The sequence below is a fragment of the Streptomyces sp. yr375 genome, from assembly GCF_900110755.1.
Lineage (GTDB): Bacteria > Actinomycetota > Actinomycetes > Streptomycetales > Streptomycetaceae > Streptomyces.
In genome coordinates, this window is the sequence record NZ_FOFF01000036.1 from 1 (window position 1) to 55,181 (window position 55,181).

Below are 55,181 nucleotides of genomic sequence, written 5' to 3' on the forward strand. Positions count from 1 at the left end.
CTCTGCATCATGCACACGGATCGCGGCAGTGAATACACGAGTGACGAATTCCGCACCGAAATAGGCAAGTTGCGCATGAGGCAGTCGATGGGACGCGTCGGCTCTTGTTACGATAACGCCGCCGCGGAAAGCTGGTTCGCCATTCTGAAAGCGGAGATCGGGACGACCGTGTGGGAGACCCGCGAGGCGGCCCGGGCCGACGTTTTCCGCTACATCGAGGTCGAGTACAACCGCAGCCGGCTCCGTCGGCACCCCGACTACGGGTACGTCACCCCGCTCGAAACGAGATCCCTGCTCAGGCAGAACCTCGCCCCGGCAGCGTAAACACCCGCTGTCCAGTTCGCGGGGGGAACTTCAAGGTCTGCGCGACTCGGAAGCTGGTGTGCGACCCAGGGCCGTTGGTCGTATCGGAGCGTCGCGCGAAACGGCACGGAGGCTCGCCGTGCGCTGCGGAACTGGTAGCCCAGACGCGAACCGACACCCGAAGGGAGTGCTTCCGGTCAGGCACGTCCCCGACCTGGCGACCGAGGCCGACCGGTGGCCGCGCTTCGCCGCGCAGGCCGGCGAGCGCGGCTTCGCGGCCGTCCAGGCGCATCCGATGCGGCTGCGGAACGAGGTCGTCGGCGCACTCAACCTCTTCCGCACCAGCCCCGGCCCCTTCGACCCGGTCGACGCACCCGTCGCTCAGGCGTTGGCGGACGTCGCCACCATCAGCCTTCTGCGACAACGCTCCACCGACCGCAGCAGCGTCCTCAACGAACAACTCCAGACCGCGCTGAACAGCCGGGTGCTGATCGAACAGGCCAAGGGAAAACTCGCCGAACGCCTCGACATCGACATCGGCATCGGCATCGGCATCGACAGGGAAACGGTCTTCACAGCGCTGCGCGGCTACGCCCGCGCACACAACCGCCGCCTGTCCGACCTGGCCCGCGCCTTCATCGACGGCACCGAACCCCTCACCGGACTGGTGATCTGACCGATCACGACCGCAGACCCTCGCACACCGCATCGCGCCGTCGAGGCGTCCCGGGGGGCCTGATCACATCGTTCGGGGGAGCAGGCGATTCCGGGGTCCCGGCCTGGCGGGGTGGGCCCCCGGGTTTCGGCGGACCTCAGATACGGCTCAGTATGGACACCAGGTCGGTGGCGACGCTCCGGTCGATGGGCTCGGGGACGGGTTGCACTCCCGAGCTGAGGGACTGATCCGTGGCCGTGGCGAGCGCGGCGAGGCTGCGGGCCTGGAGGGTGAGTCCGAGGTCCATCGCCTGGATCGGGTTGCCCCTGGCCGCCGTGAGGTTGATCATCTTGGTGTCGGCGAGCACGACCAGTTCACGACCGTCGTCGAGGCGGTGGACGGCGCGTTCCTGCCCGCTGGCGCCCGATCGGTGCACGGACCGCGTGCGTTCGGCCAGCGCGTCCGTGTCCAGCTCCCACGGCATGTGTCCGACCCCGGCGATCACCGCGCCGTCCCGCAGGACGTCCAGCTCGGCTGTGCCGATCACTCCCGGGTGGCCGGTGGCCAGGAAGAGCAACTGGGTCCGGGGCAGAAGTTCGCTCAGCTCTCCGACCTGATGGCCCGCCATCACCGCTTCCAGAGCGCGGTATGGGTCGGTGTCCGCCACCGCGACCCGGGCGCCCAGATGGGCGAGTGTGTCGGCGACCCCCCGCCCGCAGGGACCGTAGCCGACGACGGTCGCATGCGCTCCGGGAAGCATGAGGTTGGTGGCGTTCATGAAGCCCTGGACAACGCTCTGCCCGACGCCGAACTCGTTCTCGACCAGCAGCTTGAGCTGGCTGTCGTTGATGACGATGACGGGGAAAGAAGGCGGGGAGCTCCAGGATCGGATGCGCAGGCCGCCGGTGGTGGTCTCCTCGGTGGCCCCGATGAGACCGGGAAGACCCCCCTGGGCCATCACGGCCTCGATCAGGTCCGCGCCGTTGTCGAGGATGAGGTCCGGCCGGGAGTCCAGTACCTGCGCGATGTTCCCGCGGTGCTGGTCGAGGTCGTCGGACCGGTGACCGATGACGGTGACGCCGGCGGCGCGCAGCGCGTCCGCGGTGTCCTCCTGAGTGGTACCGGGGGAACCGGTCAGGGTGACCTGTGCGCCCGCCTGGGCCAGGTAGGACACCAGCACGGCGGTCTTCGGCTCGATGTGCAGACAGATCCCGATACGCCGTCCCTCGAAGGCGGCCGAGTGGGTCTGCATGGTGGCCGCGAGCATCGGCATGTGACGGGCGGCCCACTGGGTGTCGTCGTGGGAGATCGTGCAGCGGACAGGGGCGGGTGTTGTCATGACGGGATTCCTTGACTGACGAGGTCGGTGAGGTGGGCACATCTGTGCCCTGAAGCCGAACCGGTGTGTCAGCCGTAGAACTGGCTGAGGTACGAGTGATCACCGAAGATCCACAGATGGCGGCTCCCGCCAGTCATGATCATCTGGGGGCCTCCTCTCCGGGAACGATCACGGACATACCTGCACAGTTGACGTTATACGCGTAACCCCAGTGCGGCAAGAGACCCTTCGGGTTCGGAAACAGGACCACGGCGCCAGCACCCCGCACCGCGCTCGAAGGTCATCGCCGCAGGCCGGTGAGCGGGCGGCCCGGCGGCAGTCGCGTGGGGACCGGCAGCTCAGGCACCGCCTCCGTCGCGGCGGCCCGCTCGCCGAGCGCGACCAGACGGCAGCGAGGTGCGGGCCCGTCCGTACGAAGACGGCACCGCTGCACGGGGGCTATTCCTCGGCGGTGTTCGGGTCCCGCAGTGCCCGCAGGGCACCGTCGCTGTGCGAGCGGACGATCGGATACCGCCCGTGGAAGTTGATGTGCTCATGCACCAGCGGGGAGAGACGGGAGCGGATCTCCTGGGAGACGGTCAGCCCGCCGGCTTCCAGCTCCTTGACCGCGGCGTCCATGTAGAGGGTGTTCCACCACACCACCGAGTTCATCGCCATACCCAGTGCTCCGAGCTGGTCCTCCATCCCGTCCCTATATCCGTGCCTGAGCTCGCCGAGACGCCCGAAGAAGATCCGGCGCCCGAGCGCGTGGCGGCCTTCGCCGATGTTCAGATGCACACCGATCAAGCGCCGGTATGCCTCGGAGTCGATCTCCTCAACGTCCTCGAAGACGTCATCGAACAGGCCAAACAGGCCGTGCACGACGTTGCCGGAACCGGCTCTTCGCCCGAAGACACCGGCACGACACTCACCGCGATGCTCTGGACCGGATCGCAACTGGGCCTCGTCCACATCGGCGACTCCCGCGTCTACCTTCTGCGCGACGGAGAACTGTGCCAGATCACGCACGACCACACCGTTGTCCAGTCGATGGTCGACGAAGGACGGCTCACCCCGGAAGAAGCCGCTTCCCACCCCCAGCGGTCGCTGCTGGTCCGGGCTTTGGGCCAAGGAGCCGACACGACCACTGACATGCGCCTGCACGACGCCCAGCGGGGGGATCGATATCTGCTCTGCTCCGACGGTCTGTCGACCGTCGTGCCGACCGAAGACATCCACCGAGCGCTCTCCGAGATCAGCGAACCCGAGCAAGCCGTCCGCGAACTCATCACCCTCGCCAACGGCTCCGGCGGCCCGGACAACGTCAGTTGCGTAGTCGCCGACGTCATGGAGCTCCAGCGGTAGGAGCGAGCGGCATGCCGGGCCGACAGCACGTCTTCGCCCCCGAACAACAACTTGACCTGCCCCGGACCCCCGATGTCCGCCGCACCCAAGACCGCTGCCGGCGACTGCGACGACGTTACGGCCCGCCCCTCATCGCCCGCTGCTACGACGCCGCCGGCAAGCTCCGGAGCGGTCCGGCCCACCGCCACTACCCGCTCGTCCACCGCACCGAACTCCCGGCGGCCCTCTGGCCGATCACGGCCGGCTACCCCGAACACATCACGCCGATCAGCCTGTTCGCCTCGGCCCATTGGTGGCAGTCGATCCTCAGTGACGACCTCCCCGTCGCCCCGCAAAACCCTCGCCGAATTCCACCCCCGCCCCCCGATGCAAGCACCCCTACCAGGCACGGGCCGCACACCGCTCAGCACCACCATCGAGACCACTGCCAAACAGATCGAAGCCCTCCTGCACCCCCAACCAGCCTCTGCCGACCGGCTGTTGTTGAATCAGCTCGGGGATCCGGCGAGAGCGCGCATGCATGATGGGCGAATGAGTAATCGCGAGGGACTGCCGGCGGCAGTGGACACGGAGGCGCTGCTCGCGCTGGCGCAGGGCCACCATGAGCGCACCGTACGGGCCGCAGGTACTCGAGAGGCCGGCGGCCACCTGGTGAAGGCCTACTCCCTTCAGGCGCCAGGCCGCACCGTGACGGAACAGGACATCGCCGCCGCCCTGCGGATCACCGCGGCGCACCTGGAACTCGGGCGCGTCCGCGGGTCGCTCGGGCTCGCTGTCCTGATCGTGCACGCCGGCGGCGACGGCGACTACGTCCTGGTCCAGAGCTGGATCGAGGGGCACATGTCCGACCTGGCCGTCTTCACCGGACCGGCCGGACACGCCGACCAGCTCCGCCCGGGCCGCACCGGCCTTGCCCCCTGCGTCTGGGAAGGCGCGATCCTGGCCCACGAACGCGACGCGTTCTCACGGCATGTCCTGGACGGCAGCGGCCCGATCACGAACCGCCTGACCGCCTGGGGTGCCGACACCCTGACGGGAACCGTCCGGTGAACAGCACCCCGAACGTGCGGCACGCCCGCCCCGACGATCTGCCGCGGATCGCCGAACTGGTCGCCGAGCACGCCGCCTACGAACAGGCCTCGCCGCCCGCCCCCGACCTCGCGCACCGGCTCGAAGCCCTGCTCTTCGCCACCCCGACACCACGGCTGCGCTGCCTGGTGGCGGAGCTGCCCGACGGGGAGGTCGTCGGCTACGCCACCTGCGCGCCCGAAGTCTCCACCTGGGAGGGCCGCGAATTCCTCCACATGGACTGCCTCTTCCTGAATTCCGACAGCCGGGGCTCCGGTCTCGGCGCACTGCTCATGAATGCCGTGACGGCCGAGGCACGCAACCTCGGCCTCACCGAGATCCAATGGCAGACCCCCGTCTGGAACAAAGGAGCCATCCGCTTCTACGACCGCCTCGGCGCGAACGCCAAGGAGAAAATCCGCTACAGCCTCACAGTTCCAAGCCACGAGTGAACATCGCCTTCTCACAGGGTCGTACGACGCCCGGAGTCATGTCGAAATGACCATGCACGATGACCAAGTGGGCGTGACCACCGAAATCGTTGCGGCCTTGATCCAAGAACAGTTCCCTCAGTGGAGCGGTAAAGCGATCCGACTCCTACCGTCGACCGGGACGGTCAACGCCATCTTCCGCATCGGGAACGACCTCTCGGCGCGTTTCCCCCTGCGGCTGGCCGATGCCGCCGAGGCGCTGGCGGTTCTGGAACAGGAAGCCCGGGCGAGCGCGGAGCTGGCGCAGGTGTCTCGGTTCCCCACCCCGGAACCCGTCGCTTTGGGCATGCCTGGAGCGGGTTACCCCATGCCGTGGTCGGTCCAGACATGGGTGTCGGGAACGGTCGCCTTTGATGCCGACCCGAGTGGCTCGGACGCTTTTGCCGAGGACCTTGCGGCCTTCATCGCAGCCCTGCGGGACGCCGAGACGCGCGGGCGGCTTTTCAGCGGCGAAGGTCGTGGCGGCGTTCTCGCGCACCACGACGATTGGATGGCGAAGTGCTTCGAAGAAAGCAACGGACTGCTCGATGTGCCCCGGCTGCGCGAGATATGGAGCCATTTCCGGGAGTTGCCACGCACCGGTGCCGACGTGATGAGCCATGGTGACCTGATTCCCGGCAATGTGCTGGTCGCGGGAGACCGGCTCAGCGGCGTACTCGACACCGGCGGCTTCGGACCGGCCGACCCGGCGCTGGATCTGGTCAGCGCCTGGCACCTGTTGCAGCCAGGCCCGCGGGAAGTGCTCCGGCGGAGACTGGACTGCGACGATCCGGAATGGGAGCGCGGGAAAGCGTGGGCGTTCCAACAGGCTATGGGTGTTGTCTGGTACTACATCGAGAGCAATCCGACGATGAGCAGAATGGGGCGCCGGACACTCGACCGCATTCTGGAGTCGATGGAGTGATGTCGGGCTGGACCTGGTCGAAGAGGGTGAGGGCTTCGGTGGGGTCCGGGCTTACGAGGCGTTCCAGGCCGGCGGTCGTGATCTTCGCCCACTTGCCGGCCCGTGCCCACATCTGTTCTTCGAAGGCTCGGACGGCCTCGTCCAGGTCTCCAGGGCCGAGGCCAGGGCCGGAAGCGGTACCGGTGGCGGTGGCGGTGGCGGTCGCTATGGACTCGGCGAGTTCGGCGCCGTCCAGCATCGCGAGGTTCGCGCCCGCCCCCAACGGGGGCATCAGATGGGCGGCGTCGCCCAGGAGCGTCACCCCGGGGACGTGGGTCCAGGTGTGGGACACGGGCAGGGCGTGGAGGGGGCGGTGGACGAAAGCGGTGCCGTGGCGGAGGAGGTCGAGGACGGGAGCGGCCCAGCCGTCGAACAGGGCCAGCAGGCTCGATCGCGCCGCCTCGACGTCGGCCAGGTCCCGGTCCAGGCCCTGGTGCGTGTGCCAGTCCAGCGGTGCGCGGAACTGGGCGTACACCTTGGCGTGGCCGCCGCTGTTGCGCTGAGCGACGAGAGCCCGGTTCACGCCGTACACGGCCACGGAACCGTCGCCGATCAGCCGGGCGAGGTCGGGGTGGCGGGTGTCGACGTCGTCGAGGGAGGTCTCGACCGAGGTGACGCCGGTGTAGTGCGGCGTCGCCGACGAGAGCGCCGGGCGGATCCGGGACCAGGCGCCGTCCGCGCCGACCACGAGGTCGAAGGTCTCCTGCCGCCCGTCCGCGAAACGGACCAGGACACCGTCCCGATCGTCCTGTTCCTTCCCCGGCACCACCTGCGTCACGGCCCGGCCCCACTGGACGTCGAGTGGGCCGAGCAGCAGGTCGCGGAGTTGCCGGCGGTCGATCTCGGGATTGGCCCGGTCGTCCGGTCCCGGTGACCAGTCGCGCAGGACGGTCCCGTCCGTGTCCAGGATGCGCATGGCCTGCCCCTCGGGGCGGGACAGCGCCCGGAACTCCGCGAGCAGCCCCGCCTTGTCCAGCGCGAGCTGGCCGAGCCCTTCATGCAGGTCAAGCGTGCCGCCCGGGGGGCGGGCGTCGGGGGCGGGATCGCGTTCTAAGACGGCGACGGGGTGGCCATGGCGGTGCAGGACGCGGGCGAACGTGAGGCCGGCAGGGCCGCTCCCGACCACTGCGATGCGATGTCTCATGCCGATACACTGTATTGCGCTAATACAGCGCATCGCAACAGTACGATGTGACCATGACTGTGTGGGACCGGCCGGAGCCGCCGACTCCTCCCGTGCCGCTCGACCGGGAGCGGATCGTCGCCGCCGCCGTCGCGCTGGCCGACGAGGGCGGGCTGGAGGCGGTGTCGTTGCGCAAGGTCGCCGCCCGGCTGAACGCCGGCCCGATGCGGCTGTACGGCTACATCTCCACCAAGGAGGAGCTGTTCGACCTCATGGTGGACGAGGTCCACGCCGAGATTCTCCCCCCGGAGCAGCCCGGTGACTGGCGGGAGGCGCTGCGCGTCCTCGCCCACCGCACCAGGCAGGCCGCTCTCCGCCACGAATGGCTGGCCGACCTGCTCGGCGGCCGCCCGACCCTGGGCCCGCACGGCCTCGCCGTGACCGAGGCCAAACTGGCCGCCCTCGACGGCCTCGCCGACATCGACACCGTCATGCGCGCCGTGGAGACGGTCAGCGCCTACTCCACCGGCGCGATCCGGCGCGAGATCGCGAACCTGCGCGCCGAACGCGCCACCGGCCTGTCCAAGCTCGACTGGCAGCGCGCCTCGGGCCCGCACGTGACGAGAATGCTGGCCACGGGCCGCTTCCCGGCCCTGGCCAAGGCCGTGCACGACGGCACGGACGTGGACGCCGAGACATCCTTCACCACCGGCCTGGACTGGATCCTCGACGCCGTCGCCACCAGACTCACCCGCCCACCGGCGTGACGCTCGACTCCGGCCGAATGTGAGCGAGGTCGAGTTCTGCCCCCTCGCCCACTCCCTGACGCGAGGCCCCATCGCGGCTCTAGCGACGGGGCCCATGATCGTATGGCTCAACGGAACCCATGGCGCGGGCAAGACGACGACCAGTGTGTTCGTGCAGCAATTGGTGCCGGATTCACCGGTGTTCGACGCCGAGAAGGTCGGCGAGACGCTCATGTTCGACCAGCTCGGCGCCTGGGACCCGGACGAGTAGGACCGGACGACGCGCAGGGCGCTGCCGGCTCACGCGAAGTCGTATGCGGCCCAGTCCGTGACCGGGCGGTATCCGAGGCGCTGGTAGAGGGCGTTGCTGGTGGGGTTGGCGGCGTTCGTGAACAGCGCGACCTCTGTGGCGCCTGCGGCCAGGGCGGCGCGGCTCACCTCGACCGTCACGGCGCCCGCGTAGCCGTGACCGCGCAGGTCGGACGGGGTGTAGACGGGGTCCACCTGGAGGATTTGGCCCGCGACCATCGGGTTCAGGCCCGCCATGGAGACGGGCGTGCCGTCCGGGGTCTCCCAGAAGGTGTAGCGCTTGTCCGCGAAGCGTGTGCCGGCCCACGAGTCGGCGTCGATGGAGACGTCTTCGCCGACGTCCGCAGCGAACTCCCGGCACCAGCGCATGAGTTGCTCACGGTCCCGCTCACCCACGCGCCGGCCCCGGCCCGCCGGGAACGGCTCCGGCGGGGTGAGCGTACCGAGGCGGTACAGGCGCAGCCGGACGCGGAGGGTCGCCGTCGCGCCCGTGTGCCGCCGCCAGGCTTCGGCGAAGGCGGCCGCGGTGCCGTGGTCCGCGCTGACGTAGGGAAGGGAGTGCCCGAGGGCGGCCAGGCGAGCGGCGAGGGCGTCCGCCTCCTCGGAGGTGAGGGGGGTGAGGCCCAGTCCGCGGGACGGGATGCGGTAGCAGGTCGCACGGACCTCACCCGCGCGCTCCAGCCCGCCGAGGAGAGGAGCTCCGGTGCCGTACGCGGCCGCCCCGCGTCCGCAGCCTCTCGGTCACTGTCAGCGACACGAGGTGCCGGACGGGCCGTGAGCACAGGAACTCCCCGGCTCGGGCGAGAAAGCCGTCGACGTCTTCCGTGAGGTGCCAGTCATCCGGGCGCATCCTTCATGATCCCCAAGGCGTCGTGGTCAGCGGGCGCTCTCCGAGGAAACCACCGTGGCAGAAGGTGTCTCGGTGGTGGTGCGCAAGTTGCGTACCTGGGGGGCGAGGAGGGCTGCTGTGGTGGACAGGACGATCAGGGTCGCGCAGGCGGCCAGGGTCGGGGCGGTGCCTGCGGTGGTGGCGAGGGGGCCGGCGATGAGCAGGCCCAGTGGGGCGAAGGCGAGGGAGCCGAACCAGTCGTAGGAGCTGACTCGGGACAGGACGCGTTCCGGGATCTCGCGTTGGATGGTGGTGGCCCACAGCACGCCGAAGACGTCGCTGGCGATCCCGGCGCCGAACATGGCCGCGGCGATCAGCCAGACCGGGGCTCGGGCGCTGAGCAGGGCGATCGGTACGGCGGCCGGAAACGTGCACAGTACGGCCACCAGCAGGGGGCGTTTCACGCGTACCCGGGTGGCGAGTCCCGCGCCGGCGATGGTGCCCACGGCCTGTGCGGCCACGACGACCGACCACGCCCGTGCCCCGCCGAGGTGCTGTTCGGCGGTCAGGGGGCCGAGCACCCCGAGGTTGGCGTTGAGCGCGGCGACGACGACCGAGTACTGGGCGACGACGACCCACAGCCACTGCCGGGAGGCGAACTCCTGCCACCCCTCTCTCAGGTCGACCCAGCCCGACGCCCGCTTGCGCGGTCGCGCGGCCAGTCGCAGCCGGGCGGTCAGCGCCGCGCTGACGACGAAGGACGCCGCGTTGAGCGCGAGCGCCCAGCCCGCGCCCACCAGCGCGACGGTCACCCCGGACAACGCCAGGCCCAGCAGCAGCGAGCTGTTGGTGCCCATCCGCAGCAGTCCGTTGGCCTGCTGGAGGCGGTCCGCGGGCACGACCAGCGGTACGAGGCCGTCCATCGCCGGGGCGAACAGCGCCGTCGCCGTTCCGGCCGCCATCGCGAGCAGGCACATCGCCGGCAGCGGGGCGTGACCGGTGAGCACCATGGTGGCGAGCCCCGCGTACGCCCCCGCGCCCAGTACGTCGGCCAGGACCATCAGTCGCGACCGTGACATACGGTCCGCGATCACCCCGCCCACCAGGATGAACACCAACTGCGGCAACGCCTGGCAGGCCACCACCAGCGACAGCCGGCCCGCACTGGCCCCCGGCAGCGCAAGCACCGCGAACGCCAGCGCCACCCGCGCGAACCCGTTGCCCAGCACGGAAACGACCCGCGCGCAGGCGAGCAGGACGAACTGCCGGTCACTCCACAGCGACGCCCCGCCCACCGAAGAAACCGTCACAGCCCGGCACCCTACGACGCCCCGGCCCACCGCATCGACGGGTTTTCCGGTTTCCAGACCTACCCCCCTCGCCGCCCGCCGATCCACTCCTCCACGACCACGAAGTCCGCGTCCGTGAGGCCTCGGGCGGGGTCAACGCGGTGCAGGAGCGCGGCGCCGGGGTGATGCGCGGCCGTCCAGACGCGGTCGGCGTCGGTGATCTCGTCGTCGAGCCAGACGAACGGACGACCGGCGGCCCGGGCGACAAGCACCCGCGTCTTCCAGTGCACGCCGCCGCCCCCCGGTGCCGGTACCGCTTCGTCATCCTCGTCCTCCGGCCACCGCACCACCGGCAGCGTGGGCAGGCCGAGTCGTGGCGTCAGGACGGTGTTCGCGTCGTCCAGCCAGGTCGTCGCCCACTCCAACTCGCAGCGCAGGGACAGCAGTCGGGGGCCGAGGGACGGGTCCAGGCGGGACAGCAGCGGGTGTTCGGGGGACGGTTCCCCGTACTCCGGGTGGGGAGCCTGGCCCCCGAACGGGATCAGCGTTCCGTCGACATCGAGATAGAGCAGCATCACCGTCCAGGATGCCCGGTCACATCGCGGCGCGGCACGGCCCGTCTCGTCACGTCCATGGCAGGTCCCGTTCGTGTATCACCTCCAGGCGGGACACCGCGCGGGTCAGGACGACGTACAGGCGGTTCAGGCCGCGTTGTTCCGATTCTGCGATGGCTGCCGGTTCTACGGCGATCACGTGGTCGTACTCGAGGCCCTTGACGAGGGTCGCGGGGACGGTCGTCACGCGGGCGGTGGGGTCGTCCGGGCCGGAGGTGGGGATGCCGGCCGTCGTGAGGGCCGTGCGGACGGCGTCGAGTTGGGTGTCGGCGGCGATGACGCCGACCGAGCCCTCGTGGGTGAGTGCGTCGCGGACGGCGGCGACGACCGCGGCGTGCAGGTCGCAGCCGTCGGCGGTCCGCCGGACGCGTAGTTCGCCGTCCCGGCGCAGGGAGTGGGCGGGTGGTACGTCGGCGTCGAGGCGGTCGAGGAGGCGGGAGGCGAGGGTGAGGACGGCGGCCGGGACGCGGAAGCCGAGGGTCAGGGGGACGATCGTCGCGTCCGGTTTGCCCAGGTGGGCGAGTTGGACCGGCCAGGAGGTCGCCGCCCAGGGGGTGGTGCCCTGGGCCAGGTCGCCGAGGACCGTGAGGGAGCCGAACGGGATCCGGCGGGCGACGGCCCGGCACTCCATCGGGGAGAGGTCCTGGGCCTCGTCGACGACGACATGACCGTAGCCCTGCGGACGGTCGAGGAGGCCGGCGAGCTCGTCGAGGAGGACGAGGTCGGCGGCCGACCAGCGCGCCGACCTCGGTGAGCGCGGCGGACGCGGCCAGAGCAGGGACTGTTGTTCGGCGGGGGAGAGGATGTCGTTCGCCGCCTCCGTCAACTCCTCCTTGTTTGTTAGGAGTTGGGACAGCAATTCCTCCGGGCGAGTCTTCGGCCATACCGCCTCTACGCACTCGCTGACGGCCCGCGCCCGTTCGACCCGGCGGGTCCAGGAGGGCGGGCGGGTGCCGCTTCGGCGTTCGGCACGCTCCTGGAGGCGGCGGACGATCCGGCTGCGTACCCGCTCGCGCCCGGTGTCGTACGGCAGGTCCTCGGCGAGCACCCCGGCGACGATCTCCGTCAGTTCGCGGCCCGCGATCCGCCAGCGGTAGGAGCCGTCCGGGAGGGAGAGGTCCTCGGCGCGGTCGGCCGTCACCCGGCCGTACACCGCGCGGCGCAGCACCTCCGCCATCCGGGCGTCGTGTTTGACGGCGGCGGTGTGGTCGGGGTCCACGGCGGTCACCGGGTGGCGGGCGATCTCGTCGTGGAGCGTCGACTGCCGTACGCCGGTCTCGCCGAGGGAGGGGAGGACCTCCGCGATGTACGTGAGGAAGGCGCGGTTGGGGCCGAGGATCAGCAGGCCGCCGCGCTGGATGCGGCGCGGGTGGGTGTAGAGGAGGTAGGCGGCCCGGTGCAGGCCCACGGCGGTCTTGCCGGTGCCGGGCGCGCCCTGCACGCACACCGACGCGGCGAGGTCTCCTCGTACGAGGTCGTCCTGCTCGGGTCGGATGGTCGCGGCGATGTCGCGCATGGGGCCGACGCGGGGGCGTTCGATCTCCCGGGCGACGATGCCGTCCGGCCGCCCGACCTCGCCGTCCCGGACGTCGAACCGCCCGCCAGCGCCGAGGTGTTCGTCCTCCAGGCCGGTGAGGTCGGTGGAGTCGCCCCGGCTGGCGGGGGCCCAGCCGAACCGGCGCCGGACGGCCACGCCCTGCGGGTCGCGGGCGCTCGCCTGGTAGAAGGCGCGGGAGACGGGGGCCCGCCAGTCGACGACGAGGGGCGGGGCGGCCGGGTGCTCGCTGATGCGGAGGCGGCCGATGTGGTGGGCGAGACCCGCGTGCTCGTCGCCCGTGCCGTGCGCGAAGTCCAGCCGGCCGAAGAACAGCGGGCCCTCGGGCAGCTCGTGCAGGGCCTTGGCGTGACTGCGCAGCCGGTAGCCGAGGACTTCCGCGTCGGCGCCGGACGCGGAGACGTCCTCGCCGGTGACCACCTGGAGGTCGGCGCCCTCGACCATCGCGGCGAGGGCGGCACGGCAGGTGTCGTGGTGGGCGCGTTCCTGGTGGAGGGCGGTGTCGAGGTCGGGTGCCGTCATGCAAGCAACAGTAACGAATAATATTACCGAGTTACATCTTTTACCGAGTGTCGACAATATCCATCGCCATCGGGCGGTTCGGTGATCAGGTCAGGCGTGGCAGTCCCGCTCCCAGCACCGCGAACGCCCGTTCCGCCGCCTCTACCGCCTCGCCCCGTACGTCCTCCAGCCGCTCCCCCGCCGCGATCCGCCGCCAGTTCTCCTCGGCGAGGATCCGCCGGACGGCGATGATCTGGCCGGCCGCCAGCCGCGCATCGAGGGCATCGGGCAGGCCCTCCCCGACGCCGTCCCCCATAGAGGCGACGAGCGCTTCCGCCAGGGCCGCTTCCGAGCGTTCCAGGTAGCCGTACAGGCGGGCTACCAGGGACGGGGTGCCGTAGAGGAGGTCGTAGAAGGCGCGGACGTTCGGGTGGTCGTTGAGGCCGGTGACCGGGTCGTCGGCGGCCAGTCCGTCGAGGAAGTGGCGGCGCAGGGCGGGCAGCGGCGCCACCCCCTCGGCACGCGCCGCGACGACGATCCGCGCCGCCTCCTGCTCGTGATCGGCGATCCGGTGCAGGACCAGGTCCTCCTTGGTCGGGAAGTACCGGAAGAGGGTCGGCTTGGAGATCTCGGCCGCGGCGGCGACCTCGGCGACGGACACCGCGTCGAAGCCGCGCTCCATGAAGAGCCGGACGGCGACGTCCGACACGGCCTGGTACATCCGCTGCCTCTTGCGCTCACGCAGCCCGAGCCCGGTCTCACTCATGAAGCGAGCCTACGGCGGCGGATTCCCCCTCCGGACCCATCCGCCCCCCCCTCCGGCCCCATCCGTCCCGCCTACCCCAGCGCCCGCGCCAGATAAGGGTTCGCCGTTCTCGACACCGGGAGGCCCAGGCAGGCCGTGGCCGCCGCGAGGGTGCCGGCGTAGGAGTCGACGGCTCGGCGGACGTTGGGGGCGTCCAGGCTCGCGCGGGTCGCCAGGCGGTCGAGGTCGATGTACGCGGAGCGGACGATCTCGATCCAGCGGTAGACGGACCAGTCCCTGCCCCAGTCCTTCGTGTACCGCTTCGGCAGCGTCTCCTCCCAGCGCCGGAACATCCGGGTCCGGATCTCCGGCCGGGTCGGTGTCAGGTGCATGTGCCGGACCAGGTCGTAGAGCGGGTCGCCGACGAGGGCCATCTCCCAGTCGATGATGGTCAGGGCCAGCTCGTCGGTGCGGCGGACCAGGTTCCACGGGTTGAGGTCGCCGTGCAGCAGGGCCGGCGCCCGGCGGCTGACCCGGTGCCGGGACAGGATCTCCCGCAGCCGCCGCTCGTCGGGCAGGCCGAGCGTGCGGGCCAGTTGGAGGGACTCCTTCGGCAAGTTTCGTACCAGGCCGACGAGTTGTTCCTTCAGCCAGTCGTTGAAGTCGATGCCCCCGGCCTGCGGGTCGATCAACCGGTGGTCCACGCCGGTGAGTTCGCACAGTTGGTCAACGAGCGCGTCCGCCTCGTGCGGGAGCAGGCCGTTCACCGGATGGCTGGGCGGCTGGTCGATGCGGGTGCCGACGTACGTGTGGATGCTGAAGGCGTCGTCCGGATAACTCTCGCCCAGCGCCAGCACCTGCGGCGCCGCCACCCGCACGCCCGAGGCCTGGATCGCGCGCAGGACGACGTGCTCGCTCAGATAGGAGGGCTCCCGGCGCAGGACGTTGGCCAGTTTGCGGCGTACGACGACGGGGGTTCCGACGCCCGGGACCTGGACCACCGAGTTGAGGTGGCCGGTGCCCTTGAACACCCGGTGCGCGGGGGCGGCGCCCTCGGCGAGCAGGGCGTCACGGACCGCGGACGCGGGGAAGGCGGCCTGTTCGGCAAAGCGCGGGTCGGGACGCCAGTCGCAGGCCTTCGCGATCCAGTGGCGACCGCTGACGTCCCCGTCGCCGCGCGAGGCCAGCCACCGGAACAGCGCGCGCTCGATCTCGTCCTCCGCCGGAACGTTTCTCAGCCGCAGCGGCCCCGCCGCCGTCTCCAGCGCCCGGCGCACCTCCGAGGTGGCCTCGTCCAGGCTTCGCTGGGTGAAGGACCCCTGCAACGACCGTGCGGCGCGCATGACATCGGGGTAGACGGACTGGGCGCGTTCGAAGTCGAGGTAGTGGCGCAGGTCCCTGGCCAGCCCCTTGACCGCGCCGGGCTGAAGTTCGCCCATGGCGTCGGCCCACGCGTCGATCACCTCCGACCACTGGTGCTGCGGGTAGCGCATGCGCACCAGATGGGTGGCGAGGTCGTGCAAGGGGTCGCCGTAGGTGGCCAGTTCCCAGTCCACGCAGACGAGGGGCGGGGCCGCGTCGTAGGACACGATCAGGTTGTCGCGGTGCAGGTCCGCGTGGAGCAGGCTGTAGGGGCGGCGGGACATCGACGGCACCCGCTCGGACAGCCGGACCATGGCGTCGTCGGAGATGCCCAGCGCCTTGAACAGGCCACCGAACTCAGCCCAGTTGGGCGTCCGGATCTGTTCGTCGGCGAGCCGTACCAGGGTCTTGAGGAAGGCCTGGCTGTCGCTGTGGTTGGCGGGCCAGCAGCTCGGCAGGGGCGGCAGCGCCGCCCGCCGCACCTGCGTCATCCGGGCCAGCAGCTCGACCAGCGCCTGCATGAGCAGCGTGTCGACGGGCTTGCCGTTTCCGCAGACCGTGGAGAGCGGGACGCCTTCCACATAGTTGTGGATGGCGTACCCCGGGCGCTTGACCAGGCACTCGGGGGCGTGGGACAGCGCGCTGCGCACGGCGCGCAGGATCGCCGCCTCGTCCTGCCAGGTTCTGATCACCACCGGCAGCGCGTCGGCGCGCGGGATGCGCACCGTCACCGGCGTGCCGGCCTCGCGCCCCAGCAGCCGGGCCAACTGCGGGGTCAGCGGCAGCACATGGTTGCGGTTGTGGTGACCGCTGGTCTCCTTCGTCGCCTCCGCCGCCCGCACGAAGGCCGGCAGCGCGCTGGACACGGCGGCGGCGGACGCGGCAGCAGCGGCTCGTTCCCCCACGACACGTCGGGGTACAAGGGGGTCGACGACCACTGGCCGCTCCGGATACTCGCGCTGACGGGTGGGGCAAAGGGACCTGCGCCGCACGACCGGAGCGAGGATCAGGTGAGCACAACGGGTGGTCTGCCACTCTGCCGCGTCAGGCCGCCGAGACGATGGTCAAGAAGACGTTCGAAACGGTTGTCTAAACGGTTGTCGAGACGGTGATCGAAACGGTTGTTTCTCGCCGTCTCAAACGTGGGGACGGGAGCGGTTGCTCGCGCGATTGGGGAATGCTAGCGCAACGAATGGCCACTATTCGGCCAGTCGATCCCACACCGAGTCGAACCACGACTGCCAGGTCTCGATGAACACGGAGCCCGGTGAGTCCGGGTCGTCGTCCTTCACATGGTGGGTGAGCGTGGCGCCGACGCCCAGCACGTCGTGGGCGATGACGACCTCGCCGGATTCCAGTTCGATGGGCCGCTCGATCACCTCGTAGGGACCGAGCAGCGCCTCCGTGCCGTTGATGACGTACAGCTTGAGGAGGGGGGCCAGGGGCGCGCGCCGGATCCGGACGTCGACGGACGGCACGATCTCCTCGACCTCCAGGCCCTTGAACACCTCGAGCAGCGACTTGGTGTGCCGGGTGGTGATCTCGTTCAGCCGGGCGCGCAGCCGCTGGTCGTCCTTGTCGTCCTTGACCCTCGGGTAGGGCAGGTACACGTCGGGCGCGGGCAGGAGCATCCGCAGGCCGATGTGCCGGGGGGCGATGTCGCCGCGCCGGATCCGCTCGGCCTGGAGCCGGATGTGGGCGTCCAGGGACTCGGAGGTCAGCGTGTAGACGTCCAGGGTGACGTCCGGCTGTTCGAAGGCCTCGCTGAGCAGCGGCCCGAGCGTCGACCCCTGCCGCTGCCGGGTGGCCTTCGGCGTGTACGACCGGATGCGCTGCGTCTTGACCACCGTGTCGCCGACGACCCGGGAGCCGCTGCCCTGCCGGGTCTCGATCCAGCCCTCGTTGGCCAGCTCCCGCAGCACGCGCTGAACGGTGTCGCGGGAGACCCCGAACTCGTCGACGAGCTGGCGCTGCGGCGGCAGGAAGGAGTTCAGCGGATACGTCCCGTCGGCCATCCGGGCGCGCAGCGCGTCGGCGACCCGGTGGAACTCCCTGCCGCCTCCGTCACCACTGCCGCTGCTGCCGCTCTGCTGCGCTCCCACAGGGCGACCGTACCGCCATCCGTCCACCGGCAAACCATTGTCGGTCAAGTCTCGGACAACTCGGCCAGATTAAGGATCAACCAGTCCGGGGAAATCCACTTCAAGTCAACCAGTCCAATTGGACCGACAGTTGACCGCTTCACGGAGACTTCACAGAGACTTGGCAGAGATCAGGCGAGATTCGCGGATATCTCAGAGACTGGCATGGAGGTGGCAGACCGTGCTCCTGTTATCGGCTCTTCTGGAACTCGTCGCGTACTGCGCGGGCTTGACCGTGCAGGCGAAGCTCGGCGCGCTGGGCGTGATGCTCATGTTCACGCTGGCGGTGGCCGTCCGGGCCCGGCACAAACTGCTCACCACGCTGGTGGGCATCATCCTGGTGGTGCTGATGCTCAGGCCGGGTGCCTGACCGTCTCCAGCACCGTCTCCAGCGAGTTGACCACCAGGGTGGCGCCCGCGCCCCGCAACCGCCGCTCCTTGTCCGCGTTGCGCGCGTAGCCGAGGAACGGGACGCCGGCCGCGTCGGCAGCCGCGAAGTCGGACGGGGTGTCGCCGATCATCAGGGCGTCCTCCGGCGCCGAGCCCAGGGCGCGCAGCGCGAGGTGCAGACAGCGCGGGTGCGGCTTGAGCAGCCCGAGATCCTGGGTGCGGCCGTAGATGTGCGGGGCGAAGCAGTCGGTGAGGCCGCGTCCGGCGAGGTAACTGGTCACCACCCGGGGCGAGTTGTTGGTCGTGATCGCCAGCCGTGGGCCGGTCGCCCTCCAGGTGCGGATCAGCGGGTCGGCGTACGCCGTGGGCATCGCCGAGGCCACGGCGCGCAGTTCTTCCTGGGTGAGGCGTTCCTCCAGCTCGGCCACCAGGTCGCTGCCGGGCCGCGCGCGGTCCACCGCGCGCACCACGACGTGCGGGTCCAGCGAGCGCCGCTCGGCCTCGGTCAGCAGCCGGTGCAGGCCCCGCCCCTCCAGCCAGCCCATCAGGTCCTGGGCCACGCGCCGCGCCGAATGCCCCGCGAACAAGCGGCACATCGGCCCGTCGAAGTCCCACAGGACGACCCGCGCCCGCGTGATCGCCTTCCGCCGGTCCGCAGCCTCGTCTCCCCTACTGCTTTCCATGCCGGTGTCTGTGTCTGTGCCTGTTCCCGTGCCGGTGTCTGTGTCGCTGTCGGGTGCCACCTGTTCAGTCTGCGTCGTATGAGAGGTCATTAGGAGAGTGTCAGGTCCGTCGTGATGGTTTCCCAGAGGGCGTCGAACCACTTCTGGGATTCCTCGACGAACGCCGCGTCGCGCTGGCCTGCCGACTTCTCGAAGGAGAAGAGGAGCGACTCGGTGCCGAGCACGTCGTACATGTCGAGTCGCCCGGCGTCGGTGTGCTCCTCCCGCCGCATGACCATGTAGTACGCCATCAGCGCCTCCTGCCCGTTGAGGAGGTACAGCTTCACCGGCGGGGTGAACGGCAGCGCGCGGAAGGTGATGTTGACGTCGATGCCGTGCGTGCGCAGGGTCTGGAGGTTGTGCCGCAGGACGTGCCCCTGGGCGTTGCGCATGGACAGCCAGCGCTCGTGCACCGCGTCGTCGTCGCCACGGCCCTCGACCGGGACCGGGAAGGCGAGGCTGATGTCCCGGGACGGCAGCAGGATGCGGACGTCGATCCGCTCGGGGCGGATCCGGCCGCCGTGGATCAGCCGCAGCGGCTCGGCCAGGGCCGGGATGAGGCTCTCGGCGGTGAGACAGGCCGCGTCGACGCGGACGTGCCGGGCGGAGAACGCCTCGGTGATCCGGGGGGCCAGGCCGACCATCGTGGGCTGCGGCTCGTCGCGGCCCGGGTCCGGCGGCTGCGCGATCCGGGGCGGGCTGCCCTTGCTCACGTTGGTGAGCAGACCGTCGTCCTGGAGGGCCCGCAGCGCCTGGCGTACGGCGCCCCGCTCGACGCCGAACTCGTCGGCCAGCTCGGCCTGGGTGGGCAGCCGGTCACCGGCCCTGAGATCCCCGCCGTGGATGCGTTCGCGCAGGACGGCGGCGATCTGGTCGGGCGAGAGCCTTCTGTTGCCGTTCACTGCCACGTTCTCCTGGGTCACGACCAAACGCTACAACTTCCATCCATCTGACGGGAGTTGTTTGGAAGTTGTTTAGCAGTTGCTGCCAAGTGGGGACAACATAGTTGTAGTTGGTTGCCAACTTAAGCGAGTTGGCGGAAGTTTTGCCTCCCACTCCCGGAAGGGGGGAACCACCATGCCCGTCCTCGTCCTCCTCTGCGCAGCCTTCGTCGTCGGCGTCGAGCAGACCATCCAGTGGAAGTACGGCACCGCCGGCGCCGTCGGTCTGCTCCTGCTCAGCGTCGGCATCAAGGCCAAGAGCCCCGTGATCAGCTCCGCCGGCGCCGTGATCCTGGCCCTCCTCGCCACCGGGCCCGCCGTCAGCTCGTGAGCACCAGTTCCGAACTGATCGTCTCCCACAGCGCGTCGAACCACAGCCGGGACTGCCGTACGAAGGTGGTGTCGCGTGGTCCGGCGCCCTGTTCGAAGGCGAACAGCACCGACCGCGAGCCCTCGGCGTCGTACATCTCCAGGTGCTCCTGGTCGATCGTCTGCGCGCCGCGCTGCACCGTGTAGTAGGCGAACAGCGCTTCCGTGCCGTTGAGCAGGTACAGCTTGACGGGCGGGGTGAAGGGCAGCGCGCGGAACGTGATGTGCACGTCGATGCCGTGCGTGGCGCGCAGGGTGAGCAGGTTGTGCCGCAGCACCTGGCCCTGGGCGTTGCGATGGGCCAGCCAGTGGCGTTGCAGCCGCCCGGTCTCCGAGACGTCCACCGGCGCCGGGAAGGCGAGGTCGATGTTCCGGGACGGCAGCAGGACCCGCACGTCGATCTTGGCCGGATTCAGTTGCCCGGCGTGGATCTGGCGCAGGGGTTCGCTGATCGCGGCCGTCAGCGAGACCGCCGTCAGACACAGCGCGTCGACCTCGACGTGCTCGGCGCCGAACGCCTCGGTGATCCGGGGCGGAAGGCCGACCATCGAGGGCTGCGGCACCGCCCCGGGACCGATCGGGGGGCCGGCCGCACCGGGCCGCGCGGCGACCGTCGCCGGGCTGCCCTTCGAGACGTTGGTGAGGAGCTGCTCGGACTGCAGAATCCGCAGCGCCTGGCGTACGGCACCCCGCTCGACGCCGAACTCGTCCGCCAGCTTGGCCTGGGTGGGCATGCGCTGACCCGGCCGCAGCACCCCGGTTCTGATCCGGGCGCGCAGCTCGTCGGCCACCTCGCGGTGTGACCGCTGCGGCCGCTCCGCCCCCCTCCGCGCAGTGACGGAGGCATTTTCCGGGTCCACGTCCGCACAGTACAACTTCCCGCCATCTTTGGGCAGTTCAAAGAGAGATGGTTATAGGACGCTTCCAAGCGGACATAAGTACAGTGAAGTTGGCAGCCAACTTCAGCAACATGGTCAAACTTTCAGATGGTTGGCCGATGGGTTCCCTTCCGGAGGGGAGCCGGGAGCCCGAACGGTCGACACCGACGTACAGCCACAACTGAACATCGCAGCACAGCCACAACTGAACAGACAAAAAAGCAGAACCGCACAGCCACAACTGAACAGTCACAACGCAACAGCTACGGATGCACGAACGAACACCGAGACCTTCCCCCCGACCGAAAGGAGCCGTCAGAACATGTCCGGGCACCAAGGGCGCCCGGACGTGCGCAGCAGGGCGTCGGCCCGTCGAGCGGCGCCCGCTCGTTCTTCCCGGAGCCTGCCCAGCGCCGCCAGCCGCCCCGCCGACTCGTCACCCAGCCACAGCGTCGCCAACTCGGCGACGTCCAGGGTGAGTTCGGCGCTGCGGGTGGTCGGCGTACAGGAGGCGCCGTCGGGGGTCGCGTCCAGCAGGAAGCGGCCTCCGGCCAGCCCGGCCCGGTCGACGACCTCCACGACCAGCGTGCCCGCCGTGTCGTACGTACGCGCCTGAAGAGCCTGTACGACGTCCAGGATCCGCACCCACAGCCAGTCCGCCTGCGTGCTGACGCGCGCCGCGCGCGGGTCGGGCAACAGCAGCGGAAGCAGGTCGTCCGGGGCCCGCCAGCCCGACTTGACCTGCGTGATCCAGTCGATGGAGCAGAGGTAGTGCCACAGGGCGCGCTCGGCGGCCGGGGTCACCGCGAGCAGCCAGTTCACGGACGCCGTGTTGCGCGGCTGCTTGGCGTCGCTCCATCGGTCGTCCGCCTCGTACGAGACCATGCCCTCGACCGTGCCGTCCGCCGCCCGGTACACCGCGTAGAAGGGCTCGGTCCAGGCGCGGCCGTTCGACTCCAGCACGCCGGTGTCCGTGGCCCACCAGTGCTCGTTGCGGCTGACCGCGCCGGGCTGGGCGAGCCGCAGCCGCTCATGCAGGTCCGGACCGGCCTTGCGGACCTCCTCGGGATCGGCGAGGTCGATCCGGCCGCCGCCCTCCGTGTCCGCCAGGCCGCCGTGGCCCGGTCGGCGCGGGTCGAGGCCGGCCCGGGGGACGTCGATCGTCCACTCGGTCGTCGTGGTGGCCGGGCCGAAGCCGTACCGTCCGTAGATCCGGTACTCGGCGGCGATGAGGGTGGCGACGACGTCCCCGCGGTCCTTCGCGGCCGTCAGGTCGTCGCCGATCAGACGGGTGAGGAGACCGCGGCGGCGGTGGGTGGCCACGACGGCGACGTTGGAGATGGCGTCGGCGCGGACGGGGGCGCCGCCCACCGCCGTCAGCTCCTGGTCGAACGAGCGGAACGTCGCCACGCACCGGCCCGCGTCGAAGGCGCCCGAGGTGCGGGAGCCCGCCATCGCGGTACGGCGGTCGGCGAGGTGCCGGTCGGAGACGGTGGGCGGACGCAGGAAGCCCGTGTTGAGGGCGCGTATCCAGTCGGGAATCTCGGCGTCGGTGATCTGGCGTACGTCGGTCATACGGCCACGGTAAGCAGGTGAGGGGCGGTCGCGCGGAGATTTTCCCGCCCCCGCCCGTACCGCCCCCGCTCGTACCCGTACCGCTCCCGGCGTCACACCAGCAGGTCCTCCACCTGCGCCTCGCCCTCCCGGTACCGGCGCGTGATCTCCGCGCCCGACTCGTCGGCCGTGCGCTGGAGTCGCTGGCGGCGGCTGGAGACCTGCTGTTCGTAGCGCACGAGGCGGGCCATCGCCTCGTGGAGTTCGGGGTCGGTGCGGGCGTCGAGGTCGGACAGTTCGACGTCGGCGAGCATGTCGGCGGCCAGCCGCCGGTACTCCTCGCTGTGCGGGGTGCCCAGCGTGACGTGCCGGGCCGAGGAGCGGTGGCGGGCCGGGGCGTCGGTGAGGATCTCCGACAGCCGGTCGACCACGGACGCCGCACCCGTCGGCGACCGCCGGGCCAGCTCCGCGCGCAGGATGTCGATACGGCCCTGGAGCAGCCGTCGTACATAGCTCAGGTCGGCCTCGTCGCGCTGGGCGTCCCGGCGCAGGGTGCGCAGCTCGGGCAGGCTCAGCCGCAGCAGGTCGTGCTCCGGTGGTTCCGTGGGCAGCACGGGGCTGTCGCTGCGCTGTGCCGGCGGCCGCTGTGTGGCAGGCCGCCCGGTACTCGGTGTGCTCATGTCCCTCTGCCCCGTCCCCTCGGCCGGCGTGTGGTGGAAGCATCGTGCCACCCCAAGTCGCCGCTATGTGACCGAGTCCCCCCGAACGGCCCCAGATAGGGGCTTAAGGATCAAAAATGGGCCCCCGCGCGCCGGTTGCCGGGGACCCGGCATCATGGTCGGCATGCGAGCGGTGGTGCAGAGAGTGGACGGCGCGAGCGTCGTCGTGGACGGCGAGACGGTCGGGGAGATCAGCGGCGAGGGCCTGTGCGTCCTGGTCGGGGTCACCCACGAGGACACCAAGGAGAAGGCGGCCCAACTCGCCCGCAAACTGTGGTCGGTGCGCATGCTGAAGGACGAGAAGTCGTGCAGCGACATCGACGCACCGCTCCTCGTGATCAGCCAGTTCACGCTGTACGGCGACGCCCGCAAGGGCCGCCGCCCCACCTGGAACGCGGCCGCCCCCGGCGACGTCGCCGAGCCCCTCGTCGAGGAGGTCGTCGCCCAACTGCGCGCGCTGGGCGCGACGGTGGCGACGGGCCGGTTCGGCGCGCAGATGCGCGTGTCACTGACGAACGACGGCCCGTTCACCGTCCTGCTCGAGATGTAGCCCGAGATCCAGCGGGACCACCGGGAGGGGAACCAGGGGGGAACTAGGGTTCGACGACGACTTCCTGGGCCGCCGCCGTCGTCCCCGCCACCAGCGGGGCGTCCAGCGGGACGTTGCGCTTCACCAGGGCCAGGGCCACCGGGCCGAGTTCGTGGTGGCGGGCGGACGTGGTGATGAAGCCGATCTTGCGGCCGTCGGGGTCCTCGGTGGCGACGCGGAGTTCGGTGCCGGCCGGCGGGAGGAGCACCTCGCTGCCGTCGAGGTGCAGGAAGACGAGGCGGCGGGGCGGCTTGCCGAGGTTCTGGACGCGGGCGACCGTCTCCTGGCCCCGGTAGCAGCCCTTCTGGAGGTGCACGGCCGTACCGATCCAGCCCAGCTCGTGCGGGATGGTGCGGTGGTCGGTCTCGAAGCCGAGGCGCGGCCGGTGCTGCTCGACGCGGAGCGCCTCGTGGGCGAGGATCCCGACCGGCGGTCCGGCCTGCTCGGCGTACGACTCCAGGTCGGCGCGCGGGAGGAAGAGGTCGCGGCCGTAGGCGGTCTCTCGGACGACGGCGCCGGGCGGGACGGACGCGATCGACCCGGCCGGGAGGTGCACGACCGCGGTGTCCGCGGTCCGGTCGGCGACCTCGACCCGGTAGAAGAACTTCATCGACTCCAGGTAGGCGATCAGCGCGTCCTGCGTGCCGGGCTCGACGTGCGCCCAGACCGTCTCACCGTCGTCCACCAGGTAGAGCGCGTGCTCGATGTGGCCGTGCGCCGAGAGGATCAGCGCCTCGGTCGCCTGGCCGACGGGCAGGTCGGTGACGTGCTGGGTGAGCAGCAGGTGCAGCCAGCTCAGCCGGTCCGCGCCGGTGACGGCGACGACTCCGCGGTGCGAGAGGTCGACGAACCCGGCGCCGTCGGCGAGGGCACGCTGCTCACGGAACAGGTCGCCGTAGTGGCCGGCGACACCTTCGTCCACACCCTCGGCGGGGACGGCGCCGGGCAGGGACAGCAGAGGGCTCTTCATACGCCTAAGCCTACGACTCGGTAGTTGAAGCCTTGGCAGTTGAGGCCTTAAGGGAGCAGTCCTTGCAGCGGCCGAAGATCGCGAAGTGCTTCATGTCGGTCTCGAACCCGAAGCTCGACTTCAGCTTGGCCCGGAACTCGGCGGCCACCTGCACATCCGCCTCGATCACGTTCTGGCAGTCCCGGCAGACGAGGTGGATGTGGTGGTGCCGGTCGGCGAGATGGTACGTCGGCGCGCCGTGCCCCAGATGGGCATGGCTGACCAGCCCGAGCTCCTCCAGGAGCTCCAGGGTCCGGTACACGGTGGAAATGTTGACCCCCGACGCCGTCTTCCTCACTTCCACGAGGATGTCGTCGGGGGTCGCGTGCTCCAGGGTGTCCACGGCTTCGAGCACGAGTTGCCGCTGCGGGGTCAGCCGGTAGCCGCGTTGCCGCAGATCGCTCTTCCAGTCGGTGCTTCCAGTGTTCACCACACCGAAGAGTCTAGGACTACTTGAAGAAGGCGATCCCGTCGTCCGGCATGTCGTCCGGGAGGGCCTTCGCCCAGCGTTCGACGTCTTCCGGGGTGACGACCTTCTTCAGGTGGGCCGACATGTAGGGGCGCAGCTCGACCTCGGGGGTCTGCTTCTCGCCGACCCACATGAGGTCGCTCTTGACGTAGCCGTACAGCCGCTTGCCGCCGGTGTACGGGCCGGAGGCGGCCGTGCGGGCCACCGCGTCCGTGACCAGGTCGATCTGCGGCTTCTTGGCGGCCAGCTCGCCGTACCAGATCTCGACCACGCCGTCGTCGCGGACCATGGTCACCTCGACCTTGCGGTCGGCGTCGATGCGCCAGAAGCCGGACTCCGACTCCAGGGGGCGGACCTTGTTCCCGTCGCCGTCCAGGACCCAGGTGTGGGAGTGGTACTCCAGGAAGTCACGGCCGTCGTGGCCGAAGGTGACCTCCTGTCCGAAGTTGCACTTCTCGGAGCCGGGGAAGTCGTGCACGCCCGCGCCCGCCCAACTGCCGAGCAGGAAGACGAGCGGGACGAGGTCCTTGTGGAGGTCGGACGGGATCTCGATCATGAGTGGCAGTTCCTGGACTGGACTGGACGGGGTCGGTCAGCGCTGGCCCTGGTACAGCTTCTTCACGGTCAGACCGGCGAAGGCGAGGACGCCGACGCAGACCAGGACCAGCAGGGCTTCGAAGAAGATCTCCACGGGGTGCTCCTCGGATGAGCGTGGTTCGGTACACGTACAGCTTCGGTACACGTACGACAGGGCCGGGGCCCAGCTTACGGGTCGGCCGGGAAGCGGGCTCTGCAGGGCCACCGTCCGCGTGGGCGGGGTGATTACGATTCGGGCATGGCGAAGAAGCTCGTGATCAAGGTGACGGCGGGCGCCGATGCGCCCGAGCGGTGTTCTCAGGCGTTCACGGTCGCGGCGGTGGCCGTGGCCAGCGGGGTCGAGGTCTCGCTGTGGCTGACCGGGGAGTCCGCGTGGTTCGCGCTGCCGGGCCGGGCCGCCGGGTTCGAGCTGCCGCACGCGGCCCCGCTGCCCGACCTGCTCGACTCGATCCTCGCGGGCGGCCGCCTCACCCTGTGCACCCAGTGCGCGGCCCGCCGGGACATCACGGAGAAGGACGTCATCGAGGGCGTACGGATCGCGGGGGCGCAGGTCTTCGTACAGGAGGCGCTGGGGGACGAGACGCAGGCGCTCGTCTACTGAGACAGCCGTCTCAGAAGACAGCGCCGGGGCCGGCTACGGGCGGCGTTTCTTGCCGTCCAGCTCGTCCCACCACTCGTCGGACTTCGGGTCGCCGGAGGGGTCGTCCCACCAGCGGTCCTCGGGGCCGCGCCGGTTGGCGACCATCGCGGCGACCGGCGGGATGACCATGGCGACCACACACATCCCGACGGCCACCGGCACCGACCAGAGCCGCACGACGGCCCAGGCCAGGACGAACAACCCGATGCAGGTGCCCATCATGGCGAAGTAGACGTGCCTACGGCGGGCGTACATACGTCCAGGGTAGGCCCGGGTACCGGGCACGGCGAAGGGCCGTACCCCGGTGCGTGGGGTACGGCCCTTCGGCGCGGCGCTGTCGTCAGACGGCGATCGCGACCTCCGCGAGGCCGCCCGTCTGGGCGACGACGGTACGGTCCGCCGTGCCGCCCGGAACGAGGGCGCGGACGGTCCAGGTGCCTTCGGCCGCGTAGAAACGGAACTGTCCGGTCGCCGAGGTCGGGACCTCGGCCGTGAACTCGCCGGTCGAGTCCAGCAGGCGGACGTATCCGACCACCGGCTCGCCGTCGCGGGTCACCTGACCCTGGATGGTGGTCTCACCGGGCTTGATCGTCGAGGCGTCCGGGCCGCCGGCCTTCGCTCCACACATGTCTTGGTTTCCTTCAGGTCGCAGCGATTACGCGGTTACTTGTTGGCGCCGAGCTCGATCGGGACGCCGACCAGGGAGCCGTACTCGGTCCAGGAGCCGTCGTAGTTCTTGACGTTCTCCACGCCGAGCAGCTCGTGCAGCACGAACCAGGTCAGGGCCGAGCGCTCGCCGATGCGGCAGTACGCGATCGTGTCCTTGGCCAGGTCGACCTGCTCGTCGGCGTACAGCTCCTTGAGCGCGTCGTCCGACTTGAAGGTGCCGTCGTCGTTGGCGTTCTTCGACCACGGGATGTTGCGGGCGGACGGGACGTGGCCCGGACGCTGCGACTGCTCCTGCGGGAGGTGGGCCGGCGCGAGCAGCTTGCCGCTGAACTCGTCGGGCGAGCGGACGTCGACCAGGTTCTGCGTGCCGATGGCCGCCACGACGTCGTCGCGGAAGGCGCGGATGGCGGTGTTCTGCGGCTTGGCGGTGTAGGACGTCTCGGGGCGCGCGGGCACCTCCTCGACCAGCTCGCGGGCGTCCAGCTCCCACTTCTTGCGGCCACCGTCGAGCAGCTTGACGTTGTCGTGGCCGTACAGCTTGAAGTACCAGTAGGCGTACGACGCGAACCAGTTGTTGTTGCCGCCGTACAGGATCACCAGCGTGTCGTTGCCGATGCCCTTGGCCGACAGGAGCTTCTCGAAGCCCTCCTGGTCGACGAAGTCACGGCGTACCGGGTCCTGGAGATCCTTGGTCCAGTCGATCCGGATGGCGTTGCGGATGTGGTTCTTCTCGTACGCGGACGTGTCCTCGTCGACCTCGACGATGGCGATGTCGGCGTTGTCGAGATTGGCCTCGACCCAGTCTGCGTCGACCAGGACGTCGCTGCGGCTCATGCTCGTTCTCCTCCGGGGCAGGTGCGGCGGGGGTGTGCAAGAAAGAGGGGTGCGCGGCCGGGTCTCGCCGGCGGCCGGCGCACGGATGCCCTTGGGTGAGGGCGCCGGGAGGCGCGGAAGGCCGGCGGCGCTTCCGCTCAGAAGGGGCGACAGAGCATGGCGGCGACGCGGCACAGGTCTACTGCCCGCCGCTTCGTGAGATCCGCCTGTCGCTGCATCATGCCGTCGATCGTAAGGACGGACAGGCGGCCGTGTCACCAGGGCTCCGCATGGTGAGACGCGATCGTCCGGATACTGGGACATGCGAAGCGCCCGGGCCGTCGGTGTGCGGCTTCCGGGCGCTTGTATCCGCCATCACGGCTACGGTACGGACGGCGGCGTCTCGCCTGTCGGACGGCGCCTGTCCAGCAAAGGTCACTGAAGGTCGGCCAGAGGTCGGCCAGAGGTCAGGCCTACCCGGCCAGCTTGACGTTCGAACCCTTCACCGAGATCTCCACACCGTTCTTCCCCGCCACGACCTTGTCGAGCTGGATCCCGCCGGGCAGCTCGTCGATCTTCTGCTGGAAGTCGGTGATCGAGCGCACCTCGTTCTCGGCGGCCTGGACCCCGCCGAAGCTGGGCAGCGAGTCCGCGTGCACCCGGACGGTGTCGCCCGCGACGGTGACCGTGCTCAGCACGTACACGGGCTGCGGCAGCCTGGTGCCGAGGACGGTGGCCTCGACGGCGACCTTGATCTTGCCGTTGCCGCCGTCGGAGAGCCCGACGACGCTGGCGGTGACGCCCGGCATCACCTGCGTCGGCTCGGACTTCGCCGTCTTCAGCAGCTCGGCGTAGGTGATGGACGCGGTGCCGGTGGCGCTGGTCGCGGTGGCGGAGCTGTAGTCGCCGGAGAACTCGACGCCCTTCATGTCCGCCTGGAGGTCGTCGATCCGTATCGACCGACCGCTGGTCCCGGTCGCCGCCTCGTAGTCCTTGATGCCGATCTCGACGTCGTCCAGCGAGCCGCCCACGACCTGGGTGAGGAACGGGAAGCCCTTGATGGACACGTCCGGGGTGGCGGCGAGGCCCTCGCTGGTCTTCAGCTTGTCGGCGACCTCGCCCTGCGCGAAGTTCACGGCGAGCCGGTCCGCGAGGGCGAACAGGCCGCCCAGGATCACGACGACGACCAGCAGTATTCGAAGCGCACGCATGCGGTGGTTCCCCCTGACATCACTGACGACGGTTCAAGGTAACCCGCACGGCAAGGGCCGTCGCCGAATTGTCGATCACCTGTGACAGACCCTTGCCTCGACTTGAAGTCCCTTATGCCAGCGCCCGACCCAGCACGTACACCGCCGGTGCCGCGGCGGCCAGCGGCAGGGCCACGCCCGCCGTGAAGTGGACGAAGCGGGAGGGGTAGTCGTAGCTCGCGACCCGGTGGCCGATGAGCGCGCAGACGCCCGCGCCCGCGCCGAGCAGCGCGCCCTTCGCGCCCATCCCGGTCATCCCGCCGACCGCGATGCCCGCGCCCGCCGCGGCGAGCAGCGCCACGACGACGGAGGCGGGGGTGGGCAGCGGCAGCGCGCGGGCCAGCACGGCCACGGCCACGGCAGCCGCGCCGACGGTCACCGCGTCCGGTTCGGCACCGAGGTGTCCGGTGGCCAGGACGGCCAGCGCGGAGGAGGCGACGGTCGCCATCAGACCGGCCATGCGCTCGTCCGGGTCGGCGTGCGAACGCAGGTTGAGGACCAGGCAGAGCAGCACCCACACGCCGAGGGTGCCGAGGATCGCGGCGGGCGCGTTCGCCCGGCCGGCGACGAGGAGTACGACGTCCGAGACCAGCGCGCCGAGGAAGGCGAGGGCGATGCCCTGCCGGGCCGGCCACATGCCGTTCAGCCGGAACCAGCCCGCCGCCGTGACGGCCTGGAGGACGACGAGCGGGACGAGGAGCGCGTACGAGCCGATCGCCGCCCCGCCGGAGAGCAGCAGTCCGAGCAGCGCCGTGAGCGCGGCGGGCTGCATCCCCGGCTCGATGATCGGCGACCGCCCCTCCAGCCGGGCCCGCTGGGCGTCGGTGAGACGGGCGTTGCCGGGTGCCGATTCAGGTGCGGGCGCGGGCACGGATGCGGGTGCCGACACCTGTGCGGCGGCCGGGGACACGTACGGCGTGTAGGCCGCGGGAGCGAGCGTCGGCTGCACGCTGGTCTCCCAGGTCTCGCCCTGCCACTGCTGCGTGTGCTGGGCGTCCTGGGCGTACTGCGGGTGGGCCTGCGGGTCGTCGTACCCCGGCTGCTGCCCGGGCCACTCCCGCTGGTCGTAACCCTGTTGCCCCTGCTGCTCCTGCTGCCCCGGGTACCCCTGGGCCTGCGGATACGGCTGGTACCCCTGCTGGCCCTGTTGCCCTTGGTACGGCTGATACGGCTGATACGGCTGATACGGCTGCTGGTCGGACATCGTCACCCTCCTGCGAACGGCGGGAGCACCTCGACCGTGCCGCCGTCGGCCAGCCGTACCGTCTCATGTGCGCGGGTGCCCACGGGGTCACCGTCGATGAGGAACGAGCATCGCCGCAGGACACGCACCAGTTCGCCGGGGTGTCGCGTACGCGCGGCGTCGAGGGCCTCGGCGAGGGTGTCCGCGTCGTGCGGCTCCTCGGCGACCCCGGCCGCGGCCTTGGCGGCCGCCCAGTAGCGCACCGTGACCTTGGGCATCGGTTTCCTCAATCGATCGGCTGTGTACACGGTCAGGCTAGCCCGCCCGGGTGGCCGCCCAGTCCCCGATCCGGGCCAGCAGCCGATCGTCGGCCGCGTGCTCGGCGTGGCCCATGCCGGGCTCCAGCCAGAGTTCGCCGTGGTCACCGGCGGCCTCGGCGAGCATCCGGGGATGGTCGAGGGGGAAGTAGCCGTCCTGGTCGCCGTGCACGATCAGCAGCGGGGTCGGCGCGATCCTCGGGACCGCCTCGACGGGCGACAGCGGTACGGGGTCCCACTCGCGGCGGTCGATCCGGGTCCGGAAGCCGTAGCGGCCGACGAGGCGGCCCTCGGGGCGGGTGACCAGCCAGTGCAGTCGGCGCATGGGGGCCGTGCCCCGGTAGTACCAGCGGGCGGGGGCGCTCACGGAGACGACGGCGTCCGCCGCCCCCGCCTGCAGCGCCGCGTGCCGCAGGACGACCGAGCCGCCCATCGAGAACCCGACCGTCACCACGCGCGCGTGCCCGAGCGAGCGCGCCCACTCCACCGCGGCGGCCAGGTCGAGCACCTCGCGGTCGCCGACCGTCGAGTGCCCGCCGGAGCGGCCGTGCCCCCGGAAGGAGAAGGTGACGACGGCCCCGTACCGGCCGAGGGCGGACGCGATGCGCCGCACGTGCGGGCGGTCCACGTCCCCCGTGAACCCGTGCGCGATCACGAACACGGTCGCGGACGCGGACGCGGACGCGAACGCGGGATGACCGGCGGGTGACGTACAGGCGTCGTATACAACGCGACCCGGTTCGTATACGGAATCGATCGAAATGCCATCGCCGGTGGGCAGAAACGTCCGCAATGGTGCGTGCGTGCCCGTCTCGGTATCCGGACGAACGGTGGAAGGTGCCGCATGACCTGCCGGACTGCTGCTCATGTGGGCTATTCTGCTGGACAGAGGACTCGGGCAGCGTAGCCCCCGGGTCCTTTTGTGCTTTCGGGAGCGTTGTATACGAAGTGGCGACCGGGCGGGAAACGCCAGGTGACCACGGGTGTACCGGGCCTTCGGGAACGCAGAAGCCGTGCCGTAGTACCGCAGTGCCGCAAACGTCCTCGCAGGGACCGAGGAGGAACCAGACGTATGAGTTCTCTGCTGCTCCTGACCAACGCTCTCCAGCCGTCGACGGAGGTGCTCCCCGCTCTCGGCCTGCTGCTGCACAACGTGCGCGTGGCTCCGGCGGAAGGCCCCGCCCTCGTCGACACCCCTGGTGCCGACGTCATCCTGATCGACGGTCGCCGTGATCTGCCCCAGGTCCGCAGCCTGTGCCAGTTGCTGCGCTCCACCGGCCCCGGCTGTCCGCTCGTCCTCGTCGTGACCGAGGGCGGCCTCGCCGCCGTCACCGCCGACTGGGGCATCGACGACGTCCTCCTCGACACCGCGGGACCGGCCGAGGTCGAGGCGCGTCTGCGGCTGGCCATGGGCCGCCAGCAGATCGTCAACGACGACTCCCCGATGGAGATCCGCAACGGCGACCTGTCCGTCGACGAGGCGACCTACAGCGCGAAGCTGAAGGGCCGGGTCCTCGACCTCACCTTCAAGGAGTTCGAGCTCCTGAAGTACCTCGCCCAGCACCCGGGCCGCGTCTTCACCCGCGCCCAGCTCCTCCAGGAGGTCTGGGGGTACGACTACTTCGGCGGCACCCGCACGGTCGACGTGCACGTACGACGGCTGCGCGCGAAGCTCGGCCCGGAGCACGAGTCGCTGATCGGCACCGTCCGGAACGTGGGTTACCGATTCGTTACCCCCGAGAAGGGGGAGCGCGCCGCGGACGAGTCGAAGGCCAAGGCGGACCGGCCGGAGCAGGCAAACACGGAGGATGCGGACAACGCGGCCGCCCTGGACGCCGAAGGGATCCCGGCGGAGCCGAGTACCCGCCAGTAGGCCCTCTACCTGCTCGGACAGGGTGCCGCTTCCGCACGGGGAAGCGAGGCGGAAGCGGCAGAGAAGCTTCCTTACGCCCTGCCCAGAGCCGGTCCATCCGCGTAGACTCCGTGGGTGGCCAAGGTGACTCGGGATGATGTGGCGCGGCTGGCGGGGACATCCACCGCCGTCGTGAGTTATGTCATCAACAACGGACCTAGGCCGGTAGCACCGGCCACGCGCGAGCGTGTCCTCGCCGCCATCAAGGAACTGGGGTACCGGCCCGACCGGGTGGCCCAGGCGATGGCGTCCCGGCGCACGGACCTCATAGGCCTGATCATTCCGGACGCCCGTCAGCCGTTCTTCGGCGAGATGGCGCACGCGGTCGAGCAGGCCGCCTCCGAGCGCGGAAAAATGGTGCTGGTCGGCAACACCGACTACGTCGCCGAGCGCGAGGTCCACTACCTGCGGGCGTTCCTCGGCATGCGCGTCTCGGGCCTCATCCTCGTCAGCCACGCGCTGAACGACCTGGCGGCGGCCGAGATCGACGCGTGGGACGCCCGCGTGGTGCTGCTGCACGAACGCCCCGAGGCGATCGACGACGTCGCCGTCGTCACCGACGACCTGGGCGGGGCCCAGCTCGCCGTCCGTCACCTCCTGGAGCACGGTCACCCGTACGTGGCCTGTGTCGGCGGCACCGCCGAGACGCCGTCGGTCGGCGACCCCGTCTCCGACCACGTCGAGGGCTGGCGGCGCGCGATGGCCGAGGCCGGGCTGAGCACCGAGGGCCGGCTCTTCGAGGCCCCCTACAACCGCTACGACGCCTACCAGGTCGGTCTGGAGATCCTCGCCGGGCCGCACCGCCCGCCGGCGATCTTCTGCTCCACCGACGACCAGGCGATCGGCGTGCTGCGCGCGGCGCGCGAGCTGCGCATCGACGTGCCGGGCGAGCTGGCGCTCATCGGCTTCGACGACATCAAGGAAGCGGGCCTGGCTGACCCGCCCATGACAACGATTGCATCGGACCGCTCGGCGATGGCCCGCGAGGCCGTCGACCTCGTCCTGGACGACGGCCTGCGGGTCGTCGGCTCCCGGCGCGAGCGGCTGAAGGTCTTCCCGTCGAGGCTGGTGCTCCGCAGGTCCTGCGGCTGCGCGTAGGCCTCCCGGGCTCCAGCGAGGCTTTATTTCGGGCATACGAGGTTCTGCCGGGCTTCTCAGGGAGCACTCAGGGAGCTCTCATGGTTGAGCGGCAAGCTTCTTTCCATGACCGAGAGCATCCGCCGCAGCGGCGAGTACGAGAACTCCACCTCCCCCATGGGTTCCTCTCCCGTGAACCCCGAGTGGCCGCCCCCGCCGGCGTACCAGCCGGAGTACCAGGCGGCGGCCGGCAGCCACGGTAACTACGCCGGTCACGGCGGCTACGGTGACGGCCACGACGGCGGAACCGCTCTCCTCACCCCGCCTGCCGGGGAGCCCGCGCACGGCGCTCCCGGCAAGAAGAAGCGCACCCGTGGCCCGCTCGCGCTGCTCGCCGCCGTGGCGATCGTCGCGGCGGCGATAGGCGGCGGCACGGCGTACGGCATCCAGGAGCTGACCGGCAAGAACGAGGTGGTCTCCTCGTCCACCACGACCAGTGTGGTGCCGTCCAGCAAGACCGGTGACGTCGCCTCGATCGCCGCGGCGGTCAGCCCGAGCGTCGTCGAGATCAGCGCCACCCTCAGCAACGGGTCGTCCACCGGCTCCGGCGTGATCATCACGACCGACGGCGAGATCCTCACCAACAACCACGTCATCTCGGGCGCGAACTCGATCAAGGTGACGACCAGCGCCGGCACGTCGTACACCGCCAAGGTCGTCGGCACGGACAGCAAGAAGGACCTCGCGCTGATCAAGCTGGAGAACGCGTCCGGTCTGAAGGCGGCGACCCTCGGCGACTCCGACGGCGTCAAGGTCGGTGACACGGTCGTGGCGATCGGCTCGCCCGAGGGCCTGTCCGGCACCGTCACCAGCGGCATCGTCTCCGCCCTGAACCGGGACGTGACCGTCTCGACGGACGAGAGCCAGAGCCAGAGTCAGAGCCAGCAGGGCGACGGCAGCGGCAACTGGCCGTTCCAGTTCGGCGGCCAGCAGTTCAACGGCGACACGGGTACGTCCACGACGACGTACAAGGCGCTCCAGACCGACGCCTCCCTCAACCCCGGCAACTCCGGCGGCGCGCTCATCGACGCGGGCGGCAACATCATCGGCATCAACTCCGCGATGTACTCCGCCGCCGCGGGCTCCTCGTCCTCCGACGCCGGCAGCGTCGGCCTCGGCTTCGCCATCCCGATCAACACCGTCAAGGCCGACCTCGCCACACTGCGGGCCGGCGGCTCCGACAACTGAACGTCCACCGAACATCCACTGACCGCGTAGGGAGTACGTCATGATCAAGCAGGTTTCGCACCAGGTGACCGGCTTCGGCGCGGCCGACCTCGCCCTGGCCCTCGACGTGGCCCACGAGCTGCACGCGCCGGTCGCGGCGGTGGAGCGGACGGTGGTGCGCGCCCCGGAGGTGGCGGCCCCGCATCTGACGACGGCCCCGCAGTTGATGGGCCTGCGCGTCACGGCGGCCCGCCCGCACCTGCGCAAGGTTCCGTTGAACCGGCTCGCGGCGATGCGCGGCTGATCACACCGCGACCCGCTCTTCACGCGCACACCGGGAACCGTGCGAGGCTGAAGCCACCCAGCACGTTCAGCAGGCCCCAGCCTCCCGTCCGTCCCACCGCACCCGAGGAATACACGCCCATGAGCCCCGCCGAAGGCGACCGTGACACCCAGCGCATCCTGATCGTCGACGACGAGCCGGCGGTGCGCGAAGCACTCCAGCGCAGCCTGGCCTTCGAGGGCTACGACACGCAGGTCGCGGTCGACGGCGCGGACGCCCTGGAGAAGGCCACGTCCTACCACCCCGACCTGGTGGTCCTGGACATCCAGATGCCGCGCATGGACGGCCTCACCGCCGCCCGCCGCATCCGGGGCGCGGGCGACACGACGCCCATCCTGATGCTGACGGCCCGCGACACGGTCGGCGACCGCGTGACGGGACTGGACGCCGGTGCGGACGACTACCTGGTCAAGCCCTTCGAACTCGACGAACTCTTCGCCCGCGTACGGGCGTTGCTGCGCCGCAGCTCCTACGCGGCGGCGGCCGGAGTGGAAGCGCCGGCGGACGACGCCCTCACCTTCGGCGACCTGCGCATGGACCTCGCGACGCGCGAGGTGACGCGGGCCGGTCGCCCGGTGGAACTGACCCGCACGGAGTTCACGCTCCTGGAGATGTTCATGGCACACCCGCGCCAGGTCCTCACCCGTGAGCAGATCCTGAAGGCGGTCTGGGGCTTCGACTTCGAGCCGTCGTCCAACTCGCTGGACGTGTACGTGATGTACCTGCGCCGCAAGACGGAAGCCGGCGGCGAACCGCGCCTCGTGCACACCGTGCGGGGCGTCGGGTACGTCCTGCGACAGGGCGGCGCGGAGTGAACAAGCTGGTACGCCGCTTCCGGACCCTCCCGATCCGGGCCCGCCTGTCGATGCTGGTCGCTGCCGCTGTGGCGTTCGCGGTGGCGGCGGTTTCGGTGACGTGTTGGTTCATCGTGCAGGGCAAGTTGTACGACCAGGTCAACGCGGACCTCAACAAGATGTCGCAGCCGCAGCGGTGGAGCGACGTACAGGGCCTGCTCAGCACCTGCCCGCAGAAGCCTGTCGAGACGGATCTGAGCGGCCTGCGGGCCCACGGCTCGTACTACCTCCAGCTCGTCAAGAAGGACGGCACCGCCTGCGTGTCCGCGACCTCCACGGGCGTGGTGAAGGTCTCTGACGAGGACAAGGACGTCATCAAGAACGCGGACAGCGGTGAGGGCACCTACCGCAACGGCACGGACTCCGAGGGCAATTCCGTCCGCGTGCTGACCATCCCCCTGATGGTCAGCGAGGGCATGGGCTCGCCGCCACAGCAGTACCCGGACACGGCACTGCTCATCGCCACCCCCCTCAAGGGCACCGAGGGCACCCTCAACGATCTCGCGCTGATCCTTCTGCTGGTCTCCGGCGTCGGCGTCCTCGGAGCCGGGGCCGCCGGACTCGCGGTCGCCCGGGCCGGCCTGCGCCCCGTCGACAAGCTCACCGAAGCCGTCGAACACGTGGCCCGCACCGAGGACTTGAGCATCCGCATCCCCGTCGAGGACGAGAGCGACGACGAGATCGCCCGGCTCTCCCGTTCCTTCAACTCGATGACCTCCTCCCTCGCCAACTCCCATGAGCTGCAACAACAACTCATCGCGGACGCCGGTCACGAACTCCGCACCCCCCTGACGTCCTTGCGGACGAACATCGAGCTCCTCACCCGAAGCGAGGAGACGGGCCGTCCGATCCCGGAGGCGGACCGCAAGGCGCTGCTGGCGTCGGTAAAGGCGCAGATGACGGAACTGGCTTCCCTCATCGGCGACTTGCAGGAACTGTCCCGCTCGGAAGGCCAGCGCGGCGAACGCGTTCAGGTGGTGTCGCTGGAGGACACGGTCGAGTCGGCGTTGCGCCGAGCCCGCCTGCGCGGCCCGGAGTTGACGATCAACGCGTCCCTCGATGCCTGGTACACGAGGGCCGAACCGGCCGCGTTGGAGCGGGCGGTGGTCAACATCCTGGACAACGCGGTGAAGTTCAGCCCCGAGGGCGGCACGATCGACGTCCAGCTCACCGAGGGCACCCTGACCGTCCGCGACCACGGCCCCGGCATCCCCGAGGACGAACTCCCCCACGTCTTCGACCGCTTCTGGCGCTCCCCCAGCGCCCGCGCCCTCCCCGGCTCGGGCCTGGGCCTCTCGATCGTCGCCCGCACGGTCGAACAGTCCGGCGGCCAGGTCACCCTGGCCCGCGCGGACGGCGGCGGCACGGTGGCGACGATACGGCTGCCGGGGGCGGCTACTCCTCCGCCGGAAGCCCCGTAGCGGGATCGGCTTCCTGCCAGAAGACCTGTTCCACGACGATCTGGGGGTCTTCCACACGTGGCACGAAGGTGTAGGTGAGCCAGCCGTTTCCATGGTCGAAGAAGAGGATGCGAGCACCCTTCGGCCGACTGGACAGCGCTGGCTCGACCGTCATGCCGTCAGGCAGATTCGCATCGGTTTCGATGCCTCGGAAGTACGGATCCTTCACCGTGACCAGTTCGGCACGGACGGCGTAGACCATCTCCTGCGCATGCGCAGGCAGCGCTTCGAGGACCGCGAGAGCATCGAGCCGCCAGTCCATCTGCCAAGGCGGCCCCATAAAACCATCGGTCACTCGCCGGGCTCCAGTTTCTGCACCCGGTGGCGGATCTTCGACGCCTCTTCGAGGAGGGCCTTCGCCTCGGCGAGGTCGGTGGATTCCGAGGCCCGGAGTTCGAGATCGTGTACGTGTTCGTCCAGCTCGGGGTCCCTGGCCAGGGCATACTCACCCCACCAGCGGGCCATGAAGGCGAGCACGGGGCTCAGGTTGTAGGCGTCGGCGATCGCCCACTTCCAGTGCTTGTCGAAGTCGGGCAGCAGCAGCGGAGTGTCTGCGGCGATGGCCTCACGCAAGGCCAACGGGGTCCGCTCGGGCATCGGGGGGATGGTCTGGTCGTTTTCCGTTGCGTGAGCAGTCATGGTCAATGCCCTCTTTCGACGCGCCGTCTTTACGACCATAGCCGCCTCGCACTCCGTGGATCTGTCGTTCGTGTCGTGGTCACGAGATCCAGCATGTCGGCGGCGATGCCTCGACCATCAGGCCTTCCGGCATATGTCACCCGAACGTGCACCCACCGGCTTCCCCCTTCACCCCCGCAACGAATCCGGCCCAGGAGCGGCCCGAGAAGACCACCGGCCGGGCGGCGGGCACCTTGCTGTCCCGCACGGGAACGACCCCGGCGTAGCCGTCGGCGACCTCGACGCAGTCGTTGGCACCCCCGCCGCTGTAACTCGACTTACGCCACACGGCGCTGCTGAGGTTTGGGGGTCATCGCACATCACCCCTGATCTTCGTCACGAACGGAGTCCACGCGGTGGCCCCGAATACGAGCTGCGGGCCGTCCGGCACCTTGCTGTCCCGCACGGGAACGACCCCGGCGTAGCCGTCGGCGACCTCGACGCAGTTGTCGTCTCCTCCGTCGCTGTAGCTCGACTTACGCCAAGCGGCAGCGCTGGGATCGGAGGTGTGGTTCATGATCTGTGCTCCTCAAGTACGTTCCTGAGGAACGCCAGCGAGTCCGAGGGGGACAACGCCAGGTCCCGGAGCCGATCGTAGGCGAGGCGACGCAGTTCAATGTCCTCCGGAGCTTCGAACAGCTCTCCCCGGGTGTTGCCTTCCGAGTAGGCAACACAGCTTCCGTCCTGCTGCCAGAGCATCGACAGCGTTCCCTGCATGAGGTGGTGCGTCCCGGCAGAAAAAGGCACCACCTGGAAGGTCACGTTCGGCCACGTCGCGACGTCCTCGATGTGCCGCAACTGCTCCTCCCAGACCTTCGGGTCGGGCACCGGACGTCGAAACGCGACCTCGTCCACGAGGAAGCGCACGACAGGTCGCGGATTCCGCCGCAGCAGATACTGCCGTCCGAGACGACCTGCCACACGTTCCTCTACCAGATCGTCGTCCTTCTCAGGTGTTGTCAGGAACCAAGACAACACCCATCGGGCGAAGTCCTCGGTCTGAAGAATCCCCGGCACACCCAACGAGAACTTCCAGATGGTCCGCGCTGTCTCTTCCAGTCCCATGAACCGCTTGTACTGGTTCCTGAACGCGTCGAGCCGAGCGACCCTCCAATGCCGAACCAGCAGCTCACCGGCACCGTAATACGTGTCCAGGTCCTCCATCACCGTCACCTTGGACAACCGCTCGCCCGACTCCAGGCGACTCAGGTAACTCTTGTCGTACCCGGTCTCGTCGGCCAATTGCCCCAGCGACTTCCCAGCCCTCTCCCGCAGGAACTTGAGGGTGTCGGCGAGCACCGCCCGCCCGGAATCGCCCTGCGCGTCAACCTGTTCAGCCACGTCACTCCTCCCCGTTGTCTGGCGCCCCAGACAACACCGAACCCCTTCCGCAGAGTACGTCGCATCAGTGACGATCGAGGCACGAACGGTAATCACCGCTCGTCAGACCAGCACCACGACACCACGACAGAAAAACCCCCGCGGTCGACTGCAATCGACCCGGGGGCGTGGCCGACGTGCAAGAGAAGGAGACCGCCAGCATGAGGGAACGTATCGCGGGTTTCCGCGAGTCGCTACTGCGCACACTCGCGCGAATCCTGTGGCCCGCCCGACACCGCGCCGCCGTCCAGCCCGAACCGCCCCGTCAGGAGCCGCCGCCGCCCCCGGTCGACGCCCCGCCCAAACGCGTCCCGCACCTCCTCAGCATGGCGCGGCTCCAGGAGCTGTACGCGATCGACCGGCTTCGTGAACTCGAAGAAGAGGAGGCCTCCAGGTGAGCAACGCCCCTGAGTCACCGGCGACTTCCGCCGGCGGGCTCCGGCTGCTGCCCTGGACCAACCTCGACGGCAAGCCCTGTTACCTCGACACCGACGACGACCAGAGCCGCCTGTCGCTCCTCGCCGACAACGTGGAGGCATCCCAACTCGCCTCTGCCGAACACGTGTTGGCGGGAGCCAAAGCCGTCCTCGCGGACACCAAGGCCGGCGAACGGGCCGTACGCTTCGCGCTCACGCGGGCCGCCGAGTCGCTGGCGGACGTCATGCGGATCGCGGTCAGCCGGGGCGAGCGGATCCCGGCGGGTGTCTCAGGCGACGGGTCGTGGTGATTTCCTCGGTCGCGGAGCGGAAAGGATCAGCTCCGCGACCGAGGCATTCCCCCGTTGCGGGAACAACAATGCCCGGACGCCGTCCCGATGTCGTTCGCAGCCGGTCCACAGTTCCTTGGCTCTGCGTCTACTCCGGCCTACTCGCCCTCGGACAAGGCCTGTTGGCGGTAGTCCTTGGGGGAGAGGCCGTAGGCGGCGCGGAAGGACCGGGTGAAGTCGGAGGCGCGGGGGTAGCCCCAGCGGGCGGCGATGGTGTGGATCGGCGTGCAGCACAGCGAGGGCGTCGCCAGGTCCCGGCGGGCGCTCTCCAGGCGTCCGCGACGGATCCGGGCCGCGACCGTCTCACCCTGCGACTGCTGCTGGAAGATGCGGTGCAGGTAGCTGACCGAGATGTGGTGCGCGGCGGCGATCAGCGGGGGCGACAGTTCTGGGTCGTGCAGGTTCTGCCGGATGAACGCCTGGATGCGTTCCGCCGTGGCCCGGCCGCGGGTCTCGGGCTCCAAAGCCGCCTCCGCCTCCAGCAGTTGGGCGAACCAGGCCGACAACAGGTCCAGTACGACCGTCCCCAGGCGGGGCGCGTCGGACGGCTGGAGGACGTCGGCCTGCCGCTCCAGCCCCAGGAGGAACTCCGCCAGCAGCACACCGATCCCGTCCTGCCCCGGCAGCCCCCGGCCCAGCAACTCCCGTACCCGGTGCGGCGGCAGAGGCAGCAGCACCTTGGGGAAGTCCACGGCCATGCCCCCGACGACAGGGCCCTGACGGTCGTCCGCCGCCGACCTGACGTCGTACGGCTGCGAGCTGTCGGCCAGGTGCAGGTCCCGTGGGGTGAACGTGCTGGCCCGCCCGGCGTGGTCGAGGGCCAGCCCGCCGTCGGTCAGCAGCGTCAGGTGATACAGCTCGGGGTCGGACCGGCGCACCATCTGCGGGGTCCGCCGGTAGCGCGTCGGCCGGAACGACATCCGGCTCACGGTCACCGGGCCCAGTTCCATCAGCCGGTGCTCCGCCCAGAAGTCGGCGGCGTGGTCGCTGATGATCTCGCTGGAACGCGTCCGGCCGACCAGTTCCCGCCAGTAGTCGAACCTGTCCTCCGCGGGCACGTCCTCGCTCCGGAACACCGTCCCGATCATTTCGCTTCCTCTCCGGTCGCCGGTCTCCGGCTCTCCGTCTCTTCCGCCCCCTCATCGCGGCAACCTTTCCTCCTCCGGCTGCGACACCCAAGTGACCTGGCTGGACCTCCAGTTACCCCCCACTTGATCGGAAGCAGCCGTGAGCGAAACCCGCAGCACGTCCCGTCGCCGACGACGTCACCACCGCCGCAGGAACGCCCTGCTGGTCGGGATCCCCCTGGCGCTGACCACCGCCACGGCCTCCGCGACCTCCGCGACGGCCACGACCACCCACCTCGCGGGGGTCATCGCTGTCACCGACGTCGCCGACGGCTTCGCCTCCGTCAACGCCCTCGGCCAGAACGGGACTTACGGCGGCCGGGACGGCAGGACCGTCACCGTGAAGACACTCTCCGAACTGGAGAAATACGCGACCGCGTCCGAGCCGTACGTCATCGTCGTCGCGGCCACGATCACCGTGGATCCCGTCGGGAAGGAGATCAGGGTTCAGTCCGACAAGACCATCATCGGGGCCGGGACCACCGGGCAGATCGTCGGCGGCGGTTTCTTCCTCGGGCAGGGCGTCCACAACGTCATTATCCGGAACCTGACGATCCGCGACGCGTACCAGGGCGTCTGGAACGACAAGGAACACGACCTCGACGCCGTCCAGTTGGACGGCGCGCACCACGTCTGGATCGACCACAACGACCTGCGGCACATGGCCGACGGGCTTATCGACAGCCGGAAGGACACGACCTACCTGACCGTCTCCTGGAACAAACTGAGCCAGGACAACAAGGCGTTCGGCATCGGCTGGACCGACAACGTCACCGCCGACATCACGATCCACCACAACTGGATCCGCGAGACCGAGCAGCGCAACCCGTCCACGGACAACGTCGCCCACGCGCACCTGTACAACAACTTCCTGGAGGACGTGGCGGGGACCACCATCCAGTCCTCGTACGGGAATTACTCGCGCGGCAGGACCAACATGGTCCTGGAGAACTCCTACTTCCAGGGCATGACCAACCCCGTCGTCCGGGACGCCACCGCCACCCTCGTCCAGCGCGGCAACGTCTACTCCGGCACCAACGGCAGGAACGAGAGCGGGGGTTCGGGCGCGGCCTGGGATCCGAGGACGTACTACCCGTACACCCCGGACAAGGCCGCCGACGTCCCCGCGCTCCTCAAGTCGGGTGCCGGTCCGCGCGGTTCGGCCGCCGCCGGAACCTCCGATGGAACCGCCGGCAAAACCGCCGCCGCCGTCACCACGCTCACCGTCGCCAAGGACGGCAGCGGCCAGTACGGGACCGTGCAGGCCGCCGTGAACGCCGTACCGGCGAACAACCCCTCGCGCGTCGTGATCGCCGTGAAGCCGGGCACGTACCGCGAGTTGGTGAAGGTCCCCGCCAACAAGCCGCACGTCACCATCCAGGGCACCGGCGGCAGCCGTACGGACACCACGATCGTCTACAACAACGCGTCCGGCACGCCGAAGCCCGACGGCTCCGGGACGTACGGCACCGGCGGCAGCGCCACCGTCGCCGTCGACGCGGACGACTTCCAGGCCCGCAACCTGACCCTCTCCAACGACTTCGACGAGGCCGCCCACCAGGACATAGCCAACCAGGCGGTCGCCCTGCGCACCTCCGCCGACAAGGTGTTCCTCGACGGCGTCGTCGTCAGCGGCGACCAGGACACGCTACTGGTGGACACCGCGTCCAAGGACCGGCTGGGCCGCGTCTACATGACCGACTCCTCCGTCATCGGCAACACCGACTTCGTCTTCGGCCGCGCCACCGCCGTGATCGACAAGTCCGTCATCACCCTGAAGAAGCGCTGGAACGGCACCTCGGCCGGCTACGTCACCGCCCCCAGCACGGCCGCGAACCGCAAGGGCATCCTGATCGCCAACTCCACGGTGAACGGGGCCGTCTCCGACCGCAGCTTCTACCTCGGCCGGCCCTGGCACGCCGGCGGCGACGCCACCCTCGACCCGCAGACCACCATCCGCAACACCTCCCTCGGCGCCGCGATCAAGACCACACCCTGGACCGACATGAGCGGCTTCTCCTGGAAGGACGACCGGTTCGCCGAGTACCAGAACACCGGCGCGGGCGCGGGCCCCGCGAGCGGCGACCGCCCCCAGCTCACCGCCGCCCAGGCCGCCGGCCAGGAGGTCGCGGACTGGCTGGGCGACTGGACGCCCAGCGCGTCCTGACGGGTCGGGCGCCGTCCTACTTGCCGGCCGCGTAGACGGCGCCCATCACGATCATCATGATCGTCATCGACGTGGCGAACCACACCACCGCGCCCTTGCCGGCCTTCGTCGTCGGGTCCTCGACCCACCGGTAGTAGTCCCGGGTGATCGTGCCGCGCACGGGGGCCAGCGTGAGCGGGAACATGACCATGACCGCCGCGTAGAGATAGAGGGTCTCGGGCAGCGTGTCGTGCTGAACCAGGCCACGCACGCCCAGACCGATGACGCCGATGACCGGCATCCAGAACTGCTTCTTCTTGTACTTCGGTATCTGGATGATCCACTGCATCGCGGCGAGGTTGACGATCGTCGCCCCCGCCGCGATGAGGATCCAGACGCTGGTGGACAGCGACAGGAACATGGGGAGTCCTAGAAGATTGAGTCCCAACCATCGGAAATGGTGTCCCCGATGTCCGACACGGCGTCACCGGCCGAGTCCCACGCAGTGGTCGCGTAGGTGACCGCCGGGCCCACCATCTCATGGCCGATCCGCGTGGCGGTCAGGGTGCCACTCTTCAGGCCCTGCGCACCCCACTCGATGGCTTGGGACATGCCCGGGACCTTGATCTTGCCCAGGGCGAAGCCGCCGGTGAGGGCACCGACCGCCAGACCCGCGACGGAGCCGAAGAACGCGTCGGAGGTGAACCCGTCGGTGAAGCCGGTGATGACGGCCGAGCCGATACCGGTGACCCACGAGATGGTTCCGAACACGCCGGCGGCCGCCTCGCCGAAGGGCGGCGGAATGAGCAGGCTGAACGCGGCCGCGGTTCCGGAGAAGGCGCTGACCGCGTTCAGCACCTGCGCGAAGTTCTGCCAGTCCTTCTTGCTGCCCCAGCCGTCGGGGCTGTCGACCTTGTCGTTGCCGCTGCCGCTGGAGGGGTCGACGCCGTTCTGCTTGTTCTGCTTCGCCGTCTCCGCCGCCTTGCGCGCGGCTTCGGCGAGCTCCTGCTGCCGCTTCTGCACCGCCGTCGCGCGAGCCTCGGTGGCTGCCTTGGCGGCGGCCGCGGCGTCCTTGCCGGCCGCGTCGGCGGAGGCGCGGGCCGCGTTCGCCGACGCCTGCGCCTGGCTGGCGGACACGACGGCGGCAGCGGCGGAGGCCACGGCCTGGTTCGCCGAGTAGTTCGCCTGCCGTGCCGCGGTGCGCGCGGACGCGGCGGCGGCCTTCGCCTTGTCCGCGGACGCCTGCGCGTCCTTCGCGGACTGCTCGGCGGCGTCCGCGTTCGCGTCGGCCTGCGTGGCGTATTCGCCGGCCTTGGCGGCGGACGCCTTCGCCTTGTCCGCCCACTTCGCCGCGTCCGCCGACGCCTTGCGCGCCTCGGCCGCGGCCTTCGACGCCTCGTAGGCGTCCTTCTGCGCGTCCTGGGCGATCTTCGCGGCGCGTGCGATGGAGGCCCTGATGGCCGCGACGTGCGTGGCGGCGTCGTAGTCGAGCTGCGCCGTGCGGTGGCACACGGTGGTGACGAAGTCGCGGCGCATCCACGTCGGGCCCTCGAGGGCCACCTGGGCGGCCGCCTTGGTGTAAGGGCCGGCCGTGTTGAGGATGGTGAAGACGGCGACCTCGTCGTCCTGCTTGACGTTGTCGACGTACGTGGTGAAGAAGCCGTGCAGGGCCTGGGGCGAGCCGTCGTTCAGCGCGGCCTGCGCCGACGCCGAGACCGCCTTGCCGGGATTGCCGTTGAGGATCCTCAGGACGGCGACGCGGTTGTCCTCCGCGGCGGCTGCCTTGATCCCGGTGGTCAGGAAGGTGCCCACGGCGCCCGTGTCGGCGGCGCCCAGTGCCGCCGAGGCGGCGTTCGCGACGTTCTCGGTGGACACCTTCGCCACGGCGAGGACCGTTTCGCGGTCGTCCTGGTTCTGCGCGATCTGCCGGTCGGCGGCGACCCAGGCCAGGACGTCCTCGTCGGCTCCGGCGAGAGCGTGCTCGGCGGCGTCCCGGCTCCAGGTGCCGATCGTGGTGGAGATCAGGTTCATCGCGGCCTGGCGGCCGACCGAGACGGCCTGCGCGGTGTCCCCGGCGGCGTACGCCTTCTCGGCCTTGGCGATGAGGTCCCTGGTCGCGGTGTCGAGGGCGTCGGACTGGGTGGTGGCCTTGCGGGCACTCTCCCGGTCCTCCGCCTCCGCGCGGGCCATCTCCCGGGCCTCGGCGAGGGACTGCTCGAGGTCCTCGGCCAGCTTCTTCGCCTCGGACTCGCGGGCTGCCTTCTCGACGGCCTCGGCGTCCTGGACGGCCTTCACCGCGGCCTCGGCGGCCGTGACCGACTCGTTCGCCCACTTGGTGGCCGTGGCGGCGAACTCGGCCGCCTTGACCGCGCCGTCCGCCGCGGCCTTGGCCGCCTTCGCCGCGTTCTCGGCGTGGGTGGCGGCGGAGTTGGCCGCGTCGCGTGCGGCGGCAGCGGCCTGCGCGGCGGTGTTGGCCAGCGACTGCGCGGTGTTCGCGGCACTGGTGGCGCGGGCCGCCTGTGCGTTGGCCTCGGCGGCGGCCGCCTTGGCGGCGGCGGCCTCGGACTGGGCGGCACCCGAAGCCGCGGCCGCGGTGGCGGCGGCCTGGGCCGCGGCGGCGGAGTCGCGGGCCGCGCCGGCGGCGGCCGAACCGGCCGCCGCCGCCTGGTTGGAGGCGGTCGCCGCCGCATCGGCGGCCTTGGCGGCCGTGCGGGCCTGGCTCGCCGCCTTGTTCGCCCCGTCGGCGGCCAGGCGCGCGGCCTTGGCCTTGGAGGCGTCGTTCGCCGCGGCGATGGCGGCGGAGTAGGCGGCGGACGCGGCCCGTCCGGCGGTCGCCGCGGCCTGGGCGGCCGCGGTGGCGGCGTACGAGGCGCGGCGGGCGGCGGAGTGCGCGGCCGCGGACGCCTGGATGGCGGTGCGGGACGCGGCGGCGGCGCCCTGTGCGGCGGACGCGGCCTTGCGGGCCGCCTTGCCGGACTTGACGACGTCGTCGCGGGCCGCGGCGGCCTCCGCGGCGGCTTCCTCGGCGGCCTTTTTCGCCTGGGCGGCGGCCTCCTTCGCCTTGGCGGAGGCGGCGACGGCCCGGTCGGAGGTGAGCTGGGCCCGCCTGCCCTCGCGTTCCACGATCGCCACGAGCTGTTCGATGGTGGCGGTCTCCCGGTCCCGGGCGCGCGCGATGTACTGACCGGTGTTCAGGAACCAGTGGATCGCGGAGGGGCTGCCGTCGTCCAGGGCGCGCTCGGCGTACTTCTTCACCTCCGGGGAGGCGTTGTTGAGGATGGTGAAGACCTCGGCCCGCTCGTCCTCCCGGCGGGCGGTGATCTGGGTGTTCAGCAGGAAGTCGGTCAGGGCGTCGCCGGTGCCGGCGTCGAGGGCCTTCTGCGCCTCGCGCTTCACGCCCGTGCCACCGCTGTTCAGGATGGTCAGGGTGGTGACGCGGAGGTCTTCCAGCTCGGCGGTCCTGAAGCCGCCGGACAGGAAGGCGGTGACGGCGTCGTCGCCGGCCGTGAGCGCGGCGGCGGCATCGCGGGCGGTGCCCTTGCCGGTGGCGGGCAGCGCCTTGAGGAGGGCGAAGCGGTTGTCCTCGGCGGTGGCGCGCGCCAGATCCCCGGCCAGGAAGCGGTCGATGTCGGCGGCGGAGCCGGTCAGCGCCTGGGTTGCCGCGCTCTTGACGGACCGTCCGCCGATCTTCCACGCGGTGACGACCTTCGCGCGCGCGGTGTCCGGGAGTTGAGGGAGCCTCGGCAGGTCCGTGGACCCTGCGGAGGCGGCGGTGGCGGCGGTGGCGGCGGCCAGAGCTCGGGAGGGCGCCGCGAGAGAGACCGCGGTGGCAGCGGTGGCGGAGCCGGCGACGGCGAGAATCCGGCGCCTGCTCCAGTAAGTGGTGTCCAAGAATCCCCCATGGATATCCACCCGGTGGCGGTGCGCCCTGGTCAGAGGCGGCCTCCCGGGTGTGTCTTTTGGAACGGGGGTGAACCTATGGGGCCTCTGTGGACATTGGCCAGTGATCGACCGTGCGGTGAAGCCGTGAGAAACACCACACCGCCGGTAAGTCCCCGTGCAGTCAAGGCTCTTCGGCATATCGGTGGCACATGGCGCGCACGCCTGTTTGAATGCATCGTCCTCTGCGGCCGTCTGACCCACGGTCACACGCCGGATGCCCTCCCGGCATTCCTCAGGCGCTTCACGGACTCAACCCCCCTTTCACAAGGGGCTTTCGCAAGGGGGAACTCATGAATCTCGTACAGCGAATCATCGCCACCGGTGCGGTCACCGCGACCTGCGCCGGCGCGGTCGCCCTCGCATCGACCTACAGCACCTCCCACCACACCTCCGCCGAGCGCACGGCCACGGTCGTCGACGGCGCACCCGGCTACCTGGTCGAGGACTACAACTACCCGGGCGCCGACGCCATCAAGGCGCAGAAGGGCATCGTCCTCAAGCGTGGCGACGGCCACATCACGCTCGCCGACTGCGCCTCCAGCACCGGTCTGATGGAGGTGTACTCCCGCAAGGGCGAGAAGATCTGCTTCCGCGCCACCGGCCCCTCCGGCTACCTCAGCCTCGAAATCCCCTCCGTCTACGGAGTGAAGGGCGAAGCCGACCACGAGGCGGCCGTGCAGCTCACCACCGACGGGGCCACGCAGAGCATCGACGTCGGCAAGGGCGAGTGGAAGGCAGCCGGTGAGGCCGCCGACCCGGAAGGACGCGCCTTCGTCCTGGTCGAGATACGCACGAGCAAGTAACACCGAACCGCCTAAACGGGGAAGACGACCACACCACCATGACCACAACCGGCAAGCGATCCATCGCGCTCGCAGCCCTCGTGACCGCCGCCGTCATCGGCGCACCGGCCCTGTCCGGGCATGCCGTGTCCGGCAAGCCCGAGACCGACACCAGCCACGCCTACACCGCCCGCCTCGACATAGGCGGCGGCGCCAAGGCCTGCTCCGCGGCCCTGATCGCCCCCCAGTGGGTCGCCACCACAGCGTCCTGCTTCGCCGACAACCCGGCCCAGTCCATCAAGATCCCCGCCGGGGCGCCGAAACTGAAGACCACGGCGACCATCGGACGCACCGACCTGACCAGCACCGCCGGCACCGTCCGCGAAGTCGTGCAGCTCGTCCCGCGTGACGACCGCGACCTGGTCCTGGCCCGGCTGTCCGCGCCCGTCGCCGACATCGCCCCGCCCGGCCTCGCCACCGCCGCGCCCGCCAAGGACTCCGCCGTGTCGGTCACCGGCTACGGACGCACCAAGGACGAGTGGGCGCCGCTGAAGCTGCACGGCGAGAGCTTCCAGGTCGACCAGGTCAACACCACCGACTTCGCCGTCCACGGCACCTCCGGCGCGGCGATCTGCGCCGGCGACTCGGGCGCGCCCGTGTTCACCTCCGCCGGCCTGCTCGGCGTCGCCTCCCGCTCCGACCAGGGCGGCTGCTTCGGCACCGACGCCGCGCAGACCTCCACGGCCGGTGTCGTCACCCGCACCGACGACATCGCTGCCTGGGTCAAGTCCACCACCGAATCGGCCCCGTTCGCCGACTTCAACGGCGACGGCGTCGAGGACACCGCCGTCGGCGACCCCAAGGCCACCATCGGCGGCGACGCCGAGGCCGGTGCCGTCCACGTCGTGTACGGCGGCGGCAAGGGCACCACCGAACTGGACCAGGACCAGGACGTCGTGCCCGGCGGCGCGGAGGCCGGCGACCGCTTCGGCTACGCCCTGGCCACCGTCGACTACAACGAGGACGGCTACACCGACCTCGCCGTCTCCAGCCCGTACGAGGACGCCGAGTCCATCGCCGACGTCGGCATGGTCTCCGTCGTCTACGGCTCCCCGGCCGGCCTGGGCAAGGGCCGCGCCTCCGACAACTACGCCCAGGGCGAGGGCAACGGCGGCCTGAAGGGAGCGGCCAAGGAGAAGGGCGACCTGCTCGGCTACTCCCTTGCCGCCGGGATCACCCTCAACGACGAGCCGTTCATCGTGATCGGCGACCCGGGCGAGGACGTCGGTTCCGTCGTCGACGCGGGCTCCGTGGTGTACGTGCACGGCAACACCAACGTCTACCTCTCCCAGGACGCCGGCCTGCCGGGCTCCCCGGAGGCCGGCGACAAGGTGGGCACCTCCGTCGCGGCGGACATGACCAACATCGTGGTCGGTGTGCCGGGCGAGGACATCGGCGACAAGGCCGACGCGGGCGGCGTCGCCGTCCTGTCCCACAACCTGGGCCCGAACGGCAGGCCGATCGTGCGCGCGGGCATCGACCAGGACCTCGACAAGATCTCCGGCGGTGCGGAGAAGGGCGACGAGATGGGCAAGTCCGTCGCCATCATCCCGAAGGACCCGAACGACGACTCGATCATCGTCGTGGGCGCCCCGGGTGAGTCGATCGTCCCGTCCGGCGGCAGCACGAACGTGGCGAACGCCGGAACCGTCTTCGTCCTCGACTTCCCCGCCAAGAGCGACTGGTCGCAGCAGGCAGTGATCAACCAGGACCAGCCGAACGTGGTCGGCGGCGTCGAGACCGGCGACCGGTTCGGTGAGACCCTCGCCGCCGTCAACCTCGCCCCCGGCAAGACCGCGCCGGGCTGGGCCGACCTGCAGCTCGCGGTGGGCGTTCCTGGCGAGTCCCAGGGCTCGCTGGCCGGCGCGGGCTCCGTGCAGACCTTCTCCCTGGTGGGCGCGCCCGGCGACCACGACGACGTCCTGTACGCCGGTTTCAACAAGGTGCCGGGCACGCCGGGCGCGGGCCAACACCTGGGCCAGTACCTCGGGGTGTCCCCGACGCACGTCTCCATCGGCATGCCGAACGGCCCGCAGGCCGGCGGCGCGGTCTACCAGGTGCCGTGGAACAACGTGACGTCGCACGCGAGCGGCGTGGACGAGAACGTCACGGTGCTGCGGCCGGGGGCGGGCGGCGTCCCGGCGGGCGGCAAGGCGTTCGGCTGGGTCATCCAGTGACCCGCTGAACCGCACAACGAACAGCCGTACGTCTCTCCCCGCTCACGCGCGTGTGCCGTGTGGGCGGGGAGATGCGCGTGTCGTGGACGGGCGACCGGAAGAAGAACGGCTGAGAGGCCGTCACCGCCCGCGCGGCACCAGCATGTCGTCCGTCGGCCGGGGCCGGGCCGGGCCGGGCGTAGACCGCGCACCGGGTCATCCGCTCGTCGTGCCCTGCCCATGTCCGCAAACCGCCCTCCTCCACCACCAGGATCCGGTCCGTGTCGGGGGCCAGGCTCGGGTCGTGGGTGGTCATGAGCGTCGTACGGCCGTGGAAGAAGGAAAGCCGATTCCGCTGAGACCTCGGTCAAAGGCGACTGGGACGAGTTTTCGGACGGCCATGGGAACCAGGCGAGTACTCACACAGGTTTGGATGCAGAGAGGCGGCCCCGTCAGTGACGGGACCGCCTCGCGCATCGGCGTGGTCGAGGGTTACTGCACGATCGTGACCCGGTTCGCGACCGGCGGGGTGATCGGGGTCGTGGCCGAGGAGTTGGCCGTCAGGTACTGCTCCAGCGCCGTCAGATCGTCGGTGCCGACGAGGTCGCCGGTGCCCTGGCCCAGGGTGGGGAAGCCGTCGCCGCCGCCCGCGAGGAAGCTGTTCGTCGAGACGCGGTAGGTGGCCGTCGGGTCGATCGCCGCGCCGTTCAGCCTGATCGAGTCCGTGACGACCCGGTCGGCGCCGGTCTTCGTCAGGTCCAGGGTGTACGTCAGGTTGGCGGACGGCTGAAGGATCTTCGGCGCGCTCGCGTTCGTACCGGTCACCTGCTCCTTGAGGATCTGGACGAGCTGTGCGCCGGTGAAGTTCTGGAGGTTCACGGTGTTGGAGAACGGCTGGACCGTGAAACCCTCGGCGTACGTCACCACGCCGTCGCCCTCACTGCCCTTGGCCGCGTAGGTGAGGCCCGCCCGGACGCCGCCCGGGTTCATCAGCGCGAGGTCCGTCTCCGGGTCGAGCTCCTTGCCGTACCAGAGCTGGGCGTCCGCGATCAGGTCGCCCATCGGGGACTCGGTGCCCGTGTTCGGGACGTCCCCGGATATGTGGCCGATCGCCCGGTTGCCGATCGGCGCCGCCAGGGTGTTCCAGCGGGTGATCAGCTCGGTCATGTCGGGCGCCTTGGCGACGGTCCGGGTGACCACGTGGTTCGCCGACTTGACCGCCGTCCGCGCGATGTCACCGGTGTACCGGTCGTACGTCAGCGTCGTGTCCGTGTACAGCCGGCCGAACGACGCGGCCGAGGTCACCGTGCGCGGCTTGCCCGACGGGTCCGGGATCGTGCACGCGTACGCGGCGTGCGTGTGGCCGGTGACCAGCGCGTCCACCTGCGGCGTGATGTTCTTCGCGATGTCCACGATCGGGCCGGAGATGCCGTCGCCCGCGCCCGGGGAGTCACAGTTGTAGTTGTAGGAGGACGACGCCGGGAGACCGCCCTCGTGGATGAGCGCCACGATCGACTTCACGCCCTGCTTCTGCAGCACCTTGGCGTACTTGTTGATCGTCTCGACCTCGTCCTTGAACTTCAGGCCCTTGACGCCCTCGGCGGAGACGACGCCCGGGGTGTCCTCCAGCGTCACGCCGATGAAGCCGATCCTGACGTCCTTCTTCTTCCAGACCCAGTACGGCTTCAGGATCGGCTTGCCGGTCTTCTCGTCCAGCACGTTGGCCGCCAGGTACGGGAAGTCGGCGCCCTCGAACTTCTTGTCCGTGTAGCAGCCGGCCGTCGGGTGACAGCCGCCGTTCTGCAGCCGGCCCAGTTCCCTGGCACCCTCGTCGAACTCGTGGTTGCCCACCGACGTGACGTCCAGGTCGAGCTTGTTCAGCGCCTCGATCGTCGGCTCGTCGTGGAACAGACCCGAGATCAGCGGCGACGCGCCGACCATGTCACCGCCGGCCGCCGTGACCGAGTAGGCGTTGCCCTTGCGCGCCTCGCGCAGATGCGTCGCCAGATACTCGACACCGCCCGCGTCGATCGTCTTCGTCGTACCGTCCGCCTGCGTCTCGGTGACCCGGCCGGAGGAACCGGACGGCGGCTCCAGGTTGCCGTGCAGGTCGTTGAAGGACAGCAACTGCACGTCCTGGTAGCGGCTCGGCTGCGGCTTGCCGTGACTGCCGGTCTTGCCGGGCGTGCCGTCGTGCGCGTCCGCCGGGAGCGCGGCGGCCAGAGCGCCGGTGGTGGCGAGCGTGGCGGCCGCCGCGAGCAGGCGGTACGTACGACGTCTGCGACCGCGGTACGGCTGGGATGTGGCTGGCATGCGCCCCCCTGTGGATCGGCTGAAATAGGTGGCCCCGTCCGGCGCAGCCTAGATTCAACGCGCGTAGCGCGACAGGGGTTTCCGGGTTACATCCTGGTTTCCCTTTGGCCTCCCCTTTGCCCGCACTTTGTGCGGCCCTCCCCTTACCCTCGTACGCATGACCAGCGACGACACCGCACGGATCCCCGGCTCCCGATCCATCGAGACCCACTCCGAGCTCACCCCCGGACAGATCGGGGCCGTCCTCGACCTGCTCGCGGAGGCCGCCCGGACGGACGGCCAGCAGGCGGTGTCCGAACAGGGCCGGCTGCAACTGCGCGGAGGCCCCCGCGAGGGCGTCTCCCACCTGGTCCTCACCCTCGGCGACGAACTCGTCGGCTACGCCCAACTCGAGGACACCGACCCGGTCGAGGCGCCCGCCGCCGAACTGGTCGTCCACCCCTCCCACCGCGGCCACGGACACGGGCGCGCGCTCGGCTCCGCCCTGCTCGCCGCCTCCGGCAAGCGGCTTCGGGTCTGGGCCCACGGCGGCCACTCCGCCGCCCGGCACCTCGCCCAGGTGCTCGGCCTGTCCCTGTTCCGCGAACTGCGGCAGATGCGACGCCCGTTGACCGACCTCGAACTGCCCTCGCCGGTGCTGCCCGAGGGCGTGAGCGTCCGCACCTTCGTCCCCGGGCAGGACGACTCCGCCTGGCTCGCCGTCAACGCCGCCTCCTTCGCCCACCATCCCGAACAGGGCTCCCTCACCCAACGCGACCTCGACGACCGCAAGTCCCAGCCCTGGTTCGACCCCGCCGGCTTCTTCCTCGCCTTCCGCGGCGAGCGGCTCGTCGGCTTCCACTGGACGAAGGTCCACGCCGAGGAGCAGCTCGGCGAGGTGTACGTCCTCGGCGTCGCACCCGGTGTGCAGGGCGGCGGCCTCGGCAAGGCCCTCACCACGGTCGGCCTACGGCATCTCGCGGGGCAGGGGCTGCCTACGGCGATGCTGTATGTCGATGCCGACAACAAGGCGGCGGTGTCGGTGTACGAGCGGTTGGGCTTCGTCACCCACGAGACGGACCTGATGTACCGAACGGAGACGTGAGGGGCGCTCTGCGGGGTGCCGAAGTCGGGGTGCCGTCCTCTGGGGTTGCCGTGCCCTGGGGGCTGCGCCCCCAGACCCCCGCTTCGGCCCTTAAGGGGCCTCGTCCTCAAGCTCCCCCAGAGGGGGCACCCCCCAACGGGCTGAAAGCAGACACCCGACCGGCGTTCAAGGCGTCACCCCAGACGAACAGATCTACGCCAACTCCCCATCAACGGCTCCGGGGTCCATATCGCGCTCAGTGTCAGCGTTGCCCCCAATACCGCCGCCCATCTCACCTGGGTGGCGACCCAGTAAGGGTCGTGCGGAGTGCCCAGGAGGCCCCATTTGTTGGGGACCACGAGGGTCACGGCCGCTGCTACTCCCAGCCAGATCGCCATGGTCCTGCCCGCTTCCGGGGTCGCTGTGAAGCGGACGGCGAGGGTGGCGAGGGCCAGGGCCGTGCAGGACATGGCCGCTGCTTCGAGGGTGGCCGGGGCGAGGGCGGGGCGGGTCTGGGCCGGGACCAGGAGGAGGGCCGTCGCCCACCAGAGGGCGGTGAGCGGGGCGACGAGGGCCAGGCGTAGGGCGGTTCGCAGGGGGCGGCCCGCCGGTGTCGTCTCGGTCGTGTTGCGGGCGGGGTCGTCCAGGAGGAAGGCCAGGCCGAGTGCGCCGGTGAGTGCGGTGAGGCGCAGGACCAGTTGTCCCAGGTCGGCGTCGGGTGCGGTGTCCGGCAGCCGTGCCGTGGCCGCCAGCAGCAGGCCCACCCCGCCGGCCGTGGTCAGCGCCCGCCAGGGCAGGCTGCGCCACACCGGCGTCACCAGGGTCCTGAGCAGAGCCGCCGGGGCTCTCCTCGGCTCCACTTCCTCCGCTTCCTCCGCCTCCCGCGCTCCTGCTACTCCCCGCACTCCTCTGCCTCCTTCGGCACCTTGACTCCCAGCAGCTTCGCTGCCTGGGCGGTCGTCGTCTTCGCGGATGTCAGGTCCGCCCAGTGGGCCTTGACCCGGGCGGTCATCTCGGCGCGCGGGCGGTCCAGGAGCTCGCGGACCACCGTCGTCTGCGCCGCCGTCATGCTCAGTCCGTTCGTGGGAGCCAGGACCTCGCCCGAGCCGGAGATGGTGTCGTCCAGCCGCACGTTCTGGAAGGTCGCCAGCGGGGTGGGGTCCGCGCCCAGGACCAGCCACATGACCGTCACCCCGCGGGCGTCGCACATGTTCCGAGTCGTCACGTCCTCCGAACCGCCCACCAGCACCGCGGCCACTCCGACCGCGAACTCGGGGACCCGGTTGCCGCCCCAACGCGTCCCGACCGTCACCAGGCCCGGGGTGGCGGACGGGGTCAGAGCGCCGTCGACCTCCACCCCGCCACTGGTGTCGATGCGCTGGCGGATCGTCAGACGCGCGTCCGCCGCCGCGCCTCCCGCGAGGGACTG

The 55,181-nt window shown here is 70.3% G+C and carries 58 protein-coding genes and 3 pseudogenes (1 of these 61 running past the window's edge); 24 read left to right on the top strand and 37 right to left on the bottom strand.

Going from position 1 to position 55,181, the window contains the following annotated elements; all coding sequences use genetic code 11:
• Window positions 1-324: integrase core domain-containing protein (locus BMZ82_RS27970; RefSeq protein ID WP_143098924.1), on the top strand; the 324-nt coding region annotated here is incomplete at its 5' end.
• 166 nt (window positions 325-490) lie between these two features.
• Window positions 491-979 (top strand): GAF and ANTAR domain-containing protein, encoded by a 489-nt coding sequence (locus tag BMZ82_RS39775; RefSeq protein WP_256252144.1) that lies wholly within the window; start codon window positions 491-493, stop codon window positions 977-979.
• Between the two features lie 136 nt (window positions 980-1,115).
• On the opposite strand, the gene BMZ82_RS27980 is transcribed toward BMZ82_RS39775, so the two are convergent.
• Together BMZ82_RS27980 and BMZ82_RS27985 are read right to left on the bottom strand one after the other, a co-directional pair.
• Window positions 1,116-2,297: an adenosylhomocysteinase gene (locus BMZ82_RS27980; RefSeq protein WP_093780174.1), complete on the bottom strand. Its 1,182-nt coding sequence runs from the start codon at window positions 2,295-2,297 to the stop codon at window positions 1,116-1,118.
• Window positions 2,298-2,735: 438 nt separating this feature from the next.
• Entirely contained in the window at window positions 2,736-3,158 is a 423-nt protein-coding gene (locus BMZ82_RS27985; RefSeq protein ID WP_093780175.1) for a Tn3 family transposase, read from the bottom strand.
• Between BMZ82_RS27985 and BMZ82_RS27990 the strand changes: the two are divergent.
• From BMZ82_RS27990 to BMZ82_RS28005, 4 genes and pseudogenes are all read left to right on the top strand, one after another.
• Window positions 3,108-3,641 (top strand): annotated as a pseudogene (locus BMZ82_RS27990) (PP2C family serine/threonine-protein phosphatase); the annotation flags it as partial. The gene BMZ82_RS27985 and the pseudogene BMZ82_RS27990 sit on opposite strands and share 51 nt — an antisense overlap.
• A 531-nt stretch (window positions 3,642-4,172) precedes the next feature.
• Entirely contained in the window at window positions 4,173-4,691 is a 519-nt protein-coding gene (locus BMZ82_RS27995) for a hypothetical protein (RefSeq protein WP_093780176.1), read from the top strand.
• Window positions 4,688-5,161 carry a GNAT family N-acetyltransferase gene (locus BMZ82_RS28000; protein WP_093780177.1) on the top strand — a complete coding sequence of 158 codons (474 nt, stop codon included), beginning with the start codon at window positions 4,688-4,690 and terminating at the stop codon, window positions 5,159-5,161. Before BMZ82_RS27995 ends, BMZ82_RS28000 begins: the two co-directional genes overlap by 4 nt.
• Before the next feature lie 46 nt (window positions 5,162-5,207).
• Window positions 5,208-6,104, top strand: coding sequence for an aminoglycoside phosphotransferase family protein (locus tag BMZ82_RS28005; RefSeq protein WP_093780178.1), 897 nt, complete (start codon window positions 5,208-5,210; stop codon window positions 6,102-6,104).
• Here the strand turns inward: BMZ82_RS28005 and BMZ82_RS28010 are convergent.
• Window positions 6,010-7,287 (bottom strand): FAD-dependent oxidoreductase, encoded by a 1,278-nt coding sequence (locus BMZ82_RS28010; RefSeq protein WP_256252145.1) that lies wholly within the window; start codon window positions 7,285-7,287, stop codon window positions 6,010-6,012. The genes BMZ82_RS28005 and BMZ82_RS28010 overlap by 95 nt on opposite strands.
• A gap of 53 nt (window positions 7,288-7,340) precedes the next feature.
• Here BMZ82_RS28010 and BMZ82_RS28015 point away from each other — a divergent pair, with 53 nt between their 5' ends.
• Together BMZ82_RS28015 and BMZ82_RS28020 are read left to right on the top strand one after the other, a co-directional pair.
• Window positions 7,341-8,033 carry a TetR/AcrR family transcriptional regulator gene (locus tag BMZ82_RS28015; RefSeq protein WP_093780179.1) on the top strand — a complete coding sequence of 231 codons (693 nt, stop codon included), beginning with the start codon at window positions 7,341-7,343 and terminating at the stop codon, window positions 8,031-8,033.
• Window positions 8,034-8,127: 94 nt separating this feature from the next.
• A pseudogene (locus tag BMZ82_RS28020) lies at window positions 8,128-8,247 on the top strand (ATP-binding protein); the annotation flags it as partial.
• A 65-nt stretch (window positions 8,248-8,312) separates the two neighbouring features.
• Here BMZ82_RS28020 and BMZ82_RS28025 read toward each other — a convergent pair.
• The 7 genes and pseudogenes from BMZ82_RS28025 to BMZ82_RS28055 form a co-directional block, all read right to left on the bottom strand.
• Window positions 8,313-9,171 (bottom strand): annotated as a pseudogene (locus BMZ82_RS28025) (GNAT family N-acetyltransferase).
• A 26-nt stretch (window positions 9,172-9,197) separates the two neighbouring features.
• Window positions 9,198-10,460 (bottom strand): MFS transporter, encoded by a 1,263-nt coding sequence (locus BMZ82_RS28030; protein ID WP_256252146.1) that lies wholly within the window; start codon window positions 10,458-10,460, stop codon window positions 9,198-9,200.
• Window positions 10,461-10,519: 59 nt separating this feature from the next.
• Window positions 10,520-11,014 carry an HAD domain-containing protein gene (locus BMZ82_RS28035; protein WP_093780181.1) on the bottom strand — a complete coding sequence of 165 codons (495 nt, stop codon included), beginning with the start codon at window positions 11,012-11,014 and terminating at the stop codon, window positions 10,520-10,522.
• Window positions 11,015-11,063: 49 nt separating this feature from the next.
• Window positions 11,064-13,130: a HelD family protein gene (locus tag BMZ82_RS28040; RefSeq protein ID WP_093780182.1), complete on the bottom strand. Its 2,067-nt coding sequence runs from the start codon at window positions 13,128-13,130 to the stop codon at window positions 11,064-11,066.
• An 85-nt stretch (window positions 13,131-13,215) separates the two neighbouring features.
• Entirely contained in the window at window positions 13,216-13,875 is a 660-nt protein-coding gene (locus BMZ82_RS28045; RefSeq protein WP_093780183.1) for a TetR/AcrR family transcriptional regulator, read from the bottom strand.
• A gap of 71 nt (window positions 13,876-13,946) precedes the next feature.
• Window positions 13,947-16,082, bottom strand: a complete 2,136-nt coding sequence (locus BMZ82_RS28050) for a phosphotransferase family protein (protein WP_093780184.1) — start codon at window positions 16,080-16,082, stop codon at window positions 13,947-13,949.
• Between the two features lie 333 nt (window positions 16,083-16,415).
• Window positions 16,416-17,318 carry a winged helix-turn-helix domain-containing protein gene (locus BMZ82_RS28055; RefSeq protein ID WP_256252147.1) on the bottom strand — a complete coding sequence of 301 codons (903 nt, stop codon included), beginning with the start codon at window positions 17,316-17,318 and terminating at the stop codon, window positions 16,416-16,418.
• Between the two features lie 220 nt (window positions 17,319-17,538).
• On the opposite strand from BMZ82_RS28055, the gene BMZ82_RS28060 reads away from it, so the two are divergent.
• Complete coding sequence (locus tag BMZ82_RS28060) at window positions 17,539-17,727, top strand: hypothetical protein (RefSeq protein ID WP_093780185.1); 189 nt, start codon at window positions 17,539-17,541, stop codon at window positions 17,725-17,727.
• On the opposite strand, the gene BMZ82_RS28065 is transcribed toward BMZ82_RS28060, so the two are convergent.
• Complete coding sequence (locus BMZ82_RS28065) at window positions 17,711-18,571, bottom strand: HAD family hydrolase (RefSeq protein ID WP_371271315.1); 861 nt, start codon at window positions 18,569-18,571, stop codon at window positions 17,711-17,713. The two genes, BMZ82_RS28060 and BMZ82_RS28065, sit on opposite strands and share 17 nt — an antisense overlap.
• Window positions 18,520-19,398 carry a GntR family transcriptional regulator gene (locus BMZ82_RS28070; RefSeq protein ID WP_093780187.1) on the bottom strand — a complete coding sequence of 293 codons (879 nt, stop codon included), beginning with the start codon at window positions 19,396-19,398 and terminating at the stop codon, window positions 18,520-18,522. Before BMZ82_RS28070 ends, BMZ82_RS28065 begins: the two co-directional genes overlap by 52 nt.
• Before the next feature lie 148 nt (window positions 19,399-19,546).
• Here BMZ82_RS28070 and BMZ82_RS28075 point away from each other — a divergent pair, with 148 nt between their 5' ends.
• Window positions 19,547-19,741, top strand: coding sequence for a hypothetical protein (locus BMZ82_RS28075; RefSeq protein WP_093780188.1), 195 nt, complete (start codon window positions 19,547-19,549; stop codon window positions 19,739-19,741).
• Here BMZ82_RS28075 and BMZ82_RS28080 read toward each other — a convergent pair.
• From BMZ82_RS28080 to BMZ82_RS28090, 3 genes are all read right to left on the bottom strand, one after another.
• Window positions 19,731-20,639, bottom strand: a complete 909-nt coding sequence (locus BMZ82_RS28080) for a winged helix-turn-helix domain-containing protein (RefSeq protein WP_093780189.1) — start codon at window positions 20,637-20,639, stop codon at window positions 19,731-19,733. The two genes, BMZ82_RS28075 and BMZ82_RS28080, sit on opposite strands and share 11 nt — an antisense overlap.
• Window positions 20,640-20,972: 333 nt before the next feature.
• Window positions 20,973-22,232: a GNAT family N-acetyltransferase gene (locus BMZ82_RS28085; protein ID WP_093780190.1), complete on the bottom strand. Its 1,260-nt coding sequence runs from the start codon at window positions 22,230-22,232 to the stop codon at window positions 20,973-20,975.
• Between the two features lie 92 nt (window positions 22,233-22,324).
• Window positions 22,325-22,891, bottom strand: a complete 567-nt coding sequence (locus tag BMZ82_RS28090; RefSeq protein ID WP_093780191.1) for an RsiG family protein — start codon at window positions 22,889-22,891, stop codon at window positions 22,325-22,327.
• A 163-nt stretch (window positions 22,892-23,054) separates the two neighbouring features.
• Between BMZ82_RS28090 and dtd the strand changes: the two genes are divergently transcribed.
• Window positions 23,055-23,480 carry a D-aminoacyl-tRNA deacylase gene (gene dtd / locus BMZ82_RS28095; RefSeq protein ID WP_093780255.1) on the top strand — a complete coding sequence of 142 codons (426 nt, stop codon included), beginning with the start codon at window positions 23,055-23,057 and terminating at the stop codon, window positions 23,478-23,480.
• A gap of 43 nt (window positions 23,481-23,523) precedes the next feature.
• Here dtd and BMZ82_RS28100 read toward each other — a convergent pair whose 3' ends face one another.
• Genes BMZ82_RS28100 through BMZ82_RS28110 form a run of 3 tightly spaced genes read right to left on the bottom strand, consistent with a single transcriptional unit; the run spans window position 23,524 to window position 25,553 of the window.
• Complete coding sequence (locus BMZ82_RS28100; protein ID WP_093780192.1) at window positions 23,524-24,489, bottom strand: CAF17-like 4Fe-4S cluster assembly/insertion protein YgfZ; 966 nt, start codon at window positions 24,487-24,489, stop codon at window positions 23,524-23,526.
• Between the two features lie 10 nt (window positions 24,490-24,499).
• The gene (locus BMZ82_RS28105; RefSeq protein WP_093780193.1) at window positions 24,500-24,961 is read right to left on the bottom strand and encodes a Fur family transcriptional regulator; all 462 of its coding nucleotides are present in this window, start codon (window positions 24,959-24,961) and stop codon (window positions 24,500-24,502) included.
• Between the two features lie 16 nt (window positions 24,962-24,977).
• On the bottom strand, window positions 24,978-25,553 hold the full coding sequence (locus tag BMZ82_RS28110; protein ID WP_093780194.1) for a heme-binding beta-barrel domain-containing protein: 576 nt from the start codon (window positions 25,551-25,553) through the stop codon (window positions 24,978-24,980).
• A 279-nt stretch (window positions 25,554-25,832) separates the two neighbouring features.
• Here BMZ82_RS28110 and BMZ82_RS28120 point away from each other — a divergent pair, with 279 nt between their 5' ends.
• Window positions 25,833-26,195, top strand: a complete 363-nt coding sequence (locus tag BMZ82_RS28120; protein WP_093780195.1) for a DsrE family protein — start codon at window positions 25,833-25,835, stop codon at window positions 26,193-26,195.
• 33 nt (window positions 26,196-26,228) lie between these two features.
• On the opposite strand, the gene BMZ82_RS28125 is transcribed toward BMZ82_RS28120, so the two are convergent.
• From BMZ82_RS28125 to BMZ82_RS28160, 8 genes are all read right to left on the bottom strand, one after another.
• Window positions 26,229-26,489 carry a DUF3099 domain-containing protein gene (locus tag BMZ82_RS28125; RefSeq protein WP_093780196.1) on the bottom strand — a complete coding sequence of 87 codons (261 nt, stop codon included), beginning with the start codon at window positions 26,487-26,489 and terminating at the stop codon, window positions 26,229-26,231.
• Window positions 26,490-26,574: 85 nt separating this feature from the next.
• Window positions 26,575-26,862: a DUF1416 domain-containing protein gene (locus BMZ82_RS28130; protein ID WP_093780197.1), complete on the bottom strand. Its 288-nt coding sequence runs from the start codon at window positions 26,860-26,862 to the stop codon at window positions 26,575-26,577.
• 35 nt (window positions 26,863-26,897) lie between these two features.
• Window positions 26,898-27,737: a sulfurtransferase gene (locus BMZ82_RS28135; protein WP_093780198.1), complete on the bottom strand. Its 840-nt coding sequence runs from the start codon at window positions 27,735-27,737 to the stop codon at window positions 26,898-26,900.
• Window positions 27,738-27,874: 137 nt separating this feature from the next.
• Window positions 27,875-27,958, bottom strand: a complete 84-nt coding sequence (locus tag BMZ82_RS42810) for an Ms5788A family Cys-rich leader peptide (RefSeq protein WP_350818853.1) — start codon at window positions 27,956-27,958, stop codon at window positions 27,875-27,877.
• A gap of 231 nt (window positions 27,959-28,189) precedes the next feature.
• Entirely contained in the window at window positions 28,190-28,927 is a 738-nt protein-coding gene (locus BMZ82_RS28145) for an LmeA family phospholipid-binding protein (protein ID WP_093780199.1), read from the bottom strand.
• 112 nt (window positions 28,928-29,039) lie between these two features.
• Window positions 29,040-30,170 carry a hypothetical protein gene (locus BMZ82_RS28150; protein WP_093780200.1) on the bottom strand — a complete coding sequence of 377 codons (1,131 nt, stop codon included), beginning with the start codon at window positions 30,168-30,170 and terminating at the stop codon, window positions 29,040-29,042.
• A 2-nt stretch (window positions 30,171-30,172) separates the two neighbouring features.
• A complete protein-coding gene (locus BMZ82_RS28155; protein WP_093780201.1) occupies window positions 30,173-30,427 on the bottom strand; it encodes a MoaD/ThiS family protein in 255 nt (84 codons plus the stop codon).
• A gap of 37 nt (window positions 30,428-30,464) precedes the next feature.
• Window positions 30,465-31,334: an alpha/beta hydrolase gene (locus tag BMZ82_RS28160; protein WP_093780202.1), complete on the bottom strand. Its 870-nt coding sequence runs from the start codon at window positions 31,332-31,334 to the stop codon at window positions 30,465-30,467.
• 204 nt (window positions 31,335-31,538) lie between these two features.
• Between BMZ82_RS28160 and BMZ82_RS28165 the strand changes: the two genes are divergently transcribed.
• From BMZ82_RS28165 to BMZ82_RS28190, 6 genes are all read left to right on the top strand, one after another.
• Complete coding sequence (locus tag BMZ82_RS28165; protein WP_093780203.1) at window positions 31,539-32,339, top strand: response regulator transcription factor; 801 nt, start codon at window positions 31,539-31,541, stop codon at window positions 32,337-32,339.
• A 114-nt stretch (window positions 32,340-32,453) separates the two neighbouring features.
• On the top strand, window positions 32,454-33,476 hold the full coding sequence (locus tag BMZ82_RS28170) for a LacI family DNA-binding transcriptional regulator (RefSeq protein WP_093780204.1): 1,023 nt from the start codon (window positions 32,454-32,456) through the stop codon (window positions 33,474-33,476).
• Between the two features lie 105 nt (window positions 33,477-33,581).
• Entirely contained in the window at window positions 33,582-34,703 is a 1,122-nt protein-coding gene (locus BMZ82_RS28175) for a S1C family serine protease (RefSeq protein ID WP_093780205.1), read from the top strand.
• 40 nt (window positions 34,704-34,743) lie between these two features.
• Window positions 34,744-34,986, top strand: a complete 243-nt coding sequence (locus BMZ82_RS28180; protein WP_093780206.1) for a hypothetical protein — start codon at window positions 34,744-34,746, stop codon at window positions 34,984-34,986.
• Between the two features lie 119 nt (window positions 34,987-35,105).
• Window positions 35,106-35,840: a response regulator transcription factor gene (locus tag BMZ82_RS28185; protein WP_093780207.1), complete on the top strand. Its 735-nt coding sequence runs from the start codon at window positions 35,106-35,108 to the stop codon at window positions 35,838-35,840.
• Window positions 35,837-37,300: a HAMP domain-containing sensor histidine kinase gene (locus tag BMZ82_RS28190; protein ID WP_093780208.1), complete on the top strand. Its 1,464-nt coding sequence runs from the start codon at window positions 35,837-35,839 to the stop codon at window positions 37,298-37,300. The genes BMZ82_RS28185 and BMZ82_RS28190 overlap by 4 nt, the downstream gene beginning before the upstream one ends.
• On the opposite strand, the gene BMZ82_RS28195 is transcribed toward BMZ82_RS28190, so the two are convergent.
• From BMZ82_RS28195 to BMZ82_RS28215, 5 genes are all read right to left on the bottom strand, one after another.
• On the bottom strand, window positions 37,275-37,634 hold the full coding sequence (locus BMZ82_RS28195; protein ID WP_093780209.1) for a hypothetical protein: 360 nt from the start codon (window positions 37,632-37,634) through the stop codon (window positions 37,275-37,277). The two genes, BMZ82_RS28190 and BMZ82_RS28195, sit on opposite strands and share 26 nt — an antisense overlap.
• Complete coding sequence (locus BMZ82_RS28200; protein WP_256252149.1) at window positions 37,631-37,936, bottom strand: DUF6247 family protein; 306 nt, start codon at window positions 37,934-37,936, stop codon at window positions 37,631-37,633. Before BMZ82_RS28200 ends, BMZ82_RS28195 begins: the two co-directional genes overlap by 4 nt.
• A 178-nt stretch (window positions 37,937-38,114) precedes the next feature.
• Window positions 38,115-38,306 (bottom strand): DUF397 domain-containing protein, encoded by a 192-nt coding sequence (locus BMZ82_RS28205; RefSeq protein ID WP_093780211.1) that lies wholly within the window; start codon window positions 38,304-38,306, stop codon window positions 38,115-38,117.
• 21 nt (window positions 38,307-38,327) lie between these two features.
• Window positions 38,328-38,534: a DUF397 domain-containing protein gene (locus BMZ82_RS28210; protein ID WP_093780212.1), complete on the bottom strand. Its 207-nt coding sequence runs from the start codon at window positions 38,532-38,534 to the stop codon at window positions 38,328-38,330.
• Window positions 38,531-39,358, bottom strand: coding sequence for a helix-turn-helix domain-containing protein (locus tag BMZ82_RS28215; protein WP_093780213.1), 828 nt, complete (start codon window positions 39,356-39,358; stop codon window positions 38,531-38,533). Before BMZ82_RS28215 ends, BMZ82_RS28210 begins: the two co-directional genes overlap by 4 nt.
• Window positions 39,359-39,558: 200 nt before the next feature.
• Here BMZ82_RS28215 and BMZ82_RS28220 point away from each other — a divergent pair, with 200 nt between their 5' ends.
• Window positions 39,559-39,795 carry a hypothetical protein gene (locus BMZ82_RS28220; protein ID WP_143098925.1) on the top strand — a complete coding sequence of 79 codons (237 nt, stop codon included), beginning with the start codon at window positions 39,559-39,561 and terminating at the stop codon, window positions 39,793-39,795.
• Window positions 39,792-40,124, top strand: a complete 333-nt coding sequence (locus BMZ82_RS28225) for a hypothetical protein (RefSeq protein ID WP_093780215.1) — start codon at window positions 39,792-39,794, stop codon at window positions 40,122-40,124. The genes BMZ82_RS28220 and BMZ82_RS28225 overlap by 4 nt, the downstream gene beginning before the upstream one ends.
• A gap of 137 nt (window positions 40,125-40,261) precedes the next feature.
• Here the strand turns inward: BMZ82_RS28225 and BMZ82_RS28230 are convergent, their stop codons facing one another.
• Complete coding sequence (locus tag BMZ82_RS28230; RefSeq protein ID WP_093780216.1) at window positions 40,262-41,251, bottom strand: helix-turn-helix domain-containing protein; 990 nt, start codon at window positions 41,249-41,251, stop codon at window positions 40,262-40,264.
• A 139-nt stretch (window positions 41,252-41,390) separates the two neighbouring features.
• Between BMZ82_RS28230 and BMZ82_RS28235 the strand changes: the two genes are divergently transcribed.
• Complete coding sequence (locus tag BMZ82_RS28235; RefSeq protein WP_093780217.1) at window positions 41,391-43,457, top strand: pectinesterase family protein; 2,067 nt, start codon at window positions 41,391-41,393, stop codon at window positions 43,455-43,457.
• Window positions 43,458-43,473: 16 nt separating this feature from the next.
• Here BMZ82_RS28235 and BMZ82_RS28240 read toward each other — a convergent pair whose 3' ends face one another.
• The gene (locus tag BMZ82_RS28240; protein WP_093780218.1) at window positions 43,474-43,857 is read right to left on the bottom strand and encodes a hypothetical protein; all 384 of its coding nucleotides are present in this window, start codon (window positions 43,855-43,857) and stop codon (window positions 43,474-43,476) included.
• Between the two features lie 8 nt (window positions 43,858-43,865).
• On the bottom strand, window positions 43,866-47,327 hold the full coding sequence (locus BMZ82_RS28245) for an ALF repeat-containing protein (RefSeq protein WP_093780219.1): 3,462 nt from the start codon (window positions 47,325-47,327) through the stop codon (window positions 43,866-43,868).
• 341 nt (window positions 47,328-47,668) lie between these two features.
• On the opposite strand from BMZ82_RS28245, the gene BMZ82_RS28250 reads away from it, so the two are divergent.
• A complete protein-coding gene (locus tag BMZ82_RS28250) occupies window positions 47,669-48,181 on the top strand; it encodes a hypothetical protein (protein ID WP_093780220.1) in 513 nt (170 codons plus the stop codon).
• Between the two features lie 38 nt (window positions 48,182-48,219).
• On the top strand, window positions 48,220-50,397 hold the full coding sequence (locus BMZ82_RS28255; RefSeq protein ID WP_093780221.1) for a trypsin-like serine protease: 2,178 nt from the start codon (window positions 48,220-48,222) through the stop codon (window positions 50,395-50,397).
• Between the two features lie 471 nt (window positions 50,398-50,868).
• Here BMZ82_RS28255 and BMZ82_RS28260 read toward each other — a convergent pair whose 3' ends face one another.
• Window positions 50,869-52,689, bottom strand: coding sequence for a bifunctional metallophosphatase/5'-nucleotidase (locus BMZ82_RS28260; protein WP_093780222.1), 1,821 nt, complete (start codon window positions 52,687-52,689; stop codon window positions 50,869-50,871).
• A 157-nt stretch (window positions 52,690-52,846) separates the two neighbouring features.
• Here BMZ82_RS28260 and mshD point away from each other — a divergent pair, with 157 nt between their 5' ends.
• Complete coding sequence (gene mshD, locus BMZ82_RS28265) at window positions 52,847-53,773, top strand: mycothiol synthase (protein ID WP_093780223.1); 927 nt, start codon at window positions 52,847-52,849, stop codon at window positions 53,771-53,773.
• A gap of 173 nt (window positions 53,774-53,946) precedes the next feature.
• Here mshD and BMZ82_RS28270 read toward each other — a convergent pair whose 3' ends face one another.
• Window positions 53,947-54,657 carry an ABC transporter gene (locus tag BMZ82_RS28270; protein ID WP_256252150.1) on the bottom strand — a complete coding sequence of 237 codons (711 nt, stop codon included), beginning with the start codon at window positions 54,655-54,657 and terminating at the stop codon, window positions 53,947-53,949.
• Window positions 54,645-55,181 carry the end of an ABC transporter permease gene (locus BMZ82_RS28275; protein WP_093780224.1) on the bottom strand. The gene runs 1,017 nt beyond the window's last position, so the window shows 537 of its 1,554 coding nt (coding positions 1,018-1,554); the start codon falls outside the window, past its right edge; the stop codon is at window positions 54,645-54,647. Before BMZ82_RS28275 ends, BMZ82_RS28270 begins: the two co-directional genes overlap by 13 nt.

Bases quoted from the DNA above. Each gene is read 5' to 3' on its own strand.
- BMZ82_RS42810 (WP_350818853.1), bottom strand. From the start codon at position 27,958: ATGATGCAGCGACAGGCGGATCTCACGAAGCGGCGGGCAGTAGACCTG.
- BMZ82_RS28260 (WP_093780222.1), bottom strand. From the start codon at position 52,689: ATGCCAGCCACATCCCAGCCGTACCGCGGTCGCAGACGTCGTACGTAC.
- BMZ82_RS28015 (WP_093780179.1), top strand. From the start codon at position 7,341: ATGACTGTGTGGGACCGGCCGGAGCCGCCGACTCCTCCCGTGCCGCTC.
- BMZ82_RS28155 (WP_093780201.1), bottom strand. From the start codon at position 30,427: ATGCCCAAGGTCACGGTGCGCTACTGGGCGGCCGCCAAGGCCGCGGCC.
- BMZ82_RS28110 (WP_093780194.1), bottom strand. From the start codon at position 25,553: ATGATCGAGATCCCGTCCGACCTCCACAAGGACCTCGTCCCGCTCGTC.
- BMZ82_RS28175 (WP_093780205.1), top strand. From the start codon at position 33,582: ATGACCGAGAGCATCCGCCGCAGCGGCGAGTACGAGAACTCCACCTCC.
- BMZ82_RS28250 (WP_093780220.1), top strand. From the start codon at position 47,669: ATGAATCTCGTACAGCGAATCATCGCCACCGGTGCGGTCACCGCGACC.
- BMZ82_RS28230 (WP_093780216.1), bottom strand. From the start codon at position 41,251: ATGATCGGGACGGTGTTCCGGAGCGAGGACGTGCCCGCGGAGGACAGG.
- mshD (WP_093780223.1), top strand. From the start codon at position 52,847: ATGACCAGCGACGACACCGCACGGATCCCCGGCTCCCGATCCATCGAG.
- BMZ82_RS28220 (WP_143098925.1), top strand. From the start codon at position 39,559: ATGAGGGAACGTATCGCGGGTTTCCGCGAGTCGCTACTGCGCACACTC.
- BMZ82_RS28035 (WP_093780181.1), bottom strand. From the start codon at position 11,014: ATGCTGCTCTATCTCGATGTCGACGGAACGCTGATCCCGTTCGGGGGC.
- BMZ82_RS28040 (WP_093780182.1), bottom strand. From the start codon at position 13,130: ATGACGGCACCCGACCTCGACACCGCCCTCCACCAGGAACGCGCCCAC.
- BMZ82_RS28240 (WP_093780218.1), bottom strand. From the start codon at position 43,857: ATGTTCCTGTCGCTGTCCACCAGCGTCTGGATCCTCATCGCGGCGGGG.
- dtd (WP_093780255.1), top strand. From the start codon at position 23,055: ATGCGAGCGGTGGTGCAGAGAGTGGACGGCGCGAGCGTCGTCGTGGAC.
- BMZ82_RS28090 (WP_093780191.1), bottom strand. From the start codon at position 22,891: ATGAGCACACCGAGTACCGGGCGGCCTGCCACACAGCGGCCGCCGGCA.
- BMZ82_RS28045 (WP_093780183.1), bottom strand. From the start codon at position 13,875: ATGAGTGAGACCGGGCTCGGGCTGCGTGAGCGCAAGAGGCAGCGGATG.
- BMZ82_RS28135 (WP_093780198.1), bottom strand. From the start codon at position 27,737: ATGAGCCGCAGCGACGTCCTGGTCGACGCAGACTGGGTCGAGGCCAAT.
- BMZ82_RS28255 (WP_093780221.1), top strand. From the start codon at position 48,220: ATGACCACAACCGGCAAGCGATCCATCGCGCTCGCAGCCCTCGTGACC.
- BMZ82_RS28150 (WP_093780200.1), bottom strand. From the start codon at position 30,170: ATGTCCGACCAGCAGCCGTATCAGCCGTATCAGCCGTATCAGCCGTAC.
- BMZ82_RS28125 (WP_093780196.1), bottom strand. From the start codon at position 26,489: ATGTACGCCCGCCGTAGGCACGTCTACTTCGCCATGATGGGCACCTGC.
- BMZ82_RS27995 (WP_093780176.1), top strand. From the start codon at position 4,173: ATGAGTAATCGCGAGGGACTGCCGGCGGCAGTGGACACGGAGGCGCTG.
- BMZ82_RS28075 (WP_093780188.1), top strand. From the start codon at position 19,547: ATGCCCGTCCTCGTCCTCCTCTGCGCAGCCTTCGTCGTCGGCGTCGAG.
- BMZ82_RS28010 (WP_256252145.1), bottom strand. From the start codon at position 7,287: ATGAGACATCGCATCGCAGTGGTCGGGAGCGGCCCTGCCGGCCTCACG.
- BMZ82_RS28165 (WP_093780203.1), top strand. From the start codon at position 31,539: ATGAGTTCTCTGCTGCTCCTGACCAACGCTCTCCAGCCGTCGACGGAG.
- BMZ82_RS28160 (WP_093780202.1), bottom strand. From the start codon at position 31,334: ATGAGCAGCAGTCCGGCAGGTCATGCGGCACCTTCCACCGTTCGTCCG.
- BMZ82_RS28085 (WP_093780190.1), bottom strand. From the start codon at position 22,232: ATGACCGACGTACGCCAGATCACCGACGCCGAGATTCCCGACTGGATA.
- BMZ82_RS28130 (WP_093780197.1), bottom strand. From the start codon at position 26,862: ATGTGTGGAGCGAAGGCCGGCGGCCCGGACGCCTCGACGATCAAGCCC.
- BMZ82_RS28005 (WP_093780178.1), top strand. From the start codon at position 5,208: ATGACCATGCACGATGACCAAGTGGGCGTGACCACCGAAATCGTTGCG.
- BMZ82_RS28120 (WP_093780195.1), top strand. From the start codon at position 25,833: ATGGCGAAGAAGCTCGTGATCAAGGTGACGGCGGGCGCCGATGCGCCC.
- BMZ82_RS28200 (WP_256252149.1), bottom strand. From the start codon at position 37,936: ATGCCCGAGCGGACCCCGTTGGCCTTGCGTGAGGCCATCGCCGCAGAC.
- BMZ82_RS27980 (WP_093780174.1), bottom strand. From the start codon at position 2,297: ATGACAACACCCGCCCCTGTCCGCTGCACGATCTCCCACGACGACACC.
- BMZ82_RS28185 (WP_093780207.1), top strand. From the start codon at position 35,106: ATGAGCCCCGCCGAAGGCGACCGTGACACCCAGCGCATCCTGATCGTC.
- BMZ82_RS28210 (WP_093780212.1), bottom strand. From the start codon at position 38,534: ATGAACCACACCTCCGATCCCAGCGCTGCCGCTTGGCGTAAGTCGAGC.
- BMZ82_RS28145 (WP_093780199.1), bottom strand. From the start codon at position 28,927: ATGCGTGCGCTTCGAATACTGCTGGTCGTCGTCGTGATCCTGGGCGGC.
- BMZ82_RS28180 (WP_093780206.1), top strand. From the start codon at position 34,744: ATGATCAAGCAGGTTTCGCACCAGGTGACCGGCTTCGGCGCGGCCGAC.
- BMZ82_RS28100 (WP_093780192.1), bottom strand. From the start codon at position 24,489: ATGAAGAGCCCTCTGCTGTCCCTGCCCGGCGCCGTCCCCGCCGAGGGT.